We start from the raw sequence: 57671 nt of genomic DNA, 5'->3' as shown, positions 1-57671 counted from the left end.
TTTTGCAACGTATGAAGAAAATGAACGTCCAGCAACATATGATTATACATATGCAGTACGTTTCTTCTTACAATATATGAAGCGCTTTTTAAAAGAGGAATTGGATACATCAACTCACTATAAATTCCATATTGATGCAGTTGTATCTATTGTTCAAGGCTATTCTGAAGAGTTAATTGGTTTCATGAGTCGAACATTTGCACATGATATACAGGTAATGAAAGAAACACATGGATTAGATGGTGAAACAGGAAAAGATAGGTTTGCTTATTATATGCAGCATCGTTTTGAAAATGTAGAAAAAGCAAAAGAATTCTTTTATGACTATCCCACATTACTTCGTCTTATCGCAGTAAAAACTACTTTCTTTAAGCGTAATATTTCAGAGTTTATTAAACGATTAAATGACAATGTATATGAAATTACTGAAAAACTAGGGCATTCTTCTCGGACAATTCAGCGTATTGGATTATCGGCGGGTGATTCTCATAACCAAGGTAAAAGCGTTATGCTTGTGTATTTTTCAGAACATGAATTATTAGTATATAAGCCAAAAGATTTACAATATACAAAAAAACTAGAAACGTTTTTTAATTTTTTGAATGAGACTTTAGGCACTGATTTTTATAGTGTGCAGCGTATTATTCGTGAAGACTATGCATTTGAGCAATTTATTGAACGTCAGCCATGTGAATCGGAAGAGGATCTTAGAGGGTTTTATCGTCGCTATGGTGAGCTTATTGGATTAGCTTATATGCTACGCGGAACAGACTTCCATTATGAAAATATTATTGCGTATGGTAATAGACCAGTATTGATTGATGTTGAGACATTTTTACAGCAGCACATACCACTAGAGTTTGGAGAAAGTGCGCATGTAACAGCAAAGGAACGTCAATTAGATTCTGTTATATTGACTGGTCTCGTACCATTTCATATACTAGCAGATCGTTCTGAAAATAAACAACAAGGTATTAATATTAGTGGATTGAGTTATGGGACACAAAAAGCACCTTTTAAAATTTTAAAATTGAATAACCATTCAACGGATGAAATGAAGTTCGAATATATGGAGCATTACATTTCTGGGAAAAATAATACACCTTTATTAAATGGTGAAGAAGTACCATATGAAGCATATAGAGAAGATATTTTAGTTGGATTTGAGAATTTTATGAAAAAATGTATGGCACATCGTCATGTAATAATCGAACAGGTACAGATGTTATTTGTAGATTCACGTGTTCGGAATGTAGTACGTCCAACACAACGTTATGTCGATTTGCTACAGTTCTCATACCATCCAACATGTATGCAAAATATGATTGAACGTGAAAAGGTATTGCATAATTTATTTGCATATCCTTATAGAGATAAACGTATTGCTATTTTTGAGTTACAAGAAATGTTAGAAGGGGATGTTCCACAATTCTTTAATCGGACGTCTCAAAGACATTTATTAAACAATAATGATATTGAAATCAAAGAAATTTATAAAGAATCAATCGTAGATCAAATCGTGAACAGTTTAATGCATCTAGCGCCAAAGCAAATCGAAGAACAACGCTTGCAAATGGAAATGGCAATGGGTATTTACAATCATACAGAACATGTCCCAGAACAATCGAGTGCAGTAATACAAAAAGATGTGTTAGTCGTGGTGAAAGAAACAGCACGAAAACTTTTAAAAGAAGCTGTATATGATGAAAAAACTCATTCCATGACATGGATTGATATTTTATGTAAAACAGATTGGAAATATGAGGCGATGAATAATCAATTATATGATGGGTTACCAGGTATGTATGCATTCTTTAGTGCGCTACAAGCAACTGATAAACAAAGAGACATTGATTATGTTGATGTGAAAAAGCGTATTTTGAATACAATGTTGGTTATTCCAAGTGTTCCTAAAGCATCTGCTTTCTATGGAAATGGTGCACTTATTTATCCATTGTTACTCGATGCCCAGCTTAATAATAACGAAGAAGCATTATTATTAGCATGCCAAATTGCTGATCAAGTTATGACATTCGAAGTAGAGAAAAGTAATGATTGGTTAACGGGACAAACGAGTTTAATTGCGATATTTAAACAATTAGCCGATGTAACAAAAAATCCAACCTATAATAATTATGCATTAACTTTATCCAAGCAGTTAACATACGATAAGGGATTGCCGTATGTTGGGTTTATTCATGGTAATAGCAGTGTGTATTATGTAAAAGCATTAATGGATAAGCAGTCTCCTACTATTTATGAATGGATGAGAGAAGAAGATACGCATTGGAATGAGAATCATTGGCGCGATCCAAGACCGGACAAGCCAAATTGTGTGCATGCAGTATGTCATGGAAGTACAGGTATTTTATTAAATCGTATTATGGTTGAAGAGTTAACTCATAAAGAAGTCGGTGTGAAACAGAGATTACAAGTAATGAATAACTTATTCAATCAGAAAAAAGAAGATTCAATCTGTCATGGAACAGCAGGTGATATTGAGCTACTTTTAACTTTACAGGCTCATGATATTGGAACATATCAAGCATTATTACAACAAAAGGTGTCGCAGTTACTAGCAAACTATTATGAATATGGAGCATTTCGTTTACAAGGTTATGAGACTATTCAATCAAAAGGAATGTATACAGGTGTCACAGGAGTGCTGTACACATTGCTAAGAACGCTAAATCCTACATTACCATCCTTTTTGTTATTGCAACTCCCAACACGAAAGGATAGATGACGAATGCCGAAAATAAAACTTGTACAGCAAGCAGAGCATAGTGAGTGTGGTTTAGCCAGCCTCACAATGCTTTTGCATTATAATAAGCGTTTTCTTACACTTGCAGAACTTCGAACAATTTACGGCGTTCCACGAGGTGGATTTAAATTATCTGACATGGTAAAAATTTTGGAAGATTATGGTCTGCAAGCGAAAGCGTTTAAAACTACAAATGAATTACAGCGATTAATGACACCCTGTATCGCTTATTGGAATGAGAATCATTACTTAGTTATAGAAAAGGTGACGAAAAAACGAGTTTTAATTTGTGATCCAGCAACAGGTCGTCGATGGATTCCACTGGATGAAGCTCAGATGAAATTCTCAAATGTTGTAATAAATGTTGTGGCAGATAAGGGGTATAATGCCCCAAAAACCGAAAAAAAGAGGCACTTCTTGCGAGTTCTCATTGAGCAGCATTTTAATAGACCGTTAATTTACCTTTTGCTTTTAACAATGGGGATTCAATTATTTACGCTAATAATTCCTGAGGCTACTCGGCGTTTAATTGATCAATCATTTACATTAGCAAATGGAAATATGAGTGTAATCATAGCGGCAAGTGTTTTATTGATGATTGGTTATTATTCCTTACAAGTAAGTCGTGGGTTTATTGTAGCAAAATTTCAAAAAATATTTGACGACAAATTAATGTCTTATTATATGGAAAAGCTTTTGAAGTTGCCGTTACATTTTTTTACAAATCGTTCAACAGGTGAATTGATCTTTCGTTCAAATTTAAGCGTATATATACGGCAAATTTTAACGCAAAAGGCAGTTTTACTTGTAGTAGATAGTATATTTTTAACCTTTTATATAGCTTTAATGTGGCATTATACACCAATATTAACAGCTGTAACAGTGGGGATTGCAGTAGTGATGATTAGTATTTCTGTTATGAATACACGTAAGATAAAACATTTTGTAGATCTTGAAATGATTGAGCAAGCAAAAGTGCAAAAAGGCATTACTGAAATGATAGAAGGTATTGAAACGGTTAAATCAACAGGAACAGAATTAACCTTTATGCAACGTTGGCATGAAGATTTCCATAAACAGCTCTCAATTACCCAAGCAAAAGAAAGATTTGCTGCTGTTTTTATCACTGTTCCACAAACATTACAATTTGCATTACCCATTTTGTTACTTGTGATTGGCCTATATTTTGTACAACAACAAATGTTAACAATTGGTACAGTGGTTGCATTCTTAACATTAGCCAGTTCATTTATCACACCAGTTATGAGTTTAACAAATGTATATAATGATTTTGTCTTATTGCAGTCTTATTTTGGAAAAATAGAAGAGATTATTAATCATCCCTTACCAGATGAAGGATCCTACGAAGCTTCTTCTTTTGAGGCATTATCATTAAAGAATGTTTCATATCAATACAGCAGATTTGATGAACCTGTTATAAGAAATGTTGATTTGAGCATTCGTAAAGGAGAGAAAGTAGCTATCGTTGGTGCGAGTGGTTCTGGTAAAAGTACACTTTTAAAAATGATGGCAGGATTAGTTGAACCATCAGAAGGGAAATTGTATTTTAATGATGTGTTACTCAGGGATATCTCAAAAGAAACATTCCATACGCAAGTAGCATATACGAATCAACATGCCGCAATTTTTAATGACACAATTAAAAATAATATCGTATTAAACCAGGATTTTGATTATCAAAATCAACATCAAACGGCACATTTAGGAGATGTTTTACAGAAATCAGATGTGCTAAGTATTATTCGTGATTTACCACTTAATGTAGAAAGTATGTTATCTGAACAAGGAGCCAATTTATCAGGGGGGCAAAAACAGAAGATCGCCCTGGCACGCAGTCTTTACAAAAAACCAGCGCTGCATTTATTAGATGAACCGACTTCAGCACTTGACAATATTTCAGAGCGACATGTGATGAAGGCAATTTTATCTGAAGAGGCAACATGTGTGATTGTGGCACACCGTCTTCAGACTATAAAACAAGTAGATCGCATTATTGTTGTATCAAGTGGTCAAGTTGTAGGTGAAGGTACCCATGAGCAATTAATGAAGCATAATTACTACTATAAACAACTTTATATGGAAGAAAAGAAAATGGAGGACGCATCATGAAAAGATACTGGTATATATCATTATTGCTAATATGCTTTTTGGCAGTAAATCAACAAACTGCAGATGCAGCTGAGTCAGAAGCGTTTTTACTAGAAGAAGGTGTGAATGTTCAATCTTATGCAGAGCAATTAAAAGAGGTTTATCCTGAGCTAACAATTAAAACAATTGATGAAATTCAATTTGTACAAGTGGAAGGAAATACGAAACAGCTAGATATGGCTGCAAAATTACTTACTAATAATGCCATAGCAAGTGGTGATTTAGCAGGTATTGTATCAGAAACATCAAACGTCCCTAATAATATTATTGTGGGAGAGAATTTTGCTAAATTTAATTGGCCATATGCCCGTATTACAAATAATCAAATGAAATTTAATCAATTTAAGGGAGAAAGCAGTGTAGAGATTGCCTTAATAGACAGTGGTTTAGATACAACACATCCATTATTTCAATACAATGTAAAGCCTGGTAAAACTTTTGTAGAAAGTTCATCTTCAACTAGTGACGATTTTGGACATGGTACACAAGTAGCAGGAGTTGTGCGAACGATTGCTCCACAGGCTACACTTGTTCCATATAAAGTATTAGGGAAGCAAGGCGGAGAATCCATTTGGACACTTAAGGCGATGGTAGAAGCGGTTAATGATGGTGTAGATATTTTAAATATCAGTCTAGGAACATATAAATCTGACAATATTGAAGATGAGAAGGTGACACGTTTAGCTTACGAACGAGCGGTAGAATATGCAAAGAAACATAAGGTAGTTGTTGTTGCCTCATCCGGCAACGAAGGTCACGACTTGGACGAACAAGTAGCTGCTGGTAACTATCATTTACCCGGGGGATTACCAGAGGTATTAACGGTAGGTAGTACCACAAAAGATGGAGATCGAGCGTATTATTCTAACTATGGCTCAAATGTTGATATTGTTGCGCCAGGTGGTGATTTTGGACCAATGTATTCCACAAAAGGTGAAATGAACGTCACATATATGTTAATGACGACAGCACCGATGAAACAACAACAAAACTTTATTGACCAAGCTGTAGGTTTACCACAAGGTTACACACTATCGTTCGGTACAAGCTTATCAGCACCACAAGTGAGTGCTACCTTAGCGCTAATGATGGCACAAGATAAGGCTAAAAAACCAAATCCCAATAAATATATTAATCAATTATTAAAAGAAGCTATGGATTTAGGCAAGCCAGGATTTGATCCCGTATATGGATATGGAGAGTTAAAGATCCCAAGTAGTTTGAAATGAGTAAAAGACGAACAGGTGGTGATTGCAAACGGCACACCATCTTTTGACTTTTAATAAAATGATAGGGAAAGGGATGGGAAGTATGCATATATTTTTTAGTTCAAGCCATACTCTATTTCTAGATTTATTAAAGCTAGCATTTAAACAAAAGAGACCAGATTGGTTAATAACTGCTCATATATCCCTAATCGATTTGAAACAAGAGATTATTGGTACTATAACGAAGGAAATTTATAATGTTATAGTCATTGAAACATCTTATGAGAAAATTAATCATTTTGCACATCATATAGAAGTGCTACGAGAACTGGAAATACCTACGATTTTTTTAGTAGACGAACATATTGGAGAAGTATATCATCATACAAAGGAAACTCCGCACTTTCATGTCTTACATAAAAACATTTCGTTAAATCAATTCATAAAAATGATTGAGAAAAATGATTTTTCTAATTGTTATAATTTAAAAGAAACTTCATTGACAGATTTTGAAGAGAAATTACTACTAGAGTTATCTAAAGGGCATTCTGTTAAGTATATTCATGATGTGGAAAAAATACCCTATGCCAAAATTGAAGAGGCCGTAGAACACATAAACCGATATTTTAATACATCGCATTATTTACAAGCAGTTTATAAAGCGCATGCACAAAACTATTTTCAAAAACGCCATTTTAAGTAAGCACGCATAACGATATACGTTTACGTGCATTTTTAAGACGTTTACATAGAATTGTGCTGCGCTCTTTGGCGTTCATTTGTAAATAATATGTTTATATGAATTTTCTTCCTATTTAGATATATTGTCTTTTATACTAATAATTAAGGAGGGGATTTAATGGACCTAACTGCATCAGAACAACGTTTCGTACAGTATTATAAAGGTATAAGTACAATTACTGAATTAGAAGAGATAAAGCTAGCCTATGGATATCGAGTAGTGATGCGTGAAGTGAAAAAGCTTGTGATTGTTTACAGTATTGCTTTATTATTAGGAATATTTTTGGAACTGCTTGTCCTTCAAATAGGATTTTTAATTTTTCGACAGGTATCTTATGGATTACACTGTTCATCGTTTAAAAGTTGCATGGTTTTTAGTAGCATTATTTTCCCATCACTCACTTGGTTTACAATAAATACATCATTTTCAACAGTAACGATATGGATTTTATATGCATGTGCATTGGCATTATTGTGTTTAATGGGGCCGATAAGTTCTCAGAAAACAGCAGTTCGTGGTGAAGCACATCGACGCTTTTTAAGAAAAAAAATGTATAAACGTATGGTCTCGTTAACTGTGTTACTTGTTTTACTCCCGCAACCTATAGCAATACTATTAATTGCTGGTGTACTTATGGAAACAGTCCTTGTATCACTATCTTGGTTAAATATTAAGGAGGAATTTTAATATGGTATATTTTATTGAAAAATTGATAACTATCTTGGGAGAATTATTAATGAAACTTGCAAGCTTTGGATCTCTATATATGTGTTGGGGATTTCTAGATGAAGAAGAGCTACCTGAAGAGTTGAAAGGTAATGATTTTTGAAAATATAATTACAATTCTAATTCTCATATAATCTTAATTTCGATATAATAAGAAAAAAGATTATACTTTATTAGAGGATGGTTTGATATATGTGGGATTTACAAGTACTTATGCTGTCTGTTATACAATGTATTATATTAATAGGGTTTCCTTGGTACTTTTGTCAGCTTACGGTCACAAGGAAATTGATTACACAATCTCTTCTATACATTATCCTGCCTGGGGTATTACTGCTATATTTTATTGATGTATATGCTATTCTTTATGTGGTTATTGGTATAGGTATATTTATTTACCGAAAAAAAAGAAATGGGATTGCTATACTTCACTTATTAGCTAGTATTGTATTAGCTGTTCTAGCGGATCACTTAGCATCATTGTTAATTTATCGATTATTTTCTGATTCACAGTTTCTTAGTTGGTACCCATCTTTACAACTAGTATGTTTTATCATAATCCTTATTATTTTTGCTGTATTATATCGTAGAGGAGTTACATATTTCGGCAAAATTACTTTGCCTAGTCGTTATATTCCAGGCTTAATTGTTCTATTACTTATTATGACAATTTTATTTATGTATGCGAACATTGTAAAAATGGATGACAGTTTTTTTTAAAAAGCCGTGGAGTATAATCTTATCTTTTTTTTCGTTTATATTATGATTTTTATTGTTATTGTAGTATTTATTATTCACTTATCCTTTAAGCATCTTCAAATTCGACAAAAAGAGCAAGAAATTGAAGGATTTATGGAATATGTACATTCTTTGGAGTTAATTAATCGTGATATGCGTAAGTTTAAGCATGATTACATGAATATTTTAACATCGATGCGTCATTTCATTGATGATAGAGACTATGATGGATTGGAGCAATACTTTTATGAGCATATATTACAGACTGAAAAAAAAGAACTGGATCATGAAGTAGCTTTTACCTCTCTCAATCGCCTTCATATAAATAGTTTAAAAGGCCTTTTGACAACGAAGTTAATTCAAGCACAGGCCGCTAATATTCCCGTACATATAGAAATTGTAGAAGATATTGAACATATAAATATAGATATTATTTCTTTAAATCGTATATTTGGTATTTTATTAGATAATGCGATAGAAGCAAGTAAAGATGTTGATGAGCCATATGTTCACTTAGCATTTATTCAAATGGAAAAATCGGTTTTATTTGTCTGCATGAATAGACGTGACATAAATCAGGCAATCAAAATACATGAAATATATCAAGAAGGTTATTCAACTAAAGCACAAGGTCGAGGCTTAGGTTTAGCTATTTTACGTCAAATGGCTAATGAAACGAAAAATTTAAGTTTAAATACAAAACTGAACGGGGATGTATTTATTCAAGAATTAGAGGTACAAAAGGAGTGAGATTATGAAAATTATTATTTGTGAGGATGATATGTCACAATTAAAGCGTATGCGAACAATTATCGAAAATTTCGCAATGATGGAAGACAATGGTATGCAGGTAGTGCTGGCTACTAATAATCCGGATGAAGTAATTGCTTATTTAGAAAAGGATCATGCAGATTGCTATTTTTTAGATATAGATTTGAAACATGAAATAACAGGGATTGTATTAGGGGATATTATTCGTAAGCAAGACCCCTTATGTAATATTATCATTGTAACAACCCATGCAGAGATGACATATTTAACATTTATGTATAAAATTTCAGCTCTTGATTTTATTATTAAGGACCGCACAGACATGTTGAAAGAACGTGTAATATCTACATTACAAGAGGCATATCGGCGGTATATTCAAATCGGTGAGAGCCAAGTTGTCACAAAGAAATTACAAATTAAATCTAATGGTCGTACACGTAACATTGATGTTGAGGAGATTTATTTCTTTGAAGCGTCACCAACGCTTCATAAAGTAATTTTACACTTAGAGAATGAGCATATAGAGTTTTACGGAAGGCTTAAAGATTATGAACAATCCCATGAAAAGCTTTATCGTTGCCATAAAGCTTTTATTGTAAATCGTAATAAAATTGAAAGTGTAGATGTGAAAGAAAGAATAGTGTATCTCACAAATGGCGAAACTTGCTTAGCCTCTGCGAGGTTGATAAAAGGATTATTAAAATAGTAAGATTAGCGAGCAAAGTTATTATTAAATATGCTCGTTGGTCTTATTTTTTTATAACTGGAGATTAGTATTCAAAATTAGATAATGTTAATCATATTCATTGGAGGGAAATATTTGAAAAAGGAATTTTTATTTTTGGAATAAATAATTTTTTCTACCCTATATGAATCAAGCATAAGCAAATATTAGAATTAACCTTGAAGATATTGGATGTGTATGTAAACGTTTGTTTACAGAGATGGGTAAGCAAAGCTTCTTTATAGGAAATCTATTGAGATAAGGTTATATTTAGTAAAAGATAGGCTCATATAGCGGGAGATGGTAGTCCAATTGAATCCAAGGAAGATGAATATACAAAAGTTACACTGCATTTCTAAAAGTGGAATCAATATTATACGATGGCGAAAGAATAAAGAATCCAAAGGGAAATTCTTCTCTTTTTTATAGAAGGATTTGCTATAATATATAAGGATATATACATAGAGGAGTATTGGGCGAAATGAAATCATTTAACATCGATCATTTTATTGCTAGTGTCTTGCAGTGGATATTAAATATAGCTCTAATCATATTATCCATTGTCTTATCTATCTTTTTAATTAATGAAACGATTACTTTTATTCAATACATATTTTCGACGAAGAAGTATACATCTTATAAATTAGTTGAAAGTATTATCGTCTATTTCTTATACTTCGAGTTTATCGCATTAATTATTAAGTATTTCAAATCGAATTATCATTTTCCGTTACGTTATTTTATTTATATCGGAATTACGGCTTTAATTAGATTAATTATTGTATCTCATGAGGAACCGATGGAGACGTTATTATATGCGGGATCCATTCTTGTTTTAGTTATTGCTTTATACATATCGAATATGAGAGATTTGAGAAAAGAGTAGTGCAGACATAAGTTTGCACTACTTTTTGTACCTTGACCTTCAAGTTACTTGAAGGTTTACAATGTAATTAGGGCGTTTGAAATCGAAAAAAATTGAGAAATTAAGTGAAGAGGTTATTTTACTTGGAGGTTATAGAAATGAGTCAGGAATTAAAGTTACGTCCTTTAGAACGGGAAAATTTAAAGTTCGTGCACGAACTTAATAATAACGCACATATTATGTCTTATTGGTTTGAAGAGCCGTATGAGGCTTTTGTAGAACTACAGGATTTATATGATAAACATATCCACGATCAAAGTGAACGCCGTTTTATCCTGGAGAAAGATAATGAGATGGTTGGATTAGTTGAGTTAGTGGAAATTGATTATATTCATCGAAGAACTGAATTCCAGATTATTATTGATCCGAATTATCAAGGACATGGTTATGCAGTGGAAGCGACGCGTTTAGCGATGGATTACGCTTTTTCTGTATTAAATATGCATAAACTCTATTTAGTTGTTGATAAAGAGAATGAAAAGGCTGTACATGTTTATAAAAAGGTTGGATTTATGGTGGAAGGAGAACTTCTCGACGAGTTTTTCGTTGATGGAAACTACCATAATGCGATAAGAATGTGCATGTTCCAGAAGGAATATTTTAGAACGAAATAATGGAGTGAAAAGGCTATAGACGATCATTGTCTATAGCCTTTTTTTATTATATTTAACAACAACTATTTATTGTAAAACAATAAATAGTTGTTGACTTAAAATGTTAGTGGGCTTATTATGATGGTATTGAGAATAGTAAAAAGGAATGCAGATAAATTAATTGTGAAATCAAAGGAGAATATATTATGAAAAAATATTTATTAGCTTCTAGTCCAATATTTTTAGGAGTGTTATGCATCATTATGTTTAATGTAATTGGTTCGGAAGTAAAACCAGACGGAACTTTAGTGGAGCCATTTTACTTAATTCCGTTAGCATATTTATTTACCTTCACTGGAATTGTTGCAATTTTGTGTGTGGCTCTTTTCTCGGCGCTTCGAAAAAAGACAGCGTAATAAAACACTTGCCATGAAATAGAAACATACGATAGGGAAGAAAAATAAAAAGTGAGCTGAATCATTACTGTTATCCTGAAAGACAAGTAGGATCGGCTATTACTTTGGCAGGAGCACAGGGGACAATTCAGGCAGTGCATCAGGCTATTCAAATGCAACAACAAGCACAAGTAGCACAAATGATGCAGAGCCAGTATATGTCGTATTCACAGCTTCCTGTGCAAAGTATACATTATGATGTGTATCCAGCTGGTTTATCCCGCATTAACGGGCAGTAAAATTCCCACCTCAAAATTCGGCAGGAGCAAAGAAGTTAGGTGGGAGATCAACTGCCCGTAAACGCCCGATTGGTGAAGGCTAATAATCAGTGGGTAAGAACAAAACCCCCACTGATTAAAGTTTCACTTTATTTCCATTCCATATGGCGGGACATACTTCTTATGAAAGAAAGCGACTCAATAGAGTCGCTTTTTTATATTCCACCGAGCTTCATTCCAAGGAATGCGAATAGGATACCAATTATGTAAGTAGTACTTAAATATAAAAGGAATGTGTAAATTTTTTTGCGATTGAGAAGCTGAATGGACTCTAATTTAAGTGTCGAAAATGTGGTGAATGCGCCCATAAATCCAGTTCCTAATAATAATTGCCATCCTGTAGAGACTCCGTTGCCAATTATATACCCGAGTAAAAATGCTCCTGTTATATTAATAAGGAATGTAGCAATTGGAAAGGGTGTTTTATTTCTTTTTTTAAACCAATTGCTAATTGCAAATCGTGTAATCGCACCGAAAAACCCTCCAGTTGCCACTAATAAAGCTTCCATCATAAGTGATCACCTTCCGTAAGTGATTTCTTAATTAAGAAATCACCTAGTGTATAGCCAAGTCCAGACATAATGAGACCGCCAAGTATGCTACATGATACATATAAGAAAGCCGTGCTCCATTCAGAATGATTGATTAATTGCACAGTTTCTACACTAAATGTTGAAAACGTCGTAAAGGAGCCGATGAATCCAGTCCCGATGCCTGTGATAACCTCTGAAGGTAAGATGTTTAGCCGGGCGATATACGTAGTTAGCCATGCTAATAAGAAGCAGCCGGCTAAGTTAATGAGTAATGTAGCTAATGGAAAAGAATGATGCCAAAATGTATGAATAGTAAGACCTAAATAATAGCGGGAAAGGGCTCCTAATATGCCGGCGATGCCAACGATAATATAAATCAATTTTCTCACCTCTTTAAATAGCTTGCTCAAAAAAATAGACTCCTACCAGTAGTTATACTGGTAGGAGTCATTAGCTAAGCAGCGGTTATGGCGAACTCCATCACCTATGATTATTACATATAGTGTACTAAACATTGCGTTTAATTTCCAGTGGAGAAGTTGGTGCATTTTGTATTTATATAATAGTTTAAGATAGGGAATCCTTACTCATAAACTGAATATAGTGATATAAGGTTTTCAGTGTGATAAAATATTTCGTATGTCTGTCATTTTTTTATTTAACTGAAAATAAAGAAAAGTAAAATCGTATGTTTTAGAAAAGGAGTCGTTTGTTTGAAAAAGTTATTAAAAATAGTACTTATATGTATTTTAGTAGGTGTGGGAGTTGTAGGTGGGTTTTTAGCTTATATGACACTTACAAAAGAACAGCCGGCTGATGTTATAAGCTTGAAGGTGGAAAACAATAAGGAGCGCGTAATTGCGCATGGAAATGAATTTAAAGTTACAACATTTAATATTGGATATGCTGGACTAGATAAGGATCAAGACTTCTTTATGGATGGGGGAAAAGGATCTGGTTCAAGTAGTAAAGAACAAACGGAAACTAACTTAAAGAATATGCTTTCGTTTTTACAAAATGAGAATAGTGATTTTGCGCTATTACAAGAAATAGATATAAAATCAATGCGATCATTTGATGTAAATGGGCATGAATTTTTGAAAAAAGGACTACCTGATTATGCTTCTTCGTTCGGAAAGAACTATGATACAAAATGGGTTCCTGTACCAATCACAAGTCCAATGGGATATGCTGAAGCTGGATTAAGTACATTTTCTAAATATACGGTTCAAACAGCGAAGAGATTTCAGCTTCCTGGAATGGAGCCGTGGCCAAAGCGTTTATTTGATTTAGACCGAGCGATTGTTGAACATAAAATTCCTGTTAATAATGGGAAATTTGTTAGACTCGTAAATTTACATTTGTCTGCTTATGATGAAGGCGGAAAAATTAGAAAGCAGCAAGTGGAGTATTTAAAAGAATATATGAACAAGCATTATAAAAATGGTGATTATGTAATAATGGGCGGAGACTGGAATCAATTAATTTCTAACGCTCAGTTAAGTGATCCGAAGTTCGTGAAAGAGCGTCCTGAGTGGTTAGTAGAGTTACCAAAGGACTTTACTGATGGTGGCTTTAAGTGGGCTGTAGATCCGTCTGTTATGACTGTGAGAGATGATGTGAAGAAATATGTGGAAGGTGAAAATTTCGTCACGATTATTGATGGCTTTATCGTTTCACCGAATGTTGAAATTGTAAATGTACAAGGGAAAGATTTGAAGTTTGAAAATAGCGATCATAACCCAGTGAGTGCGGTATTCAAGCTGAAGTAATCGATACGTATGAGTAGAAGGGGGGGCTTCATATATGGAGTGGTTAAAGAGAACTTGTTTTTCTAACCTTGAGAAAGAATCACAGAAAAATCATTTATTGCTATTTATCACGATGTGTAGTTTCTTCCTTGGGATAATCGCGATTGGGTATTACGGATATATTTTTACAGAGAGAGCAATAGCATTTTGGATGTGTGGTATTTCTATCGTAGTATTTGGAACGCTGCTTACTTTTATAGAAAGTATGGAAGCAATGTATAAATACATCATGACATGTATGCTACTTATTATGTCTTTCATTATGGTACAAGCATTTAATGAAAGCCCAGCTGTATTTCAAATGGTCTATTTTACATTAGCGGTTTCACTTATTTATTTGAGTGAACGTCTTATTTTAATTCTTGGCGGGGTAGCAGTTGTTGTTACATTTATACTTTGTAGTTATTGGCCAAATCAATTTTTTGCGTATACAGCGTCATCTGAAGCTGCAAATTTCGCAAGCTTGTTAGCGATTGTAACGATCGCTATGTGGGGTGTAACGAAGATTGGTTCTAATCTTTTGGCTCGTTTAAGGGATGAGAAGCAAGCGGTGATGAAGAAAGCTCAGGAGTTAGAAGAAACGCAAAGGCTTATTGAGAGAACAGTTGTGAAGTTAGATAGTAATTTCAATCATTTAAGACAAAATATGAATACATCGATGGAGTCAATGAGTGAAATTAACTTTGCTTTTGAAGAAGTAGCAGTGGGAACTCAATCGCAATCAGAGATGATGTCACGTTCAGTAGAAGTATTGAATGATATGGAGGGAAATATTGACCAAATCATCTCTCAAGTAAGAAATGCGTCGATGCGTGTTGATGAAAGTTTGGAAATCTCAAAGGGTAGTGTAAATACTTTAAGAAATTTTGAAGCTAACATGAGAAGTTTAAATGATGTTGTTTCACAAACAGGAACGATATTTAGAGAATTAATGACACAATCGAAACAAATTAATGAAATTGTAGATGTAATAACGAATATTTCAAGTCAGACGAGTTTGCTAGCTTTAAATGCAAATATTGAGGCTGCAAGGGCAGGCGAGCATGGAAAAGGTTTTGCTATTGTAGCGAATGAAGTATTAAAGCTTGCTGAAGAATCGAATCGTTCTGCGGGGAGAATTCAAGGGATTTTGAAGGAGTTTAGTAATCAAGCAAGTAAAGTAGAAGTGCAGGTAGAGAAGTCAGAAAGAGTACAAGAAGAATGTAACGAAATGTTAGCAAGTGTTTTGACGAATGTAACGGATTTAGGGAAGTTTATTGATGCGATTAATGATGTAATGAGGGAGATTGTTGGTCATCAAGAAAGTTTCCAAGCTAAAACGACGAATATCGTAAAGGACGTTACACATGCTTCTAACGTAATTCAACAAACTTCTGCAGCTACGGAAGAAGTGTTAGCGAGTGTTGAAGAAGAAAAGCATCGAAATGATACATCGGTGAAGACGTTACATACTGTTAGCGAGCAAGTGAAGTTGCTAGAAGATATTTTAGAAAAGTAATATCTCTTAAAAAGGGTACACCATGTGTGCTCTTTTTTCATTTAAATGAATACTTGATAGTAATTTAATTGCTTTTCTGCGCGTTTTCTGCCAAGCTTAAGGAGATAAACTGAGACTTTAATTAGTGGGGCTATACGCTACTGATTATTAGTTGAACCCCGCAAATAGCGGAATAAAATACTTCAAAGAAAGAATTATATAGGTGACGCATATGATCGAAGTTAAGACTTCTGAACTTAGTGATGGAGAATTTAATAGAGGGGTATTTGCAACTCGTGATATTAAAAAGGGTGAGTTGATTCACTCAGCACCAGTTATCTCTTATCCGAATGAACAGCATGAACACATTGAGAAAACGTTACTTGCTGACTACGCATTTGAGTATGGGGTAAATCATACGGCATTCCTGTTAGGATACGGCATGTTATTTAATCATGCATATAATCCGAATGCAACGTATGATATTGTCTTCGAGAATCATACGTTTAACTTCTTTGCTTACAAAGATATAAAAGCGGGAGAAGAGATTCTAATCAATTATAATGGTGAAGTTGATGACGATGAGCTATTATGGTTTGATAAGGAAAAAGAAGAGAACGAAAAATAAGTTAAAAAGTATAGAAAGGGCACATTCTGTGGGATGTGCTCTTTTTTTATTGATGAAAATAAAGTAAAGATTACAAAAAAATACCACTTTTCTTTCGTATGGTATAGTAAGATATTGAAGGGTATTACTTTGAAAAACCTATATATTTTACAAATTGTTGTCTATATGGTTACATGTCAAGTTTAGTAGCCCATTTGGGTTGCTTTATTATGCGATATATATTTTAATATGAGTGGAACCTCTTATAATTTAAGAGGTTTATAGGTGTGCTTTATGTACACTGTATTCACCACGTTAGCTGTTGTTTTGTAATGCATTTTTATGTGGGGATATTATGGACCCGTATATAGCGGGATAAAAAGATTATAGAAATAGAGGAATCGTAAAATGGATATGCACGAGGTTTATAAATATTTAAGTACAGTATTGCCTGAAGGTCATGTGAAGCAAGATGAAATGTTAAAGAATCATACGCATATTAAAGTGGGCGGGAAAGCGGATGTGTTCGTTTCTCCTACGAATTATGATGAAATTCAAGAAGTTATAAAGTATGCGAATCAATACAATATTCCAGTTACGTTTTTAGGAAACGGCTCTAATGTTATTATTAAAGACGGTGGTCTGCGCGGGATTACAGTAAGTTTAATTCATATTACAAATGTTACTGTAACAGGGACAGCGATTGTTGCGGGGTGTGGTGCAGCAATTATTGATGTGTCACGAATTGCATTAGATCACTGTTTAACAGGACTTGAGTTTGCTTGTGGTATACCAGGTTCAGTTGGCGGAGCGTTATATATGAATGCTGGTGCATATGGCGGTGAGGTTGCATATGTGCTAACAGAAGCTGTCGTAATGACAGGTGATGGAGAGCTACGTACTTTAACGAAAGATGCATTTGAATTTGGATATCGTAAGAGTGTATTTGCGAACAATCATTACATTATTCTTGAAGCGAGGTTTGAACTTGAAGAAGGTGTACGTGAAGAGATTAAGGAAAAGATGGATGATTTAACGTATAAGCGTGAATCAAAACAACCTTTAGAGTATCCTTCATGTGGCAGTGTATTTAAGCGTCCACCAAATAATTTTGCGGGTAAGCTTATTCAGGAATCAGGACTGCAAGGTAAGCGAATTGGCGGAGTTGAAGTTTCTTTAAAACACGCTGGATTTATGGTGAATGTTGATAACGGAACTGCACAAGATTATATCGATTTAATTCATTTCGTACAAACAACTGTTGAAGAAAAATTCGGTGTGAAATTAGAGAGAGAAGTAAGGATTATTGGAGAAGATCTACAGTAATCTTTGAATAAAAAACGTATAAAAGTATGAATTATTTCGAAATAACATTTGGGTATTGTTGACAATTTGATTTGGATTCAATATAATGGCTAATAATTTAACAAATAAAATATACGTTGAAAGAGCCCAGTAGCAGTTTGTCACTGTTATCAAAGAGAGCTAGGGATTGCTGGAACCTAGCACAAACAAACTTGTGAATTACACTCTGGAGTATCTTAGGTAACGCTAAGCGGACTAGCAATCGATATTATTGCTAAGAGTGGTATGAATAGCTATGCTATTTATGCAAACTGGGTGGTAACACGGTGAATAATCGTCCCTATGTCTATTGTAGACATAGGGGCTTTTTTGTTTTCAAAAAAATAAAGGGGATGACAAAAGATGAATATTATTGATGAATTAGAATGGCGCGGTGCTGTGAATCAGCAGACAGATGAAGAAGGTTTACGTAAGTTAGTAGAAGAGAAAAAGATTTCACTATACTGCGGAGTTGATCCGACTGGTGATAGTATGCATATCGGACATTTGATTCCGTTTATGATGATGAAGAGATTCCAATTAGCTGGTCATCATCCGGTTATTTTAATTGGCGGGGCAACAGGAACAATTGGTGATCCAAGTGGACGTCAATCAGAGCGTCAACTGCAAACTTTAGAAGTGGTGCAGCATAATGTAGATGCGTTAACAGCGCAAATGAAAAAGCTATTTGACTTTGGCGGGAATAGCGAAGTGAAGATGGTAAATAACTATGACTGGACACATAAAATAAACATTATCGAGTTTTTACGTGATTACGGAAAAAACTTTAGCATAAATAGCATGTTAGCGAAAGATATTGTCGCAAGTCGTTTAGATACAGGGATTTCTTTCACAGAATTCACGTACCAAATCTTGCAAGCGATGGATTTTCATCATTTATACACAAAAGAAGATGTTCAATTGCAAATTGGTGGTAGTGATCAATGGGGAAATATTACGAGTGGTTTAGATTTAATTCGTAAGTTAGAAGGTCATGAAGCGAAAGTATTCGGATTAACGATTCCATTATTATTAAAATCAGATGGTACGAAGTTTGGTAAATCAGCAGGTGGTGCTATTTGGCTTGATCCGGAAAAGACAACACCGTTTGAATTTTACCAGTTCTGGGTGAATACAGATGACCGTGATGTAATTAAATACTTGAAATACTTTACGTTCTTAACGAAAGAGCGAATTGATGAATTAGCAGCGAAGGTAGAAACAGAGCCTCATAAACGTGAAGCACAAAAAGTATTAGCGGAAGAAATGACGAAATTCGTTCATGGAGAAGAAGCATTTTTACAGGCAGTGAAAATTACAGCAGCGTTATTTAGCGAAGATATTAAGTCGTTAACAGCTGATGAAATTGAACAAGGCTTTAAAGAGATGCCGACATTCCAATCTTCAAAAGAGACGAAAAATATCGTAGAGTGGCTAGTTGATTTAGGAATTGAACCTTCTAGACGTCAAGCGCGTGAAGATATTAATAATGGGGCTATATCTATGAATGGTGAAAAAGTAACGGATGTGGGTACAGATGTTACTGTAGAAAATTCATTTGATGGACGATTCATCATTATTCGTAAAGGGAAGAAGAACTACAGCTTAGTGGAATTAGGAGAATAGTTCTTGTGAAAGAGCGGAAGTAGGGAAGATATTTACTTCCGCTCTTTTCATATACACAATTTCGACATAAAAAAGTCAGTATATTTTGATAATTAAAGAGGTTATATTATTCTTTTGTCGAATAAATAAGTTAGAGAAAATTACGGATAAAGTGAAACTTTAATCAGTGGGGGGTTTTGTACATCCCCACTGATTATCAGCCCGCAAATAGCGGGATAAAAATAGCCCGAACCATGCAGGGCATGATTCGGGCTTATATTCAGATTAGTATGCTAAGCTGAATAGACCTTTAATGTGTGATAAGTAACGAACGTTACTTGCTTCTTTCATTAATGATGCTGGTAAACCTTTAAGCGGAGTATTGCTTGCTCCGATTGTAGCAACAGCATCTTTACGTCCTAGACTAGCAAGTGTTCCAGAGTTGATAGGTGCGAACTCTTCGAATGCTTTGCCTTCTAGTGCTGCGTATAAGTTGTATCCAATTAACTCACCCATTTGCCAAGCGATTTGTGCAGTTGGTGGGTATGGACGACCGTCTGGAGAGAAGACAACAGCGCTGTCTCCAGCAACGAATACGTCTTTGTGAGAAGTAGATTGTAGATGTGCATCAACAGTTGCACGACCGCGGTTTACTTCAAGACCTGATTCACCAATTAATGGATTACCTTGTACGCCGCCTGTCCAAACGAATGTGTTAGCAACGATTTTTTGACCGTCTTTTAAGTCGATTTCATTACCAGCAACGTTTGTTACAGGAAGACCTGTTAAGAATGTAACACCGCGTGCTTCTAAGCTAGCAGTTGCACGTTCGATTAAGTGGTCTGGTAATACTGGAAGGATTTTTGGACCTGCTTCAACAAGAAGAAGTTTAACTTCTTTTGGATTTACGCCGTGGCTTTTTGCAAGTTTAGGCATAATGTCAGCAAGCTCACCAACTAGCTCAACGCCAGTTAATCCGCCACCACCGATTACGATTGTAGCATCAGCTTCGTTTTTCGTTTTAGCGTATTCACGAATACGGTCTTCAACGTGTTTGTAGATTTTGTTTGCATCAGCAGCAGATTTTAATACCATGCTGTTTTCTTCTAGTCCTGGAATACCGAAGTAAGCAGTTTTACTTCCTAAAGCAACTACAAGTGCATCGTAAGATAGCGTAGTGCCACCAGCTAGTTTGATTTCTTTGCTATCAACTGAGAATGACTCAACTGTTGCAATTTTAAGATCGATGTCTTTACCTTTGAAAAGCTTTGTAAGTGGCATTGCAATTGCTTGCTCAGCAACGTTACCAGCTGCAAGGCGGTGTAGTTCAGTGATGATTTGGTGCGTTGGGTATTGGTTAATCACTGTAACTTGTGCTTCTGATTTGCTGTAATATTTACGTACGTTTAAAGCGGCAAGAAGACCGCCATAACCAGCGCCTAAGATGACAATTTGTTTTGACATAGTATGATATCCCCCGTCTTTACTAATTGTTGTTATAAGTTAAATTATTTATTGTTACGTTCTGCACTAATTTGAAGGTATGCGTTCACAAAGCGGAACATTTTTTGTGCTTGTGGGTCTTTTAGTAATTTTAATAGACCGAACAGGCCGATAACTTCGTTGCTTTCATCAGCACGATCTTTCGCTTCGATAGCAGTTGCAGCCATGCTTTTCACTGTATCTTTTACAGGTTCTACAAGCTCTGTGATTGCACTAACAGTGTCGCTTTTTAATACTTCATCAGTAGCAACAGTTTGAGCGAAGTCATAAGACTTAGTTAAAATGTTAACAAGCTCAGTTAATTTTGGAAGCTGTTCTACTAGTGTTGTTAATGATTCTTGTACCTCAGGTTTTAACAACTGATCAAGTACATCAAGTTGTCCTTGGCTAGCAGAAATTTGTACAGTTTCTTGTTCTGGCTTTGTTTGAGTCATAGTTTCTGGCATCTCCAATTCTCCTTTACGATAGCAATACTCTTATTTTTGATAGATAAGATAGTAAACACTTGCGAAACTTTATACAAAGTTTCACAAAGCACAATAAAATGCCTTTAAATTTATGACAGCAAGTAAGCTGAAATCATAAATCCAAAACCATAATGTCCTACCTATTATTTATGAACTGTCCGATACATGGCTTGTCCGCATAATGGAAAGTTCCCTTATCGGAAAGTGTATATAATATATATCCTATATTATATACTATATACACGTATGTTAACATAAAAATGATTCCTAATTATTTGATATTGATTCTGTAACCTAGTACTGACAAGGCATGAAAGCGCATAAATTATTTTATCTATCTTAAAAATGTACATATATATAAAGAAAAAAAGGAGGAAATGGACAAATTTATGTTCATTTTTTCCTTTTTTTATTGTTCACCTTCTGTAATTAGCATTGATGTGTTACCGCTTTTTTCAAGGTGGCATTCGCCCCAAGTACAAAGAGAATCAAGAATGGATTCTAAAGACCAACCGTAGTCTGTAAGAGAATATTCTACTTTCGGTGGTACTTGATTGTATACCTTTCTTTGAATAACTCCGTCTTCTTCTAATTCGCGTAATTGCTGTGTTAACATCTTTTGTGTAATACCAGGCATGAGACGTTTTAATTCACTCGTTCTCTTTGTACCTTTCGTTAAGTGGCAAAGAATAACGACTTTCCATTTTCCGCCGATAACCTCTAAAGTCGCTTCAACGGGAATATTATATTTCTTCATATAAAAATCTCCTTTGATGAATGTAGATTTCAGTTCTCCAACAAAAGAAGCCAAATAATTTAAATGTTACTAAAAAGTACCTATAGCACTTTAAAGTACGTACTTTTTATCATGTTGAATATGTTCCATAATAGCATACGTAAGAGGGAAATGAGTAGTACGGTACTAAAAAGTGCCTATGTTACTTTTTGGTACCTATCGTACTTTAAAGTGCGTTCTTCAAAAAAAGAGTGAAGCCATTCATAATAGCATATATCAGCAGTAACATTATTTTTGTAGAAGATAAAAAGGCCTTTTTATCACACTATTATGATTGGATTTCTCGCATTAAGGAGGAGTTCAATTGAATTCATATACAGTATCTTCTTCAGCGGTACAGACGAATCGAAGAAGTATGTTTGCTTTATTAGCACTAGCAATTAGTGCGTTTGGAATTGGTACAACCGAATTTATTAGTGTCGGTTTATTACCATCTATTTCAGAGGATTTACATGTTTCTGTTACAACAGCGGGTTTAACCGTTTCTTTATATGCATTAGGGGTAGCGTTTGGTGCCCCAGTATTAACGTCATTAACAGCTAGTATGTCGCGAAAGACGTTATTAATGTGGATTATGATTATTTTCATTATTGGTAATGGAATTGCGGCAGTGGCAACAAGTTTTACTGTGTTGCTTATGGCGAGGGTTGTATCTGCGTTTGCACACGGCGTTTTTATGTCGATAGGATCCACAATTGCGGCTGCGCTTGTACCAGAGAATAAACGTGCTAGTGCAATAGCATTTATGTTTACTGGTTTAACCGTTGCGACGATTACAGGTGTACCAATTGGAACGTTTATTGGTCAACAATTTGGCTGGAGAGCATCTTTTATGGTGATTGTGGTCATTGGAATTGTTGCCTTAGTCGCAAACAGCATGTTAATTCCGTCTAACTTAAAAAAGGGTACACGAGTATCATTTCGTGATCAATTCAAACTTATCACGAACGGAAGACTCTTACTTGTTTTCGTCATTACTGCATTAGGATACGGAGGAACATTCGTAACATTTACGTATTTATCTCCGCTATTACAAGAAGTAACAGGATTTAAATCGAGTACCGTTACAATCATTTTGTTAGTGTACGGGATTGCAATTGCGATTGGGAATATGGTCGGCGGAAAATTATCGAATCATAATCCAATTCGTGCACTATTTTACATGTTCTTTATTCAAGCAATTGTATTATTCGTACTAACATTTACAGCGCCGTTTCAAGTAGCGGGGCTTATCACAATTATTTTTATGGGGCTATTCGCGTTTATGAATGTTCCAGGACTACAAGTGTATGTCGTTATATTGGCTGAGCGTTTCGTGCCGAGTGCCGTTGATATCGCATCAGCAATGAATATTGCAGCATTTAACGCAGGAATTGCTCTTGGGGCTTATTTGGGCGGTATTGTAACGAACTCGTTAGGATTAATTCATACAGCTTGGGTAGGCGGCATTATGGTAGTAGGCGCTGTTATTTTAACAGCTTGGAGTATGAACTTAGAAAAAAGAGATCAAGCAAAATAAAGGAGAGAAAAATATAATGAAAAATTTACAAAGTAAAACAACATTGCATAACGGTGTGGAAATGCCTTGGTTCGGTTTAGGTGTATTTAAAGTAGAAGATGGACCGGAACTTGTAGAGGCTGTGAAAGTAGCCATTAAAGAAGGATACCGTAGCATTGATACAGCTGCGATTTATGGAAATGAAAAAGCAGTTGGAGAAGGCATTCGCGCTGGTATAAAAGAAGCAGGAATTTCTCGAGAAGATTTATTCATCACTTCAAAAGTGTGGAACGCAGATCAAGGATATGAAACGACACTTGCTGCATACGAAGAGAGCTTAAAAAAATTAGAACTAGATTATTTAGATTTATATCTTGTCCATTGGCCTGTTGAAGGGAAATATAAAGATTCGTGGAGAGCGTTAGAAACACTTTATAAAGAAGAACGCGTGCGTGCAATTGGCGTAAGTAACTTCCAAATCCATCATCTGAAAGATGTAATGGAAGGTGCGGAAATTAAGCCGATGATTAACCAAGTCGAATATCACCCGCGTTTAACGCAGAAAGAACTACAAGCTTTCTGTAAAGAACAAGGAATCCAAATGGAAGCATGGTCACCACTTATGCAAGGGCAATTATTAGATAATGAAACTTTACAAGAAGTTGCTGATAAGTACGGTAAAACAACAGCGCAAATCATTTTACGTTGGGATCTTCAAAATGAAGTTGTAACGATTCCGAAATCAACGAAAGAACAGCGTATTATTGCGAATGCTAATATATTCGACTTCGAATTAACAAAAGAAGATATGGAAAAGATTGATGCTTTAAATCAGAACCACCGCGTTGGTCCAAATCCTGATAACTTTGATTTCTAATAGAGGTAAGTTCAAAGGGTGCAAAAAAGTTTGCACTCTTTTTTGTTTTGTCTATGCATAAAAAACTTTTCTAACTAAATAATACATAGTAGTAAATTTGTTATTTTATAAGGGGTTGTAGACATGAATATAAAACGATCGTTCAAGCTAATGGCCGCTTTTTTGAGTGTTTTATTTGTATTTGCGAACTTATTATTCCCACTTCAAAAGGCATCCGCAGAGGTTATGGATCACACGAAGTATCAAATGGATTGGAGTTATAGTAAGTCAAAGAAAAAACCAATTCGAACAGAGCTTATTAAAACAGCAGATGGCAAAATTGCTTTTTGCTTAAATGTGGATTTGAAATCTCCGAGCGGCCAAGATTTACCTGAAATGGGTAAAGTAGATATTAACGTATACCGTGTACTATTAAACGGGTATCCGCAGAAGAGCCCACAAGAATTAGGTGTTTCCGATTGGAGAGAGGCACATTACGCAACGCAGCTTGCGGTGTGGAATGCGTTAAAACAAATTGATATTAACGATTTAGATTTCCGTAATAAAAATGTAGAAAAAGTAACGAAAGATATAGTTGCAAAAGCAAGCGCTAGTGAGGAACTACAAGAAATTACGATGAGTGTAGTACCATCAGAAGAACAAGAGGCAGTATTAAAAAATGAGTTTTTTGAAACAGGTTTATACACAGTGCAAACAAATGCAAAAAGTGGAACGTATAAAGTGCAAGCAACAGGTGCACCAGAAGGCGCGAAGTTCGTAAATGAAAAAGGCGAGGGAAAAACAGAATTTAATGTAGGAGAAAAGTTCCGCATTTTAATTCCGAAACAAACACCATCGGGTGGATTTAGCTTTAAAGTATCAGGGAATTTAACGAAACTACAAGGAATTGCACATAAAGGAACACCGACAATTCAAAATGCAGTTGTGTTACTTGAGCGTAGTGAAGAGAAAACAAGTCCAGAGTTGGCGGTAAGTTGGAAAAAAGCAAATGGTCATGATAATAAACCAAATAAACCCTATACACCAAATGAACCACATAAACCGAATCAAATTAAAAGATAGTGGAAAAAGCATTGGCGTTTGCCAGTGCTTTTTTGCATGCTTTGGATTTCTTACATCGCCAGCATTAATGTTTTGATCTGTACGGTATAATGAAAACAAGAAATTAGAAAGAGAGATAAAAAATGAAACTTCGTATTTGTGAAATAACGAAAGAAAATCGGTATGAAATTGCTAACTTAAAAGTAACAGAAGAACAGCATAAATTTATTGAAAGTACAGTTGGAACTTGTTTAGTTGATGCTGAAACAAAATATAAAGAAGCTGCAGTTTCAGTAGGTCTATATGATGCTGATATACCTATTGGATATGCAATGTATGGCTGGTTTGAGGAAGAAGAAAAGGCTGTATATTTAAATCAATTTGTCATCGATAGTGCATGCCAAGGAAAAGGGTATGCAAAACCATTATTGCGTTTGTTAATGGAGCATTTTACAACAGAATACAATTGCAAAGTTATGTATTTAAGCATACATCCAGAAAACAAACTTGCACAAAAATTATATGAATCAATTGGATTCCATTTAACCGGTGAAATAGAGGATGAGTGGTTACATGGAAAAGGATTTATAATGAAACGAATGCTGGATTAATAAAAACCTGTCCGAAAGAATAGTATCTTTCGGACAGGTTTTTATTTTAAAATAACATTAAAAGATAAAAATCTAAATATTAAGATTTATTGAATTGAATTCATAAAATTGTAATATTAATCTAATCGAAAAGGCTATCTAACGAGAAAGAAATCATGTACAATTCATTTTGGAAAAACTGTCCATAGATGGATGCCTATGAATGAATTGTAAAAAAAGATATTTTTATACACATTTTTCATGTATAGACAACAATACTTGATAAAACCATCTCTCACCATTATTTTGACATGAAAAAGAGAACTCATCACGAAATATAGAGAAAGGTGAGGAGGAACTTTCGCTTTTAAAAATTTGTCACATAAGAAAGAGGATACATTTAAAGTGAACGATGGTAAGAGGTGTAGGGGCGCGAGGTTGAGTTGTATATATTAAATGATTGTATAAAGATAATTTGATTTTACAGTAAATAAATATATCTATGATGGTTTGCATTACAAAAAGAATAGGGGACACAGATTATGTCGAAGAAAAAGAAGAGTAGGGTATTAGTAGCTGGTATATGCATATCTACATTATTATCACCAGTAGCTTTCGAAGCATCAAAAGGATATGCGGCACCTTTGGAAGAGAATAAAGGTGGGAATTTAGAAGAGAATAAATTTGAGCAGAGGGCGTTTCAGTTGCCGAGTAAAGGTAGCGTAGATGAAGAAAATGAACGTTTAAGAGTTACTTGGAAACTTTCTGCTAATGAGCCGACTGGAATTTATGCAGCGCCAAATGAAGAGATTACAATTGACATAAAAGGAACGCAGTCTATTCAAGCTTTCATAGGAACGGGATCTTATGATGAAAAGGATCCAGAAGAGTTTGATTTAAAACCAGGGAAAAACGTTATTTCATCTCCAAGAGGCGGTATTTTATATTTTTACAATATGAATAGCGAAGGTAATGTAACAGCTACAGTTACGAATGGTGGTAGCCACTTCCCTTTGTTTATTTTAGGTAAACATACGAAAAAAGATTGGGATGAAATGTTAAAAAAATATAAGGATCCTTATGCAGTTGAATTAAAAGGTGAGAGAAGCTTAGTTACTACTACTTATGATTCTGTGCAGAAATATACGAAGAATACGGATCCAACAGAGCTAATGAAATTACACGATAAGATTATTCGTTTGGAAAACGCAGTGGCAGGATTATCTGAGGACGGTGTTGGGGTTGCGAAATCTCCAACTCATTATGTTCAGTTTGTTGAAAAACGGAAGCCTGCTGAAGGGAACTTTATGTTTGCGACAAATTATCATACAGGATATATCCCGACGGCAATGAATAGAGTTTTAGATTTAGAAGTACTTGAAAAGGATGGCTGGGGACCATGGCATGAAGTTGGACATTTACATCAGCAAGAACCTTGGAAGTGGTCTAAAGTAAGAGAAGTCACAGTAAATATTTACTCATTAGCTGTTCAAAAGGCATTAGGGAATCAATTAGAAATGGATGAGCACTATAAAGAATCATTTGAGTATTTAGAGAGACCTAAAGCAGAAAGGGTCATTGATGAAATCAATCCTCTTACAATGTTTTGGCAATTAAATGTAGTGTATGGAGAACATTTTTATCCTAGGTTACATCAAGCTTATCGTTTGTTGCCTCAGAGTGAAATGCCTAATTCTGATGAAGAGAAAAAGCAACTATTTATTTATATGACATCAAAAGTGGCTGGGCAAAATTTAATTCCTTTCTTTGAGGAATGGGGATTAACGCCAAATGATGATACTAGAGAGAAGATAGAAAAATTAAATTTACCTAAATTAGAAAAAGAAATATGGAAAGCTACTGATAGTAATGATATTCGCGAGAGGCAAGTTGAACCGTATAAGGTTCCGTATGGTGAACCTGCTAATGAGGTACAAAACCTTTTAGTTGGTACGGATTCTGATGAAAACGAGGCGAGTAAACTCGTTCAAAATTTAGGTGAGAATGTAAAAGTAACAGGTAAGATCATATGGCCTAAATTAGAGAATGGAAAACAGGAAGTGTTAGTAGAAATTGAAGATGAGAAAGGAAATAAAAATTCAATTCCTGTCCAAGTTAATGGAGTTTATGGTGACAGTATAATTTTTCAAGGACTTTCAAATGAAGTAATGTCGACAGTGATGCTTCGTCACAATGAAAAAAAATTAAATGTAAACTTTACTAATAATAAAATACATTACCGTTTTGAAAAAGAAGAATATATGGGCTTAACGGTATATGATCGAAATGGGATTGAAAAGAAAAGTGTATCGGCAGAAGGGCAAGAAAATGGAAAACGATTTGCGCTTGAACTAAATGGATTGGATTTTGAATATGGTGATGTAGTAAAAGTATTCCATGCAGAACCAGACCGTTTGAAGTGGTATCAAAATAACGCACTTGTAGATCAAGGAAATGCTAAAAAAAAAAAAGAAAAATTATTCCAAATCACTCCGCAAGGGTTCGAATTTAAAGATGGTTTACAAGAAGTAACAGCAGTACCGCAAAAAGTAGTAATTGGAACAGATGCTGAAAAGTTAGAAGCGAAAAACTTCGTACAAGTAAAAGATGGAGATAGCTTACTTGTATATGGATTAAGCTATGGTACTGACGATATGAAGTCAATTATAACGTTACATCATGATACGAAAAAACTGAGTGCAACAGATACAAAGAATCTGATTCATGATTACTTTAAAGATGAGAAGTATTTTGAATTCACACTGTACGATAAAGAGGGAAAAGAGAAGGAAAATATAGCGGTAAAAGGTTTGGAGAATACGAAAGCTTTTGCCAAGGAAGTAAATGGACTTGCATTTGAGTATGGAGATGTTGTGAAAGTATACCATGCAGAATCTTCTCGTTTACATTGGTACCAAAAAGATTTATATGTGGGAGAAGGAAATAGTAAAGAGATAAAGGAATTAGTCTTCAAAATTACTGAAAATGGATTTGAAAGGTTAGACGGTGAGCAAACAGTAAAAGAAAATCCACAAAAAGTAGTAGTCGGAACGGATGTAGAAAAGTTAGAAGCGAAAAACTTTGTTGAAGTAAAAGATGGAGAAGTAGTTGGATTTGTAGAGAAACCAAATACATCAAAAATCGGTGAGCAAAAAGTAAAGGTAGAGACGAAAGATCGTTTTGGAAATAAGAAAGTGACAGAAGTGCCGTTAGAAGTAATTTACGGAGATAGCATTATGTTCTTTGGTACAAGTTATGGCGGAACAAACATTAAATCGGTTGTAACTTTGAACCATGAAGAGAAGAAATTCGGTACAACAGATTCAGAAGGTAAAATGCATACTTCATTTGCGGATGAGAAATATATGGGAATGACTGTATATGATAAAGATGGGAAAGAGAAGAAAGCAGTATCTGTAAAAGCGTCTGAAAATACGAAAGCATTCGCAGAGAAATTTAAGGGAATGTCGTTCGAATATGGCGATATAGTAAAAGTGTATCAAAGAGAGTTTGATAGATTTAAAGTGTATAAAAAGAATGAATTCGTGGATGCACAGTATGGCGTTCATGAAGTGTTCTTTAAAGTTACGGAGCAAGGTTTCGAAAGAATGGAAGCTCAGCAAGAAATAAAGGCAGTACCACAAAAAATAGTAATCGGAACAGATGATGCAAAATTAAATGCAAAAGATTTTGTTCAAGTGAAAGATGGAGAAGTGATTGGTTTTGTAGAGAAACCAAATACAACGAAAATCGGAGAACAAAAAGTAAAGGTAGAAACGAAAGATCGTTTCGGGAATAAGAAAGTAACGGAAGTATCACTAGAAGTAACGTATGGGGATAGCTTGGTATTTAAAGGGCTAAATTATAGTACTGATATTAAATCGATTGTAACATTGCAACATGATCAGAAAAAATTCAGTACGACAGCTGATTCGAATCCGGTGCACCATTATTTTAAAGAAGAAACGTACTTTGAATTTACATTATTAGATCAAAAAGGAATGGAGAAGAAGAAAGCGACTGTAAAAGGTGTTGAAAACACGAAAGAGTTTGCAAAAGCGATTAACGGCTTAGAATTTGAATACGGTGACGTTGTAAAAGTGTATCATGCAGAATCGGATCGATTTAATTGGTATCAAAATAATAACTTTACTGGTCAAGGTAAGGCGAAAGTAGAAAAAGAATTATTCTTTAAAGTAACAGAAAAAGGTTTTGAAAGAATAGAAGCTCTACAAGAAGTAAAGGCAGTACAGCAAAAAGTAGTAATCGGAACAGATGCTGAAAAGTTAGAAGTGAAAAACTTTGTTGAAGTAAAAGACGGAGAAGTAATTGGATTTGTAGAGAAACCAGACACAATGAAACTCGGTGAGCAAAAAGTAAAAGTAGAGACGAAAGATCGTTTTGGGAATAAGACAATAACAGAAGTACCGATTGAAGTGACGTATGGAGATAGCCTGGTGTATCAAGGTGTGTCCAATGTTACACGTTCTATTGTTACGTTAAATCATGACGAAAAGAAATTACATGCAACATTTACGAATGATGTGATTCATTATCGTTTTGTGAACGAACAGTATTTAGGTTTTACGATTTATGATCAAAATGGAAATGAGAAAAAGCATATATCAGCAGACGGTCAAGAAACCTCAAAGAATTTTGCAGAACAAGTAAATGGTACTCCATTTGAGTATGGGGATGTTGTAAAAGTGTATCATGCAGAACCAAGTCGTCTGAAATGGTATAAAAAGAATGAGTTAGCAGAACAAGTAGCTTCAGCAGAAGTTGTATTTAAAATCACTCAAAGTGGATTAGAACTAGTAAAGGGGACATTGTAATAAAAAATGCGCGTAGATATTGGATCTACGCGCATTTTTTTCTATTACTCAGCTTCAGAAACAACTGTGAAGCGTTCGTTTACATGTTTTGGATTTTCGATTTCATCAAGTGCTGCTACCGCAAAGTCTTCGTAACTTACGTAGCTATCACCTTTCGCATTAACAAGAAGGTTGTCTTTGCCAGCTGTATAAGAGCCAGTGCGTTTTCCTAATGCGAATAGTGCAGAAGGGCTAATGAATGTCCAAGTAATATCATTTGTTTGATTTAGGATTTCTAAGTTTTTACCTTGGTTTTGAGCTGTTGCAAGATATTCATTTGGGAATCCTGGTGTATCAAATACACGTGTTGTTTTCTCTTCGTCTACAAATAAGCTACCAGCGCCGCCAACAACAAGTAATTTTGTATTAGGTGCACCTTTCATAGCTTCGATAAGTACGTTTCCTGCATCTACGTGAAGGTGTTCTTGTCCGGCTGGAGCACCGAATGCATTTACAACTACATCGAATGCTTGTAGGTCGTTAGATGTAAGAGTGAATACATCTTTCTCTAAAATCTTTACATTTTCTTCTGTAATTTTTGCAGCGTTTCTTACGATTGCAGTTACTTCATGTCCGCGATCTAATGCTTCTTTTAAAATACGACTTCCTGCTTTACCAGTTGCTCCGATGATTCCGAGTTTCATAATAAATCCCTCCAAAGTGTTTTGTTAAAGTGTATATCTGAAAGTAAATGAATTTGTTGTAATAAGGTTTGTTACAACTTGATGTAATCATTATAGTTACAGGTTGGTGTTTTTGTCAATGGAATTATGTATTGTTTTATTATGTACATTTTATAAATATAAAGTCATAAAACATAACAAATAACACCGTTATGTTACAAAACCTAACGTATGGAAGTAATAACCTGTCGAAAAATGTTGATTTTTGAATATTTTTTAAATATAATTCAATTTATGAAGAAAAAGGGAGGGGACTGACAGTATGAATATTTTAGAACAATTCGTTTCATCAACGAATACGATTCTTTGGTCATATATTCTTATCGCAATGTTAATCGGTTTAGGGCTTTATTTTTCTATTAAATTGAAATTCGTACAAATTACTCATTTAGGGGAAATGGTTCGATTAATGGGTGATGGTTTAACTGGAAAGACACGTAAAAAGGGCAGTGTATCGTCATTCCAAGCATTTTGTATGAGTTCAGCAGCTCGTATTGGAATCGGAAACTTAGCTGGTGTAGCGCTAGCTATTTCTATGGGAGGACCAGGAGCTGTATTTTGGATGTGGGTTATTGCGATTATTGGGGCGTCTTCAAGTTTCGTAGAAAGTACGCTTGCGCAAATTTATAAAATAAAAGATGGTAGTGGCTTCCGTGGAGGTCCTGCTTATTATATGGAAAAAGGTTTAAATAAACGTTGGATGGGAATTTGGTTCTCTATCCTTATTACAATTAGTTACGGTTTAATTTTTAACTCAGTACAAGCAAATACAGTGACATTAGCATTTGAAAATGCATTTGGTATTGAGCGTTATGTTGTTGGAATCGTATTAGCAGTATTAGTTGCGGTTATTATTTTTGGTGGTGTGAAAAGTATCGCGCGTATGTCTGAGCTGATCGTTCCGCCAATGGCACTTATTTATATTGCAGTAGCTATTTTCGTTGTTATTAAAAACTATTATTTAATACCGGATATGTTTACAGAAATCTTTAAAGGTGCATTCGGTTTAGATTCAGCTGTAGGTGGCGGTATCGGTGCTGCAATGAAGTTTGGTATTCAGCGCGGATTGTTTGCGAACGAAGCAGGTATGGGTAGTGCGCCAAATGCGGCTGCAACAGCGGATGTAACACATCCAGCTAAACAAGGATTTATTCAAACAATTGGAGTATTAGTGGATACATTCTTAGTATGTACATCAACAGCGTTTATCGTACTATGTTCTGGTGCATATAAGGCAACAAATTTAGAAGGTATTGAATTAACGCAAGTGGCGTTAAGTTCACAAATCGGTTCGTGGGCAAGCGGCTTCTTAGCGATTATCATTTTCTTATTTGCTTTCAGTTCATTACTAGGAAACTATTATTATGGTGAAACGAATATTGAATTTATTAAACAAAGTAAAACTTGGTTAACGATTTACCGTATTGCGGTAGTGGGAATGGTATTATTCGGTTCTGTTGCGACGCTTCAAGTTGTATGGAATATGGCAGATTTATTTATGGGTCTAATGGTAATCACAAACTTAATTGCGATTACACTTCTTGGAAGATTTGCGTATGCAGCATTAGCGGACTATGTGAAACAAAAGAAACAAGGAAAAGATCCAGTCTTCAGTGCAGATTCTATCCCTGGTTTAACGAATACAGAGTGCTGGGATAAGCCAGCAGTAGCAGATAAAGAAAAAGCTGTATAATAAAAAGGAACGAGCATCAGAGAAATTTGATGCTCGTTTTTTTATGGTGATAAACTAAAGGAAGAGGGAAAATACGAACATTAATGAGTGTTTTATAATAAAATGTATTTTTTTTAAGAAAAGTGCGGATGTGAGTTATAATTTGTGTTAGAATGGAAAATGGCTTTGAGACAAGAGATTTTATGGTTTTTCATATCCGATTGAAGGTTTTGGAGGAGAAATGGAAAGTTCGGATTATTCCTTGTTTTGAGTAGTCAGACGTTCAACGTTAATGAAGAGTTAAATGGAGGATTTTATTAATGAAGTTTGTTATGTTTCTTGTAGGACTACTAGTTGTATTCGTACTCGGCTTTCTTATAAGTTCAGATCGTAAGAAAATCAAGTATAAACCAATCGCAATTATGCTTGTTATTCAGCTAGCGTTAACGTATTTCTTATTAAATACGCCAATTGGTTATATTTTAGTAAAAGGAATTTCAGATGGATTTGGAGCACTTCTTGGATATGCGGAATCTGGAATCGTTTTCGTATTTGGTGGTCTTGTTAATAAAGGAGAGGTTTCATTCTTCTTAACAGCTTTATTACCAATCGTATTCTTTGCAGTGTTAATCGGAATTCTGCAACACTTTAAAATTTTACCGATATTTATTCGTGCTATTGGTACTCTGCTAAGTAAAGTAAATGGTTTAGGAAAATTAGAATCATATAATGCAGTAGCGGCCGCAATTGTTGGGCAGGCAGAAGTATTTATTACAGTAAAAGATCAATTAAGTAAAATCCCAAAACATCGTTTATATACATTATGTGCATCTTCCATGTCGACAGTATCGATGTCGATCGTTGGTTCTTATATGAAAATGATTGAGCCAAAATATGTAGTAACAGCACTTGTATTAAATTTATTTAGTGGTTTCATTATTATTCATATTATTAATCCGTACGATATTACGGAAGAAGAAGATACACTGAAGTTAGAAAATAAGAAAAAACAGTCATTCTTTGAAATGTTAAGCGAATATATTATGCTTGGTTTCACGATTGCGATTACGGTAGCAGCAATGTTACTTGGTTTCGTAGCATTAATTACAGCAATCAATAGCTTGTTTGATTCAGTGTTCGGTATTACATTCCAAGCTATTTTAGGATATATTTTCTCTCCATTAGCATTCGTAATGGGTATCCCGCAAGCAGAAATGGTAACAGCGGGACAAATTATGGCAACAAAATTAGTATCAAACGAGTTTGTTGCGATGCTTGATCTAGGAAAAGTAGCTGGTGATTTATCAGCTCGTACAGTCGGTATTCTTTCTGTATTCCTTGTATCATTCGCGAACTTCTCATCTATCGGAATTATCGCAGGCGCAACGAAAGGGATCGATGAAAACCAATCAAACGTTGTTTCATCATTCGGATTACGACTTGTATACGGTGCGACATTAGTAAGTCTTTTATCAGCGATTATCGTTGGTGTTATGTTATAAAGTGAAACTTTAATCAGTGGGGGGCTTTATCCCCCGCTGATTATTAGCCTTCACCAATCGGGCTTTTACGGGCAGTTAATCACCCACCTAACTTCTTTGTTTTCGCTGAATTTTGAGGTGGGGGTCTTACTGCCCGTTAAAGCGGGGTAAAAAGGGTGGCCCTAGCTCATAGCTAGGGCCACCCTTTTTATGGTGAATTTACATAAAAAAACCAATCGGTTAGGAATATATTAACATATAAAAATCTTTTAAAATTTATATTGCATTTCAATTAGATAACGCTTACAATTTGATTTGTAGGTGGTATCCATTTCAGACGTTAAATACGGTAGAGAAGAAGAGACTACCTGTTATAAATTGCAATTTATGTAAACGCTTACCTATTTTAGAAGACAGTTCAAAAAATTTTAGGGGTTCATATTTTTTAACATTAATGGTCAGACGTCATTCGTTATACGACTGATAACTCATGGAAGTGGAGGATTCACATATGAAGTTAGTAATGTTTCTAGTCGGTTTACTTGTAGTATTTGTACTAGGGTTCCTTATAAGTTCAGATCGTAAGAAAATTAAATATAAACCAATTGCAGTTATGCTTGTAATTCAATTGGTACTTGCGTATTTCTTACTAAATACAAAGGTCGGATTTGTATTAGTAAAAGGGATTGCAGATGGATTTGGCGCTATTTTAAAATTTGCGGAAGCAGGGGTTAATTTCGTATTTGGTGGTCTAGCAAATGATGGACAAGCACCATTCTTCTTAACAGTATTATTACCAATTATTTTCTTAGCAGTACTAATTGGAATCTTACAACATATTAAAGTTTTACCGATTATCATTCGTGCAGTCGGTTTCGTATTAAGTAAAATTAACGGTTTAGGAAAACTTGAATCATATAATGCAGTAGCAGCGGCAATTGTCGGCCAAGGTGAAGTATTTATTACAGTAAAAGATCAATTAAGCAAATTACCGAAAAATCGTTTATACACACTTTGTGCATCATCAATGTCAACAGTTTCGATGTCAATCGTTGGTTCTTATATGAAGATGATTGATCCAAAATATGTAGTAACAGCACTTGTACTAAACTTATTTAGTGGATTTATTATCATTCATATTATTAATCCGTATGATGTGAACGAAGAAGATGACATTTTAGAATTACAAGAAGATAAGAAACAAACATTCTTTGAAATGTTAGGCGAATATATTATGCTAGGTTTCTCTATCGCTGTAACAGTAGCGGCGATGTTAATCGGTTTCGTAGCATTAATTACAGCAATTAACGGTGTATTCGATTCAATTTTCGGAATCACATTCCAAAGCATTTTAGGATACATCTTCTCACCATTAGCATTCGTAATGGGTATTCCAACATCAGAGATGCTAACAGCAGGACAAATTATGGCGACGAAATTAGTAACAAACGAATTTGTTGCGATGCTTGATCTTGGAAAAGTAGCTGGCGATTTATCAGCTCGTACAGTAGGTATTTTATCAATCTTCCTTGTATCATTTGCGAACTTCTCATCTATCGGAATTATCGCAGGTGCAACGAAGAGTATCGATGGAAAACAAGCAAACGTTGTATCTTCATTCGGATTAAAACTTGTATACGGTGCAACGTTAGTAAGTATATTATCAGCGGTTATCGTTGGGGTTATGCTTTAATAAAAACAAACGAAGTCGTTTATCTCTCACTTCGGGGGATAAACGACTTTTTGTTTAACTTGCTTTATCCAAGTCCTTCTTAAACCGTGGTTTCTCTAAATAAGTTCCCAATCTCCACACATATTCCACAGGCCCCATTCGGTATTTCTGTGGCCAATAGGTACTAACGAATAATTGAATCGTATAAATTCCAATGGTTAAAAGAATACCGAAGAAATAGCCAATTTTACCGTATAAGCCAAATCCATATGCGTAAAAAATAGTTGTTGCGATAATAGATTGCGCTAAGTAATTACTAACCGACATTTTTCCCATGTTCGCCATGTATGTTAGTAAACGCGCTACCTTTTTGTAATGGAATAATAAAATAATCGTGCTTCCGTAAAAGAAGGTCATGATTACTGGTGTAAGACTATCTTGTAACATAATTAAAATCGGATGTTTCAAGAACATGGCTAAGATTTTAATTGTAAAAGAGAAAATCCCAGTGATAAGCCATATTTTTTTGACAGCAGGTATATGTTGATCGACCTCAAATAGCCAGCCCTTTTTCCCTACATACATTCCGAGTAAGAAAAGTGGAGACATAAAAATTATTGCGAAAATTGATATGAAAACTAATCCGAATACACCGTTAATCCCCATATAATCAAAAGGATTTTCAGTCAATCTAAAGTTGACATGATTCATATAGCTTCCAGTCTCATGGACCTTATGTTCCTTTTCAGTATAAGGTGCGAGGCCATCATAGGGGTTCGATGTTGATTCCGATTGATAAGATGCGAGCATAATGAGTGCTAGTAAAATAGATGCCCAAATGAGCAACGTTTTCGGTTTTCGATTGATGAACATCATTAAGAAAATCCCGATAACCCCGTAGGCAAATAAAATATCTCCCTCCCAAACAAAGGTGCCATGAATGTAGCCTAGTAGTAAAAGAATGATAATACGTCTTATGTATGTGGGGAAGAATTTTTTTCCTTTCACAATAATACTTTTTTGCAACAAAATAATGCTAAGACCAAATAAAAAAGAGAATAGGGACATGAAGTTGTGGGTGCCGAAAAATTGAATAAACCAATTAGCACCTTCATCAAGTTTTCCAAATATGTAAGTTGGTTTTTCACTGGAAAAGAACCCAAATTGAATTAAGGTCATATTGACAAGTAAAATACCAAACAAAGCGAAACCACGGATTGCATCAACAGCTTCTACACGCTGATTCATTTTTTCTCTCCTCGTATAATATTTTATCCCGCTATTCGCCGAGCAGTAAGACTCCCACCTCAAAATTCGGCGGGAGCAAAGAAGTTAGGTGGGAGTCGGGCTGCTCGTAAACGCCCGATTGGTGAAGGCTAATAATCAGTGGGGATGAACAAAACCCCCGCTGATTAAAGTTTCACTTCATATTGAAAATAATACCATTTATTTACTGGTACTATGTCAAATACAAGGAAATTTAAGGTGATTTTAAGCTAGAGAGAAAATAAAAAAATCACCTTAATACATTCATTAAGGTGATTGAAATATTATTCAGCTGGTGGCGTAAATGTACGTTTCTCTAATTCAGCATCTAGCATAAATAATGCGTTTGAATCGCTTGTAATACGTTTTAATTTTTGGATGATGCTATCAAATGAAGCTTCTTCTTCTACTTGCTCGTCAACGAACCATTTTAAGAAGGTAATTGTTGCGTGTTCACGCTCATCCCAAGCGATATCAGATAAGTGATAAATGCGCTTCGTTACTTCACGCTCGTGCTCAAGTGCTACTTCAAAAGCATTCAATACAGACTCATATTCGTTATTAGGATGATCAAATCCAGTAATAATAGCGCGCTCGCCGCGGTCATTAATGTAGTTGTAAAGTTTCATTGCGTGGAAACGCTCTTCTTCAGCTTGTACAAGGAAAAAGTTAGCGAATCCATCGTAGCTTTCCGCTGTACAGTAAGCAGCCATTGCCATATAAGCGTGGGCAGAGTAAAATTCAAAATTCATTTGTTCATTTAGTGCGTCGTGCAATTTTTTAGATAACATAAAATCCCCCTTATTATTTTGACAAGAACATTATATCACAATTGATAATGTTCTCATTTAGATGTTTCGAATCTTTTTGAAAGCTTTGTGACGTGTGTTTCCATAATGTCTTGTAAATCCAAATCATATTTTTGTGAAAGAACAATAAGATTAGATAGTACATCACCAAGTTCTTCTTTTAGTTCTTGTTTTAGCTCTTCTTGTGTTTTCGTTTGTTCATCAGGGCGATCACGACCGATTTCAATTGCGCGAACAACGCGTGAAACTTCCCCAACTTCCTCAGTTAAGAAATTTAAGCGAATAAAGGAGTTGTACTGTGACCAGCTTCGTTTTTCGTAAAATTCCTCCACCCATCTTTGAAATGCGACGATATCCATTTCTTCCTCATCCCTTCAATATGTTGTACAATACTCATTGTATCATAACAATATATAGTTTCGGGGTGTAGGAATGAGAAAGATTTGTGTGTTTGCAGGTTCAAATTTAGGGGGAAGACCAGAATTTAAAGAGCAGGCAATAGAGTTAGGGAAAATGTTTGTTGAGAACGATTATGAGCTTGTATACGGCGGTTCATGCGTTGGATTAATGGGAGAAGTAGCGAATGAAGTTCTTCGTTTAGGTGGACGTGTAACAGGTGTTATGCCGCGTGGTTTATTCCGTGGTGAAATCGTTCATACAGGATTAACAGAATTAATTGAAGTAGAAACGATGCACGAACGTAAAGCAAAAATGGCAGAGCTTGCGGATGCTTTCATTGCATTACCAGGCGGATACGGAACATTTGAAGAGCTATTTGAAGTTGTATGTTGGTCACAAATTGGTATACATGATAAGCCAGTTGGTTTATTAAACATTAAAGACTTCTACGGACCAATTCTGCAAATGGTTGATCGCGCAGCTGAAGAAGGCTTTATGAACCCGTCGAATAAAGAGTTGATTGTTTCAGCTGAGACGGCAGCTAAATTAATTCATGAAATACAAAATTACGAGCGTCCTGTTTTGGGAACTAAGTGGAAGCAGTTATCATAGTACATTTTTTATAGTGGATTTTGGAAACACATGTCTTTTTATCGCAAAAAGACATGTGTTTTTAATTTGGTTAAATATATTGATAGTGAGATGTGAAATCGTTCCAAGAGGGGAAGTAGATGGAGGTATGTTTTGCTGATTTAAAAAAGAACATCTGAATAAAAGGTGAGTAAGAAATTATTGAGTGATATAGAATTGTTCCGTTAAAGGGTCAGATTGTGGAAGATGGCGAATGTTTTTTATGAAGTTAATAGAGGTTTTTCTAATCGGAATCAGAATAAATTTTATAAATCTAATCCTTTGGGAATTTTTAAGCAGCTATGTATCATAATCTAATCAGTAAAATGAAAATTGGAGGAGAAATGAGCATGGGGCGTTCGGTATTAAAAATGTATAACTACCACTTATGGGCAAATGAAGTTATTTTAAATCGCTTAAAAGAACTACCGCAAGACATTTTCCATAAGGAAGTTAAGAGTGGTTTTTCTTCGGTGGCAAAAGTAATGTCTCACATATACCTCACAGATTTAGCCTGGCTTGAGATTATTTCTGGTAAAAGTATGAGTGATGCAATGGTACACACAGACCAATTGAAAGAACAGCTAGAAACAAAAAATATTGAGGAAATGGAAACTAGTTTTTATGAATTATCTAAACGATATAAAGAACTTTTAAGTAGTCAACAAGATTATGAAAAAGTGTTTGAGGTTGATAATCCGTATGCTGGGCTCCTGGATACGACGGTTTCTGAAACAATACTACACGTCGTCACCCACGGAGCATATCACCGTGGGAATATAGCCACAATGTTGCGGCAAATGGGGCATACCTCTGTTATGCAAGATTTTGGACTATTTCTATATTCAAAATGAATTCTTTTTATTTACTATAGAATATGGTTTGTATGATGTTTTTGGGGACTGCTTTTATTAGTGGTTTAAGCTTAATTATGTATTAGAGAAAAAAGGCATTCCATATTATTTCGGAATGCCTTTATCATTTGGATTACTTTGTTTTTTATACAGGTACCAGCCACCCCAACCGCCACCAATAGCTACAACAACGAGGAAAGCATAGTCTTTAACCTCGACACGTATATTGAAAATATTAGCTATGAGTAAGAGAATCCCAACTGTTATTAACGCAAAAAATGCTCTAATTAAGTAGTCTTTCAACTGAACCACTCCCGCCATTTAAGTAGTAAATGATGAATATGGAAAAGCTTTTTTGGATCTATTTTACTAAAGGGTGTTACCTATATTTTAACATAAAAGGGATTGTAATATATTGATAAAAGTAGAGGAGGGGAGTGCTATTATTGTCGTGATTTGTTGGTAAAGCGATATTCTTTGTCGAAACGTTGATATATCGTGAGTTGCGATCGATATAATTTTATGTATTATCAAGTGCGACCAATCAATAGAAAAAAGCGACTCTGAACGAGCCGCTTCTGCTTTAAGTGGTATCTAGCTCCAGCGGCTAGAATCTCCGGTCATTTCGCTCTCTCGCTCGAAGCAAAAAGCGCTTCAAGGTCGAGAGCTCCAATGTCCTGCGATTCTGAGCGAGCCGCTTCCGCTTTAAAATCTATTATTGATTCAAGAACGCGCGTAGCATCCAAGCGTGTTTTTCTAGTTCTGTGTAGATGCCTAGTAGTAGGTCAGATGTCATTTCGTCATCAGAGTTTTGAGCGATTTCCATGCCTTTTTTCAGTTCAGTTAGCATCATTTCGTAGTCTTTCATGATTGCTTCGACCATCCCTTCTGCAGTTTCTCCGTAAGCTGCTTCTTGAATAGAAGATAGTTCTAAGTATTCTTTCATTGTTGCTACTGGTTTGCCGCCAATTGCTAAAATGCGTTCTGCGATTTCATCGATGTGAGTAGCTGATTCTGTGTAAAGCTCTTCAAATTTTTCATGTAGTGTGAAGAATTGAGGTCCTTTTACGTACCAATGGAAGTTGTGTAGTTTTGTAAATAAAACGCTCCAGTTTGCTACTTGTTTGTTTAATGCTTCGATTACTTGTGTATTCATTATGATCAATCTCCTCTTGAGTTATTATTTTATATGAATTACTAATTTATAATTATTATAATCTAGTAATTTGTATGAATCAACCCTTTTGCTGGAATTAATTTGAACAAATTATGAACTGTTGTAAATAAAAAATCCCTATTACTGTGAAGTAATAGGGATTTTTATTGTTATATAGCTTGTTTCTTCTCTTCTAAATCTTGCCCATCCCAACACTCAGTATTCTTTAAGCCAGGGATAGAACTTGCGACGAAAACAGGATCTTTTCCTTGTTTCTTTTGTTTTATATAGTCTACTAATGCTGCGTAGGCGAACTTGCTAAGGAATGAGATGGCAATTAAGTTTGTGAATACCATTAGTCCCATAAAGAAATCAGCTAAACTCCAAACCGTTTGAAGGGCAGCGATAGATCCGAAGAACACCATTCCGACAACTGCAACACGATAAATCAGTAACCATGTTTTGCTTTCTTTAATGAATGCGATATTTGTTTCACCATAATAGTAGTTTCCTAGTAAAGAACTGAAAGCGAATAGGAAAATAATAATCGCTAAGAAAGTGCTTGCCCACGGTCCAATTTGTGAACTTAATGCTTGTTGTGTTAATTCAATACCTTCTAAATTCGATCCTTTGTAAAGTCCAGAACATAATACGATAAACGCTGTTGATGTACATACTAAGAATGTATCTACGAAAACACCTAATGCTTGAACAAGTCCTTGTTTTACAGGGTGAGATACATCTGATGTTGCTGCTGCGTTAGGGGAGCTACCCATACCTGCTTCTGTCGCGAATAAACCGCGCTGAATTCCGAATTTGATTGCTGCTCCAATACCACCAGCGATAGCTTGGTCTAAACCAAATGCGCTGTTAAATATTTCTGTAAAAATGCTTGGTAACATAGTGAAGTTGTTAATTACGACAAAAACAGCTACGCCGATATAAATGATTGCCATTGGAGGAACAATCATTTCTGTAATACGTGAAATGCTCTTGATACCACCAAAAATAATAACTGCAACTAATAAAGCTAATAGAGCTCCTACGATCGTTCGCTCTAGTCCAAAAGCATTTTCAAATGCTATTGTTACCGTGTTTGCTTGTACAGAATTGAAAATTAATCCGTACGCAACTGTAATAAGAAGTGAAAACCAAACACCCATCCAGCGTTTGTTTAACCCTTTTTCCATGTAATACGCTGGTCCACCACGGAATCTGCTTCCATCTTTTACTTTATAAATTTGCGCGAGCGTACATTCTACAAAACTAGTAGCTGCTCCAAGGATAGCGATAAACCACATCCAAAATATTGCGCCAGGTCCACCCATTGAAATGGCTAATGCTACACCAGCTAAGTTCCCGATACCAATACGTGCTGCTGCACTTAAGCAAAATGCTTGGAATGGAGAGATGCTATCTTTCTTTTTTTCTTTTCGATTAAATCCTTTACTAATTAAACTGACCATCTCACGGAAATGAGTAATTTGGACAAATTTTAATTTGAAAGAGAAATAAAGACCGAAGCCGATTAACATTGCAATAAGAATATATGACCATAAAATATTATTCGTTACCTCAAGGAATCTGCTAAAGATATCAACCATATAATACACTTCCTTTTTTTCATAATAAGAAAATTATATGCAAAAAATATACCAGAATCAATTTTTCTAAAAAATCATGTTACTTAAATGTGTTTTGTGTTATGATTATGTTACATCGTAATATTTTTAGAATTATTTACATTTTAAAAAACTAAATTTAAAGCGAAAAAGAGGGGATAATTTGAAAGAAGAATCTTTATTGAAAGTAAGTCTTAAGAGTTTGAAAATAAGAAATAATTTATTTTTTATCATTACATCTTTAAGTATCTTTTTAGGAGCCACTTATTATTACAATAAAAGATTTCCAAGTCATAGGTATCCTGAATGGTTAGAATTTCTAAAATTGATTGGATGAACAAAAGACAGAAAAACAGAAAATTAAAATAAAGAAGTTATGGAGGAGCTAAATATGAATATTAGAGAAAGTGAACTTCCGGGTATTGGTTATAAATTTCAAATCGTTACGAAAGGTAACGAAAAGATGGTGATCGTCATTCATGATGATGGGCGTAGAGAAATGTATCATTTTGATTCAGATCATGAAGAAAGCATCTCAAGTATTTCATTACGTGACTCAGAGGCGAGACAAATTGCAGCAATATTAGGTGGAATGGTATACAAACCTAGAGCATTAGAAAATGTTGAGATGGTCTTTGAAGGTTTAGCAATTGAGTGGTTTAAAGTGGAGAATGCAGCTCCGGCAATCGGAAAAACAATTGGCGACCTTGAAATAAGAAAAACATATAGCGTAACGATAATTGCAGTTATGAAAAAGAATATGAAAAAGCTATTTAATCCAGGTCCAGACACGGTGATTGAAGAAGGAGATATGCTTGTAGTTTCTGGTGAGAGAGAAGAAATTAAAAAGATTATTAATGAATTACTTTCGAATAGGGGGACTGACTAGATGGATACTTTAATTTTTGAAGTTGGTACAGCTTTAGTTTTAGTAGCAATTGCGGCGGTAATTGCTGGAAAGTTTAAATTCTCAGTAATTCCTTTTCTAATCGTTCTTGGCATGTTAGTAGGTCCGCATGCGCCGACAATAGGTGTTATCGACCTCAAATTTATTGAAAGTGCAAGTGTGATATCCTTCCTTGGAAGGATTGGTGTTCTGTTCCTTCTTTTCTATCTGGGATTAGAGTTTTCGATGAAAAAACTAATTAAATCTGGACGTTCTATCGCGATTGGCGGAACAATCTATATTTTGATTAACTTTTCACTAGGATTATTATACGGATTTATAATGGGATTCCCGTTACTCGAAATCTTAATTATTGCGGGTATTATTACGATTTCTTCTAGTGCTATCGTTGCAAAGGTATTAGTTGATTTAAGAAGAACTGGTAATAATGAAACCGAATTAATTTTAGGAATTATTATGTTTGAAGATATATTCCTTGCTGTATATTTATCAGTAGTTTCTGGCTTAGTTCTTGGGGATCACGCTTCCTTCTTAGGTGCCCTTACTTCAATTGGAATTGCTTTAGGATATATGCTTCTATTCTTTATTGTGGCTAGAAAAGCAACGCCGTTATTAAATAGATTGCTCAATATTAGTTCAGATGAAATTTTCATTATTGTAGTATTTGCTTCGTTGTTCTTTATTGCAGGTTTTTCAGAAACAATTCACGTTGCAGAAGCAATCGGGGCACTTCTTTTAGGGTTAGTTTTCTCTGAGACAGAGCATAGTGATCGAATTGAACATCTTGTTGTTCCATTTAGAGACTTCTTCGGAGCTATCTTCTTCTTCAGTTTCGGATTAAGTATCGATCCGTTTTCATTGGGCGGAGCAATATGGTTAACGTTAGGTGCTGTACTTCTGACGATAATCGGAAACTTTGTAGCAGGGATGATTGCGGGACGACAAGCTGGATTATCTCATAAAGCATCAACAAATATTGGATTAACAATCGTTTCAAGGGGAGAATTCTCAATCATTATGGCTAATATCGGCATCGCGGGTGGGTTAATGTCGGTATTGAAACCATTCTCAGCACTATATGTGCTTATACTATCCATTTTAGGTCCCCTTCTAACGAAAGAGTCAAAGAATGTATATAAACTTTTAAATAAAATCTTTAAGTGGGATACGAAGACTAGATAAATTTTGAAAAATAAAAGTACAAGATATTTACTGCTTGTACTTTTATTTTTTGCAATGAAAACAGTAAAGAGAGGTAAATGATGTTAGGAGAGTTGATTCATTCAGTTTTAGTTTTTCTAGAAGGACTTGGTTATTGGGGAATTATGCTGGGATTAATGATAGAGGTTATCCCAAGTGAAATCGTATTATCTTATGCAGGTTATTTAGTATCAACAGGAAGCATTACATTTTGGGGGGCTGTCGCGTTCGGTACAATTGGTGGTGTAATCGCACAACTATTCATTTATTGGATCGGTCGATACGGAGGAAGACCTGTTCTTGAGCGATATGGAAAATATATTTTGATTCAGAAGAAACATATTGATTATGCTGAAGCGTGGTTTAATCGTTACGGAACTGGTGTTATTTTTACAGCGCGTTTTATTCCTGTTGTGCGTCATGCTATTTCGATACCAGCGGGTATTGCGAAAATGTCACATGCTAAGTTTATTACGCTAACTACACTAGCTGTTATTCCATGGTCAATTGTATTTGTATATTTAGGTTTTAAATTAGGAACAGAGTGGGAAAGTATTAATAAAGTAGCTGGGCCATATGTGAAATACTTTGCACTTGCTGCTATTGTTTGTGCAATTGGTTATTTTATATTAAAAAAAATGATGAAAAAAAAGTGATTACGGAAAAAGAATCTATGCTGACATAGATTCTTTTTTATCGTCATTTTTTAAAGGATGAAAGTGTATGTTTAATATTTACCATATTGTGGCATATATATAGGAAAAGGGAGTTTAGGAAGGGGATTATTGAGAAATGGAACTCCAGTTTCAAAATGTATATCAACAAGTTGAGAATTGGTATGTGTTGGATTCGGAGCTTCCTTGGGATGTCAAAAAGTTAAGAAATGATTTGTTTTCTCTTATTGAAGTAAGTGCAACGCCAGTTATTTTTTGTGATACGTGTGATGCGAATCATGTACTTTTATCATTAGGAGAAGAAGAAGAGGAGTTTTTATTCCCAGTAGGTGGTTTTTATCATAAAGAAAAACAATTAATTTTCGTTTGTATGTGGGAAGAGTATGAGCAAGTGCTCAAAACGCTATTGCATGAATTCAGGCATGCGATGCAGCATAAGGACGATGTACTATATGTTGGAAATGAACTATACGAAGAAAGATGGATCGAGAAAGATGCGAGGCATTTCGCGGAGAGGAAGCTAGATGAATATAAAAATAGAAATTTAATCTGAAGCATAGTGGAGGAAAATCACTGTGCTTTTATTTGTTGCTAATTAAAAATAAGTAGTTGACCTTTAATAAGTTTAGTTCTAAACTAATAGTATCAAATGAGCGAGGTGATGGAATGAAAGCAGGGGAAAGACTTGGAGTACTATTATGGTTTCGTTTATCACGCTTTTATAATAGAAGTATTCGTGAGACGAATCAGCATTTGAAAAAGTGGAATGTATCTGCCGCTCAGTTTGATGTATTAGTTCAAATTGGAGGAAACGATCGTTTAACGCAGCAAGAACTTGGAAATAAGTTGTTTGTTACGAAAGGAAATGTTACTCAACTTTTAAATAAGATGGAGCAACTAGATTGGATTCAGCGTGAACAAGAAGGTACTACGAAATATATTTCATTAACAGAAAAGGGAAAGGTTCTATATGAAGAAATAGTCCCGCCGCAAGAAACATTTCAAGCAGAGCAATTTGATAAGTTAAATAGAGAAGAACAAAAACAATTATTAGAATTACTGAAGAAGTTGCAGTGATAAAATTAAAAATAAATATCTCGATTTCGAGATAATATGAGGTGAAGGATATGTTTAGAAAAGTTGATCATAAAAATATGGGAAGAGCAAATCACGGTTGGTTAAATACACATTTTCATTTTTCCTTTGCAAATTATTATAATCCAAACAACATGAATTTTGGAGCAGTACGTGTTATGAATGATGATTTAATAGCGCCACAAACTGGTTTTGATATGCATCCGCACCGTGATATGGAGATTATCTCTTACGTTATAGATGGTGAATTAACACATGAAGATAGTATGGGGAACCGCGGGACAATTGAGCGTGGGCATGTTCAATATATGAGTGCAGGTACTGGTGTATTTCACAGTGAGCATAACTTAGGAAGTGAAACATTACGTTTATTGCAAATTTGGATTTTACCAGACCGCGACGGTCATAAACCAAACTATGGTGAGTTTAAATTTGATTGGAGTAAACGTGAAAATGAGTGGTTCCATATGGTATCTCCTTCTGATGGAGATGCACCAATTCATATTCACCAAGATGCAAATTTATATTCTTTATCATTAGAAGCTGGTAAAGAAATTCATTTTCCTGTTAAAGAAGGACGTCAATTGTACCTTGTACAAATTGAAGGTAGCAGCGTTGTAAACGGTGAAACACTTGTAATGCGTGATGCAGCGGAGGCTGTAGAAGAAGATATTCACATTCAAGCGAAAGAAAACTCTCACTACTTAGCGATTGAAATGAAAATGGAATAAAGTGAAACTTTAACCCATGGCGGTTTTAAGTATGTGAATAGCGAGATGAAAAGTTATAGGGAAGAGGATATCGAAAACGATATCCTTTTTTGTGTGAGTTAAATTAACAGAAAAAACTTTCTCAATTTTTGAGAGCAGGTATTGGAAAGATTATTCAGAATATTTATAAAGGTGTTAAAAACTTTTAGGGAAATGGGGAGTGTTAGATTGAAAAAGCAAGTAATTTCATCAGCATTAGCATTAACTGTTATCGCAAGTGGGTTTGGGGCATTTGGAGCAACTACGACGAAAGCAGAAGAGCAAAAAATCCAGTATCACCAAGAGTTTAAAACACCAGCTTACATAGGTGAAGAATGGAAAGCGCCGGAAGGACTAGATAAAAAAGAGACGGTCTTTCAATATTTAGAGAGTAAAAAGGATATGTTTAAACTAGCGGGAAATATTGACAAACATTTCAATATCGTTGGTGAAGAAAAAGATGCTGATTCTGGTACAACACATGTGAAGTTAGTTGAGAAGCATAATAACATTCCTGTGTATGGTTCAGATCAAACAGTTACGCTTGATAAAGAGAATAATGTAAAAGCATTTTTCGGACAAGTTATTCCGAATTTAGATAATAAAAATATTCCTGCATCTGCAAGTATTAGTGCGGAACAAGCAGAAACGATTGCAAAAGCTAATATTGAGAAAGAAATTGGTAAAGTAAAGAATTATGATGGTGTGAAAAAAGATTTATATGTGTATGAAAAAGATGGTCAATACTATCTTGCATATCTTGTAAAAGCGTCGGTTTCGAAACCAGCTCCAGGATATTGGCATTACTTTGTTGATGCAACAAATGGAAATGTTATTGAGAAATATAATGCTGTAGATAACATTACTGGATTTGGTTACGGAGTATTAGGTGCTAGACAATCATTTGAAATTGCTCAAGATACGAAAACAGGAGCGTTCAACTTATTTGATGGTACACGAGGACAAGGTGTCCATACATTTGATGCAGAGAATATGAACGAAGACTGGTTTAATTTATTCTCACAAATTCTTGGATATACAGGAGAAGAAATTGGAAGTAAATCTAAGTTCTTCGAAGATAAAGCGGCAGTTGATGCGCATGTGAATGCAGGAAAAGTATATGATTATTATAAAAAGACATTTAACCGTAACTCTTTCGATGATAAAGGTGCAAAACTTATTTCTGCTGTTCACGTAGGTGAATCTTGGAATAACGCAGCGTGGAACGGTGTGCAAATGATGTATGGTGATGGAGATGGTAAGACATTTATTCCATTATCAGCAGGGCTAGATGTTATTGGCCACGAATTAACGCATGCTGTAACTGAACATACAGCAAACCTTGTATATAAAAATGAATCAGGAGCGTTAAATGAATCGTTATCTGATATTATGGGCGTCATGGTTGAGAAGAAGAGCTGGGATTTAGGTGCTGATATTTATACACCTGGTAAACCTGGAGATGCACTTCGTTCTCTAAAGGATCCAGCATCTATTCCAAACCCATTAAAACCAGGTGAAGGTTACCCAGATCACTATAATAAACGTTATACTGGAACAGCTGATAATGGCGGCGTTCATATTAACAGTAGTATTAATAATAAGGCGGCGTATTTAGTGTCTGAGGGCGGCACGCATTACAATGTGAAAGTAACTGGAGTGGGCCGTGAAGCGACAGAAAAAATTTACTATCGTGCTCTTACAAAATATTTAACTGCAAACTCTGATTTCAAAATGATGCGTCAAGCTGCACTTCAATCAGCAGAAGATTTATTCGGTAAAAACTCTAAAGAGGTACAAGCTGTAACGAAAGCTTATGACGCTGTAGGAGTAAAATAATAAGAGAAAAAAGACCTGACTGGATTGTCAGGTCTTTTCCTTATTTAGTCACGAATACCTAATGCGATTTTCGCCATACGCGACATACGTTCTTTTGTCCATGGCGGATTCCATACAACGTTTACTTCTATTTCATTTACTTCAGGTACGTTCGTTGATAATAATTTTTTAACGTCTGATACGATTTGGCCAGCCATTGGACAACCGATAGAAGTCATCGTCATTGTAATGACAGCATTATTATTTTCATCCGCTGTAACGTCATAAACTAATCCGAGATTGATAATATCAACACCTAGCTCAGGGTCAATAACAGCTTCTAAGTTTGCATATAACTTTTCTTCAAATGCTTGTTGTGACATGTGTAGCACCCCCTAAATATTAATGATATCGGTTCTCATTATAACGGATATGCGGGATAAGTGCAGGAAATGAGCTCAAAAAAATATTCCTCCCTGAGAGAGGAATATTTTTTTGAAAAGCTATTCAGTTTTAAAATGAGATACAAGCTGATCTAATTCTTCAACTGTTTGTTTCATTTGTTTTGCAGTTAGGGTCATTTCATTCATAACAATGACTTTCTGTGCAGCGGATTGTGCTGTTACGACAGTCTCACTTGAAACTTCATTAGAAATTGAAGCGATGTTATTAAGTGAAGCATTCATTTCTTCAGCACTTGCGGCCATTTCTTCAGCAGTTGCTGATATATCTTGGATTTGAGTAGACACTGTATTCACTTGACCGACGATTGTTGTGAAGGAAGAGCCCGCTTCACGAATGACGTTAATACCTTCAAATGCTTCAGAACGCCCTTGAGACATCATAGAGCTAGCAGTTTCAGTATCATTTTGAATTTGGTGCAGCAATTGGTTAATATCTGTTGCTGCTGTTTTTGATTGTTCAGCAAGTTTACGAACTTCATCAGCTACGACAGCAAATCCTTTTCCTTGTTCACCGGCACGAGCAGCTTCAATAGAAGCATTTAAAGCAAGTAGATTTGTTTGTTCAGCGATATTAGAAATAGATTGTACAGCTGTATCAATATATTTTGTATGAGTGATTAGACGTTCGACTACTTCTGATGTAGAATTCACAGCTTCGTGTATCGTGGTCATTTGTGAAATAGATTTTTGAATTACAGTACTTCCGTCGTTAGCGTGTTCTGACGTGGCTACAGCTAGTTCGGCTACAGACGAAGCTGATTCTGCAATACGTTGAACACTCATTGCCATATCATCCATTGCAGTCGAGCTTTCTTCCATACTAGAAGTTTGTGATTGGATGCTGGCATTTAAATTGGACATCGAGCTTTGAACTTTTACTGTTGTATCACGCGATGTATTGGTCTTTTCTAGCATATTTTCAGAAGCATTTTGTACTTCCACAGAAGTTTTTTGAACACGATTAATGATGTGCTGCAAGTTTTCTAACATGTTATTAAATGATTTGGCAATTGCACCGATTTCATCATTGCTATTTACTTGTAGACGTGCTGTTAAATCACCTTCGTGAGAAGCTAATTCTTTTAATTTCTTATCAATTTGTTCAATTGGTTTAACAAGCTTACCAGAGAACCACCATGTAAGAATGAGTGCAACAATAATACATATAACAAGTGATAAGAAAACAATATATTCAATTAGCAGTGACGATTGATCAATTTTTTCAATGGATTGTTCACGTAACTTAGCTTGTTCGTTGCTATAGTTTGTGAAGTCACCAATAACTTTATAAACAGTACCATTTTCTGAAGAAGCAAGTTGTAATGCTTCTTCCCATTTTTGTTCTTTTGCAAGAGAGAAAACTTTTTCTTCAATTAAAAAATTAAAAGAAAACCTTACGCCAAAAGGAACAAAGCTTTCTTCTTTCCTTTTGGCATTATAGCAGACAGAGGAAGAGAGAGAAAGATATATTTTAAAGTGAAAAAAGAGGGCTGAAAAGTAATCCCTCTTTATTATGAATTTTGTTTAAAAAAATTATAGAAGATAATGGAAAGAGGCGGATGAGTAGAATTAAAATGGATATATTTATATATCAAAAATTCTTAAATAAAAATAAGAAATACTATTGTAATTAGAAATAACATCCTGTATACTTCTAATTAGTTGATAACGATTATCACTATCAACTAAACGTTACTCTTCGTTATGTTGGTCATACCCCTTTTTGACGACGTAAGTCAGAGACGAATGTTGAAATATCTTGTGTCCTATTCTACAGAATTATGGTAATCTCCAACCTCAACTTATATGCGTAAGCATGCAAAAAAAGGATCCTATCCGTGAAGGGATCCTTTTTTGCATGTTGTCACAATTAATGTATATAGACCGGGTATACGCTCTTCAATTCCCTCTGGTGCAGTAGAAGGGAAAACCCACTTTTGATGAGATCCGTGTTCTTCAATCAATTTTTCAACCTTGAAATTTGTTTCTGCCATTGATGTAATTATTTCTCCTAGTGTCCAGCGCCTAATTTTTGTTCTCGGTAAAGCGTATTTCTGTGATCCCGTAAGGAGAGTACTATAAGCTACGTCATCTTCAATAAGTTCCTCGTCGAAATAATTTCCATTTGCTCGAAATGATGGATGATCTACTCCTAATAATTTTGTATAAACGGGATGATAGTCACGTAGTATAAAGGTCCCATCTTGTTTTAGTAAGTGAGAGATTATATGAAAGAGTGGCTTTAAGTCTAAAAAGTAATGGAGCACGCCAAGTTCCAGTAACACGATATCAAATGATTGGGATAGATTTAAATCTAGTACATCGGAAATGATATATTGAATAGAGACACCAGCAGCTTCGGCTAGTTCGGTTGCGTATTTTTCATTACTTGCTGAAATGTCTACAACTGTTACATCGGCTCCTAAAAGAGCAAGAGCAACTGCTTTATTTCCTTTTGATCCGAGTAAATTAATAATACGCTTTCCTTTTGGAGATTGTATGTAAGGTAAATAATGATTTACCTCGCGCACGGGATCTTCCATGAGCTTTTTCGCATAATCCTCTGGCGCCCCGTGGCGATTTGTCCAAGCTTCATAAGCAGCTGCGTTCCAACTTTTTTCATTAATAGTACTCAGTTGTTTTTGATTCAATTTTATCACTCCTTTTGTGAACGTATAGTTATTCGGTGAATGAGTAGGATTTCCTGTTTTTTTGAATAAAAGTTTGATTTTTCTGTTGTTAAGTCGTAAAATACGTTTTATACATAAAAGCGTTGAAAAGGAAAAGTAGAATGGAACCATTCTTTCCAGAGAGCTTCGGTAGCTGAGAAGAAGCAAGAATATTCATTTGAACAATGGCCTTTGAGCTTCGTCCTGAACTTATCAAATGATAATAGTAGGCGGCGACGAGAGTTGGTACTCGTTATCAAAACCACAGTATAAGAGCATATAGCTCCGTACTTGTTAAGGTTAGTTATGCGAATGACTGACGAAATAAGGTGGTACCGCGACTGTTTATACAGCCCCGCCCTTATCTTTTTTAAGATAAGGGCGGGGCTTTTTATATTTTAAAGGAGGAATATAAGATGAGTATTTTTATTGGAGGCGCTTGGCCGTATGCAAATGGTTCGTTACACCTTGGACACATTGCTAGTTTGTTACCAGGAGATATTTTAGCACGTTATTACAGGGCAAAAGGTGAGCATGTGTTGTATGTTTCAGGAAGTGATTGTAATGGAACACCGATTACAATTAGAGCAAAGCAAGACGGTGTGACGGTGAAAGAAATTGCTGATAAGTATCACGAAGAGTTTGAGCGATGTTTTCGTAGCCTTGGTTTTACTTATGATTGCTATACACGTACAGATAGCGAGCATCATCATGAAACTGTTCAAAAAGTCTTTTTGCGACTATTAGAAGAAGGTTATATTTATAAAAAAGTAGTTGAACAAGCTTATTGCGAAACGTGTACGCAATTTTTACCGGATCGATATGTAGAAGGTATTTGTCCGCATTGTCATGAAGCAGCAAGGGGCGATCAATGCGATGCTTGTTCCGCTATTTTAGATCCACTCGATTTGTTAGAAAAGAAATGTAAGTTATGTGGTAGTACGCCATCAGTACAGGAAACAGAGCATTTCTATTTTGCATTGCATAAATTTCAGCAGCAAATTAAAGAGGCGGTAGAAATTGCAAAGCAGAAAGGAACATGGCGCGACAATGCAATTCAATTAACAGAGAGATATTTAAAGGAAGGATTACAAGATAGGGCAGTGTCACGTGATTTACCAATTGGGGTACCAATTCCAGTGGCAGGATATGAAGATAAGAAAATTTACGTATGGATTGAAGCAGTGACAGGATATTATTCGGCGAGTAAACATTGGGCTGAAGAAACAGGGAAAGATGATCAAGAGTTTTGGGATAGAGATGCGAAAACGTATTATGTACATGGTAAGGATAATATTCCGTTTCATTCAATCATTTGGCCAGCGGTATTACTTGGAATAGGAGAAGAAGCGATCCCGCGTCATATCGTTTCGAATGAGTATTTAACAGTAGAAAAAAGAAAATTATCGACAAGTAAAAACTGGGCAGTATGGGTACCTGATATATTGGAACGCTACAATCCAGATTCTATTCGTTACTTTTTAACAGTTAACGCACCAGAAAATCGTGATACTGATTTTTCATGGCGTGAATTCATTTACAGTCATAATAGTGAATTGTTAGGTGCATACGGGAACTTTGTGAACCGGACATTAAAGTTTATTGAAAAATATTATGGTGGTACTGTACCGAAGGGAAGTATTGATGTAGAGCTGAAAGATAAAGTAGAAGGATTATATAAAAGTGTAGGAGAGGCGATTGAACAAACTAAATTTAAGGTGGCACTAGAAACAATATTTGATGCAGTACGCTTTGCAAATAAATACTTTGATGAAAAGCAGCCTTGGAAACAAAGAGAAGACGACCCAGTTTCATGTGAGGAAACAATTTATAATTGTGTTTACCTAATAGCAAACTTTGCACAACTGCTTGAACCATTTTTACCGTTTTCAAGTGAAAGAGTTAGAAATACATTATCGAGTGTTAAAGTAAATTGGGAACCTCAAAATACGTTGCCAAACCGAATTGATAATGTGCAGCCATTATTTGAGCGAATCGAGGTAAAACAAATTGAACATGAGGTAGAGAAGTTATATGGAGCGGTAAAGTGAAATATAAGGAAAAGACCTTTCAAATAAATGAAAGGTCTTTTGTTATGCTGTATAACCCTCTTTCTTATCTTTCAAAAAGAAAAGCACAGCAAGGATTACGAGAATAATAGCCGCAATATCATATGTTATTTTGAAGGTAGTAATAAAGTTTAACATATCGTAACTTTATTCACATTTATATACAAGTTGATGTTGTCATGCACTATGAACACGATTATGTTTTTTTTCTTTCCTAGCAGTAAGTAGTTGTGGTGTGAAAATACCGAGTAATATAACCACAATCCCAATCCACTGCATTGGCGATACAACTTCATGAACAAGTGTAATAGAAGCGATAATTGCTGTTGGTAATTCAGCTGCACCTAATATTGTACCAAGTCCTGTTCCGACTTTTGGTACCCCAATTGAAAAACAAATGACAGGTATAATAACCCCGAACAGTCCAAGGAAGAAAGCATATTTCCATAGGCCTGCTTGTAAAGCGCCGTCCGTTAAAAAGGTAGGCGGGAAAAATAAGCATACAATAAGAGTAGCACTCGTTGTCATAAGAAAGCTTTTCGTATAAGGCGGAACATCTGTAGCAACGCGCCCGCTTACAAATACATAGAATGAGAAAGAGACGGCAGCTAATAGTCCGAAAATAATACCTTTCGTAGAAAAGTTTTGTCCAAGACCTTCAAATACTCCACCAGCAAACAATGTACCAGTAAATAAAATAATAATAGATATAACTTTCTCACGGCTTGGGAATGTCCGGTTGGCAATCGCTTCGATGACTACACCAATCCAAGTGAACTGAAAGAGTAAAACGACAGCGATAGAGGCTGGCAATTCTTCTACGGAAATAGCATAGAAAATACCTGTCATACTCATTGTTGTTCCGACTGTTAGTAACGAAAAGAATTGTTTTTTTGATACTTTATGACGTGAAAAGAACAGAACGAGTAAAAGGAGTCCAATCCATCCGAAGACATATTGCCCTCCTAGTAGTTGGTGTGCGGAAAATCCGTCGATGAATCCGAGTTTAAAAATAGTTGAAAGTACGCCGTAGCTACAAGCGCCGAATAAAACTAGTAATGAATACTTAAATTTCTCCATGTGAAAACCTCCTTATATAAAGTGAAACTTTAATCAGTGGGGGTTTTCTTCATCCACCACTGATTATTAGCCCGACTCCCACTTAACTTCTTTGCTCCAGCCGAATTTTGAGGTGGGAGTTTTACTGCCCACAAATAGCGGGATAAATAAAAAACGCCCGTTATCCTAATAAGGAAAACGGGCGAACGAAACAGAGTCAGAGACTCTACAAAATTCCGCCACTCATACGAAGTATGAGTTTGGGGTATGAAATTATAGTAGTAGTTTACATTGCTTTTGGAAAGATAATTGAGCATTTTACACCTTGAGGTGTGTTTTGTATTCCATAAGGAAACTGATGTTTATCTAGTATTTGTTTTACAATATATAATCCAAGACCGCTACCTTGTACTAAACCGTTGTTTCCAGGATTAGCGCGATAGAAAGGCTCAAATAAATGAGCGAGTTTGTCCTCATCAATTTGTGAACCTGTATTTAATACTTCTAATGCGTAACCGTTTGGTTTTTCATAAAGCTTTATATATACATGCTGATGATCGATTGTATAGTGAATTGCATTTGAAATAATATTAAAAATAGCAGTTTGAATAAATTTAGAATCAGCTAAAATTTGTACGTCTTGTTTAATATTAGATTGAACATTTAATTGCTTTACAGATATAAAATAATCTACTTTCTTCATAACGTTCTCAATGATGTTAGATAGTGAAATAACTTCTAAATTCGGTTTGAATTGAGGATTTTGTATTTTGGATAATTCTGACATCTTTTCCGTTAATATGTTAATGTCCTGCATCATCTCGTAGGAACGCTTTAAGTATTTGTCTCTATCTTTGTATGCACCGATTCCATGAATCATGCCATCTAGTTGGCCCATAACGGCTGCGATAGGTGTTTTTAATTCATGGGATACCATAGACATAAATTCTTTGCGAGATTGTTCTAATTGTTGTTCTTTCTTGAGCTCAGTTCGTAAATCTTTATTTGTTTCATGTAGATTCTTCACAATGGTTGGGACTTGTGAAGCGGCTACTTGCAAATTAAAATCTGTTTGATCTGTATTTTTGTTAGGTGATTGTTGATCTGAAAAGTCCAGATTTATAATATCTTTTAAAGTATCACTCATATATTGAAAAGGTTTGGCAATTAGTTTGGCATAAAATAAAGAACCGAGCAGAGATAATGCAAGCATTGTTGCACCAATATTTGGAGCTAATTGTTGCAAGGCATCTGCTAAACTAGGATTATCATGTGTTTCGTTTGTTTTCTTTTCTGCATTTTGTGTATGTAAGGAATCAGTGTTAGCGGCTGTTTGTTCTGCTTTAGTATGTGATTCAGTTTTGTTACTTTCCTCCGAAAGATTTGCTACATTTTCTTTTGCTTTTGTAGTTTGGCTAGGTTGCAAAAGATGATTAATAGCAGTAGAGAGTGTTTTGAAATCTATAATAGATGATTGGAAATTTGAGATACTACTCTCTGAAATAGCTTTATTTTGTTCATTTTTCGTAACTGAATCCGCATGTTCCGCAGTTTGATTTTCAGGGTTTTTCGCATAACGCTCTTTATCATAGTTTAAAGCTAGAAAA

The 57671-nt window shown here is 35.1% G+C and carries 52 protein-coding genes, 2 pseudogenes, 1 riboswitch and 2 other annotated features (2 of these 57 only partly in view); of the genes and pseudogenes, 37 read left to right on the top strand and 17 right to left on the bottom strand.

Annotated features, from left to right (window positions below; all coding sequences use genetic code 11):
• The 14 genes and pseudogenes from B5P40_RS10015 to B5P40_RS09955 form a co-directional block, all read left to right on the top strand.
• A protein-coding gene (locus B5P40_RS10015) for a type 2 lanthipeptide synthetase LanM family protein (protein WP_113709215.1) crosses the window boundary here: on the top strand, positions 1-2746 show its 3' portion. 278 nt of this gene lie to the left of the window's left edge; only the last 2746 of its 3024 coding nucleotides appear in the window; its start codon lies beyond the left edge, outside the window; the stop codon is at positions 2744-2746.
• A 3-nt stretch (positions 2747-2749) separates the two neighbouring features.
• Positions 2750-4015 (top strand): annotated as a pseudogene (locus tag B5P40_RS34350) (cysteine peptidase family C39 domain-containing protein); the annotation flags it as partial.
• Between the two features lie 195 nt (positions 4016-4210).
• A pseudogene (locus B5P40_RS34345) lies at positions 4211-4894 on the top strand (ATP-binding cassette domain-containing protein); the annotation flags it as partial.
• Positions 4891-6162 carry a S8 family peptidase gene (locus B5P40_RS10005; RefSeq protein ID WP_258402136.1) on the top strand — a complete coding sequence of 424 codons (1272 nt, stop codon included), beginning with the start codon at positions 4891-4893 and terminating at the stop codon, positions 6160-6162. The pseudogene B5P40_RS34345 and the gene B5P40_RS10005, both read left to right, overlap by 4 nt.
• Before the next feature lie 82 nt (positions 6163-6244).
• Entirely contained in the window at positions 6245-6844 is a 600-nt protein-coding gene (locus tag B5P40_RS10000) for a hypothetical protein (protein ID WP_232308067.1), read from the top strand.
• A gap of 156 nt (positions 6845-7000) precedes the next feature.
• Complete coding sequence (locus B5P40_RS09995; protein ID WP_002192314.1) at positions 7001-7570, top strand: accessory gene regulator B family protein; 570 nt, start codon at positions 7001-7003, stop codon at positions 7568-7570.
• A gap of 1 nt (position 7571) precedes the next feature.
• Positions 7572-7712, top strand: coding sequence for an AgrD family cyclic lactone autoinducer peptide (locus B5P40_RS09990; protein ID WP_000262441.1), 141 nt, complete (start codon positions 7572-7574; stop codon positions 7710-7712).
• 89 nt (positions 7713-7801) lie between these two features.
• Positions 7802-8329 carry a hypothetical protein gene (locus B5P40_RS09985; RefSeq protein ID WP_113709214.1) on the top strand — a complete coding sequence of 176 codons (528 nt, stop codon included), beginning with the start codon at positions 7802-7804 and terminating at the stop codon, positions 8327-8329.
• 132 nt (positions 8330-8461) lie between these two features.
• The gene (locus B5P40_RS09980) at positions 8462-9097 is read left to right on the top strand and encodes a sensor histidine kinase (protein ID WP_181462942.1); all 636 of its coding nucleotides are present in this window, start codon (positions 8462-8464) and stop codon (positions 9095-9097) included.
• 4 nt (positions 9098-9101) lie between these two features.
• The gene (locus tag B5P40_RS09975; RefSeq protein WP_113709212.1) at positions 9102-9824 is read left to right on the top strand and encodes a LytR/AlgR family response regulator transcription factor; all 723 of its coding nucleotides are present in this window, start codon (positions 9102-9104) and stop codon (positions 9822-9824) included.
• Between the two features lie 499 nt (positions 9825-10323).
• A complete protein-coding gene (psiE, locus tag B5P40_RS09970) occupies positions 10324-10728 on the top strand; it encodes a phosphate-starvation-inducible protein PsiE (RefSeq protein ID WP_002089513.1) in 405 nt (134 codons plus the stop codon).
• Positions 10729-10865: 137 nt separating this feature from the next.
• A complete protein-coding gene (speG, locus tag B5P40_RS09965; RefSeq protein WP_002192318.1) occupies positions 10866-11381 on the top strand; it encodes a spermidine N1-acetyltransferase in 516 nt (171 codons plus the stop codon).
• Between the two features lie 182 nt (positions 11382-11563).
• Positions 11564-11776 (top strand): DUF3955 domain-containing protein, encoded by a 213-nt coding sequence (locus B5P40_RS09960; RefSeq protein ID WP_181462944.1) that lies wholly within the window; start codon positions 11564-11566, stop codon positions 11774-11776.
• 56 nt (positions 11777-11832) lie between these two features.
• Positions 11833-12054 (top strand): DUF3947 family protein, encoded by a 222-nt coding sequence (locus tag B5P40_RS09955; protein WP_033732977.1) that lies wholly within the window; start codon positions 11833-11835, stop codon positions 12052-12054.
• A 194-nt stretch (positions 12055-12248) separates the two neighbouring features.
• Here B5P40_RS09955 and crcB (B5P40_RS09945) read toward each other — a convergent pair whose 3' ends face one another.
• Positions 12249-12605: a fluoride efflux transporter CrcB gene (gene crcB, locus B5P40_RS09945; protein ID WP_002167412.1), complete on the bottom strand. Its 357-nt coding sequence runs from the start codon at positions 12603-12605 to the stop codon at positions 12249-12251.
• Positions 12602-13006: a fluoride efflux transporter CrcB gene (crcB, locus tag B5P40_RS09940; protein WP_002143706.1), complete on the bottom strand. Its 405-nt coding sequence runs from the start codon at positions 13004-13006 to the stop codon at positions 12602-12604. Before crcB (B5P40_RS09940) ends, crcB (B5P40_RS09945) begins: the two co-directional genes overlap by 4 nt.
• A 54-nt stretch (positions 13007-13060) precedes the next feature.
• A riboswitch (Fluoride riboswitch) is annotated at positions 13061-13120 on the bottom strand.
• A gap of 219 nt (positions 13121-13339) precedes the next feature.
• On the opposite strand from crcB (B5P40_RS09940), the gene B5P40_RS09935 reads away from it, so the two are divergent.
• From B5P40_RS09935 to tyrS, 5 genes are all read left to right on the top strand, one after another.
• On the top strand, positions 13340-14398 hold the full coding sequence (locus B5P40_RS09935) for an endonuclease/exonuclease/phosphatase family protein (RefSeq protein WP_002034680.1): 1059 nt from the start codon (positions 13340-13342) through the stop codon (positions 14396-14398).
• A gap of 34 nt (positions 14399-14432) precedes the next feature.
• Positions 14433-15935: a DUF4077 domain-containing protein gene (locus tag B5P40_RS09930; protein WP_002192322.1), complete on the top strand. Its 1503-nt coding sequence runs from the start codon at positions 14433-14435 to the stop codon at positions 15933-15935.
• Positions 15936-16146: 211 nt separating this feature from the next.
• On the top strand, positions 16147-16542 hold the full coding sequence (locus tag B5P40_RS09925; protein ID WP_000573650.1) for an SET domain-containing protein: 396 nt from the start codon (positions 16147-16149) through the stop codon (positions 16540-16542).
• 387 nt (positions 16543-16929) lie between these two features.
• Complete coding sequence (murB, locus tag B5P40_RS09920) at positions 16930-17847, top strand: UDP-N-acetylmuramate dehydrogenase (RefSeq protein ID WP_002143700.1); 918 nt, start codon at positions 16930-16932, stop codon at positions 17845-17847.
• A 107-nt stretch (positions 17848-17954) separates the two neighbouring features.
• Positions 17955-18171 (top strand) — a binding site (T-box leader).
• 57 nt (positions 18172-18228) lie between these two features.
• Positions 18229-19491 (top strand): tyrosine--tRNA ligase, encoded by a 1263-nt coding sequence (gene tyrS / locus B5P40_RS09915; RefSeq protein WP_113709210.1) that lies wholly within the window; start codon positions 18229-18231, stop codon positions 19489-19491.
• Positions 19492-19755: 264 nt separating this feature from the next.
• Here the strand turns inward: tyrS and B5P40_RS09910 are convergent, their stop codons facing one another.
• From B5P40_RS09910 to B5P40_RS09900, 3 genes are all read right to left on the bottom strand, one after another.
• Positions 19756-20934, bottom strand: a complete 1179-nt coding sequence (locus B5P40_RS09910) for an NAD(P)/FAD-dependent oxidoreductase (protein WP_002016002.1) — start codon at positions 20932-20934, stop codon at positions 19756-19758.
• A gap of 44 nt (positions 20935-20978) precedes the next feature.
• Positions 20979-21419 (bottom strand): DUF1641 domain-containing protein, encoded by a 441-nt coding sequence (locus tag B5P40_RS09905; protein WP_002016003.1) that lies wholly within the window; start codon positions 21417-21419, stop codon positions 20979-20981.
• A 430-nt stretch (positions 21420-21849) separates the two neighbouring features.
• Positions 21850-22197 (bottom strand): winged helix-turn-helix transcriptional regulator, encoded by a 348-nt coding sequence (locus B5P40_RS09900; protein ID WP_000760478.1) that lies wholly within the window; start codon positions 22195-22197, stop codon positions 21850-21852.
• A 394-nt stretch (positions 22198-22591) separates the two neighbouring features.
• Here B5P40_RS09900 and B5P40_RS09895 point away from each other — a divergent pair, with 394 nt between their 5' ends.
• The 5 genes from B5P40_RS09895 (at position 22592) to B5P40_RS09875 (ending at position 31077) form a co-directional block, all read left to right on the top strand.
• Positions 22592-23755 carry an MFS transporter gene (locus B5P40_RS09895; RefSeq protein ID WP_161939635.1) on the top strand — a complete coding sequence of 388 codons (1164 nt, stop codon included), beginning with the start codon at positions 22592-22594 and terminating at the stop codon, positions 23753-23755.
• A 16-nt stretch (positions 23756-23771) separates the two neighbouring features.
• The gene (locus B5P40_RS09890) at positions 23772-24611 is read left to right on the top strand and encodes an aldo/keto reductase (protein WP_113709209.1); all 840 of its coding nucleotides are present in this window, start codon (positions 23772-23774) and stop codon (positions 24609-24611) included.
• Between the two features lie 123 nt (positions 24612-24734).
• Positions 24735-25673 (top strand): thioester domain-containing protein, encoded by a 939-nt coding sequence (locus B5P40_RS09885; protein ID WP_002129843.1) that lies wholly within the window; start codon positions 24735-24737, stop codon positions 25671-25673.
• 122 nt (positions 25674-25795) lie between these two features.
• On the top strand, positions 25796-26263 hold the full coding sequence (locus B5P40_RS09880) for a GNAT family N-acetyltransferase (RefSeq protein ID WP_113709208.1): 468 nt from the start codon (positions 25796-25798) through the stop codon (positions 26261-26263).
• A 521-nt stretch (positions 26264-26784) separates the two neighbouring features.
• Positions 26785-31077 (top strand): putative mucin/carbohydrate-binding domain-containing protein, encoded by a 4293-nt coding sequence (locus B5P40_RS09875; RefSeq protein ID WP_113709207.1) that lies wholly within the window; start codon positions 26785-26787, stop codon positions 31075-31077.
• 44 nt (positions 31078-31121) lie between these two features.
• On the opposite strand, the gene B5P40_RS09870 is transcribed toward B5P40_RS09875, so the two are convergent.
• Positions 31122-31760: an NAD(P)-dependent oxidoreductase gene (locus B5P40_RS09870; protein ID WP_113709206.1), complete on the bottom strand. Its 639-nt coding sequence runs from the start codon at positions 31758-31760 to the stop codon at positions 31122-31124.
• 301 nt (positions 31761-32061) lie between these two features.
• On the opposite strand from B5P40_RS09870, the gene B5P40_RS09865 reads away from it, so the two are divergent.
• The 3 genes from B5P40_RS09865 to B5P40_RS09855 all read left to right on the top strand — a co-directional run bounded on the left by B5P40_RS09865 (position 32062) and on the right by B5P40_RS09855 (position 36645).
• Entirely contained in the window at positions 32062-33492 is a 1431-nt protein-coding gene (locus B5P40_RS09865; RefSeq protein WP_002112761.1) for an alanine/glycine:cation symporter family protein, read from the top strand.
• Between the two features lie 299 nt (positions 33493-33791).
• Positions 33792-34973, top strand: coding sequence for a NupC/NupG family nucleoside CNT transporter (locus B5P40_RS09860; protein WP_016121020.1), 1182 nt, complete (start codon positions 33792-33794; stop codon positions 34971-34973).
• 490 nt (positions 34974-35463) lie between these two features.
• On the top strand, positions 35464-36645 hold the full coding sequence (locus B5P40_RS09855; protein ID WP_002129840.1) for a NupC/NupG family nucleoside CNT transporter: 1182 nt from the start codon (positions 35464-35466) through the stop codon (positions 36643-36645).
• A gap of 54 nt (positions 36646-36699) precedes the next feature.
• Here the strand turns inward: B5P40_RS09855 and B5P40_RS09850 are convergent, their stop codons facing one another.
• From B5P40_RS09850 to B5P40_RS09840, 3 genes are all read right to left on the bottom strand, one after another.
• Positions 36700-37872, bottom strand: coding sequence for a DUF418 domain-containing protein (locus B5P40_RS09850; RefSeq protein WP_113709205.1), 1173 nt, complete (start codon positions 37870-37872; stop codon positions 36700-36702).
• Positions 37873-38174: 302 nt separating this feature from the next.
• Positions 38175-38681, bottom strand: a complete 507-nt coding sequence (locus tag B5P40_RS09845) for a ferritin (protein WP_002015996.1) — start codon at positions 38679-38681, stop codon at positions 38175-38177.
• A gap of 53 nt (positions 38682-38734) precedes the next feature.
• Entirely contained in the window at positions 38735-39058 is a 324-nt protein-coding gene (locus B5P40_RS09840) for a MazG nucleotide pyrophosphohydrolase domain-containing protein (RefSeq protein WP_002089472.1), read from the bottom strand.
• Positions 39059-39131: 73 nt separating this feature from the next.
• Between B5P40_RS09840 and B5P40_RS09835 the strand changes: the two genes are divergently transcribed.
• Positions 39132-39710: an LOG family protein gene (locus B5P40_RS09835; RefSeq protein WP_033707925.1), complete on the top strand. Its 579-nt coding sequence runs from the start codon at positions 39132-39134 to the stop codon at positions 39708-39710.
• Positions 39711-40078: 368 nt separating this feature from the next.
• The gene (locus tag B5P40_RS09830) at positions 40079-40582 is read left to right on the top strand and encodes a DinB family protein (RefSeq protein WP_000533787.1); all 504 of its coding nucleotides are present in this window, start codon (positions 40079-40081) and stop codon (positions 40580-40582) included.
• A gap of 105 nt (positions 40583-40687) precedes the next feature.
• Here B5P40_RS09830 and B5P40_RS09825 read toward each other — a convergent pair whose 3' ends face one another.
• The 3 genes from B5P40_RS09825 to B5P40_RS09815 form a co-directional block, all read right to left on the bottom strand.
• Positions 40688-40885 (bottom strand): hypothetical protein, encoded by a 198-nt coding sequence (locus B5P40_RS09825; RefSeq protein ID WP_002191125.1) that lies wholly within the window; start codon positions 40883-40885, stop codon positions 40688-40690.
• A gap of 412 nt (positions 40886-41297) precedes the next feature.
• A complete protein-coding gene (locus tag B5P40_RS09820) occupies positions 41298-41738 on the bottom strand; it encodes a Dps family protein (RefSeq protein WP_002112747.1) in 441 nt (146 codons plus the stop codon).
• 170 nt (positions 41739-41908) lie between these two features.
• On the bottom strand, positions 41909-43342 hold the full coding sequence (locus B5P40_RS09815) for an alanine/glycine:cation symporter family protein (RefSeq protein WP_002191124.1): 1434 nt from the start codon (positions 43340-43342) through the stop codon (positions 41909-41911).
• A 409-nt stretch (positions 43343-43751) separates the two neighbouring features.
• On the opposite strand from B5P40_RS09815, the gene B5P40_RS09810 reads away from it, so the two are divergent.
• The 7 genes from B5P40_RS09810 to B5P40_RS09780 all read left to right on the top strand — a co-directional run bounded on the left by B5P40_RS09810 (position 43752) and on the right by B5P40_RS09780 (position 49824).
• Complete coding sequence (locus B5P40_RS09810; protein ID WP_001026068.1) at positions 43752-44249, top strand: cation:proton antiporter regulatory subunit; 498 nt, start codon at positions 43752-43754, stop codon at positions 44247-44249.
• Positions 44250-45449, top strand: coding sequence for a cation:proton antiporter (locus B5P40_RS09805; protein ID WP_002191123.1), 1200 nt, complete (start codon positions 44250-44252; stop codon positions 45447-45449).
• An 80-nt stretch (positions 45450-45529) separates the two neighbouring features.
• Positions 45530-46123, top strand: coding sequence for an undecaprenyl phosphate transporter UptA (uptA, locus tag B5P40_RS09800; RefSeq protein ID WP_000900199.1), 594 nt, complete (start codon positions 45530-45532; stop codon positions 46121-46123).
• A 136-nt stretch (positions 46124-46259) separates the two neighbouring features.
• Positions 46260-46694 (top strand): DUF3920 family protein, encoded by a 435-nt coding sequence (locus B5P40_RS09795; RefSeq protein ID WP_002015986.1) that lies wholly within the window; start codon positions 46260-46262, stop codon positions 46692-46694.
• Between the two features lie 113 nt (positions 46695-46807).
• Entirely contained in the window at positions 46808-47218 is a 411-nt protein-coding gene (locus B5P40_RS09790) for a MarR family winged helix-turn-helix transcriptional regulator (RefSeq protein ID WP_002129828.1), read from the top strand.
• A 50-nt stretch (positions 47219-47268) separates the two neighbouring features.
• Complete coding sequence (locus tag B5P40_RS09785) at positions 47269-47967, top strand: pirin family protein (protein WP_002191122.1); 699 nt, start codon at positions 47269-47271, stop codon at positions 47965-47967.
• A 207-nt stretch (positions 47968-48174) separates the two neighbouring features.
• Complete coding sequence (locus B5P40_RS09780; protein ID WP_002191121.1) at positions 48175-49824, top strand: M4 family metallopeptidase; 1650 nt, start codon at positions 48175-48177, stop codon at positions 49822-49824.
• Between the two features lie 44 nt (positions 49825-49868).
• On the opposite strand, the gene B5P40_RS09775 is transcribed toward B5P40_RS09780, so the two are convergent.
• The 3 genes from B5P40_RS09775 to B5P40_RS09765 all read right to left on the bottom strand — a co-directional run bounded on the left by B5P40_RS09775 (position 49869) and on the right by B5P40_RS09765 (position 52918).
• Complete coding sequence (locus B5P40_RS09775; RefSeq protein ID WP_113709204.1) at positions 49869-50186, bottom strand: metal-sulfur cluster assembly factor; 318 nt, start codon at positions 50184-50186, stop codon at positions 49869-49871.
• 120 nt (positions 50187-50306) lie between these two features.
• Positions 50307-51641, bottom strand: a complete 1335-nt coding sequence (locus B5P40_RS09770) for a methyl-accepting chemotaxis protein (protein WP_113709203.1) — start codon at positions 51639-51641, stop codon at positions 50307-50309.
• Between the two features lie 458 nt (positions 51642-52099).
• Complete coding sequence (locus B5P40_RS09765; RefSeq protein ID WP_002191119.1) at positions 52100-52918, bottom strand: class I SAM-dependent methyltransferase; 819 nt, start codon at positions 52916-52918, stop codon at positions 52100-52102.
• 113 nt (positions 52919-53031) lie between these two features.
• Positions 53032-53302 (top strand) — a binding site (T-box leader).
• Between the two features lie 50 nt (positions 53303-53352).
• Between B5P40_RS09765 and metG the strand changes: the two genes are divergently transcribed.
• The gene (gene metG / locus B5P40_RS09760; RefSeq protein WP_002192332.1) at positions 53353-54987 is read left to right on the top strand and encodes a methionine--tRNA ligase; all 1635 of its coding nucleotides are present in this window, start codon (positions 53353-53355) and stop codon (positions 54985-54987) included.
• A 195-nt stretch (positions 54988-55182) separates the two neighbouring features.
• Here metG and B5P40_RS09755 read toward each other — a convergent pair whose 3' ends face one another.
• On the bottom strand, positions 55183-56085 hold the full coding sequence (locus B5P40_RS09755) for an EamA family transporter (protein WP_002015976.1): 903 nt from the start codon (positions 56083-56085) through the stop codon (positions 55183-55185).
• A gap of 265 nt (positions 56086-56350) precedes the next feature.
• Positions 56351-57671 carry the 3' portion of a sensor histidine kinase gene (locus B5P40_RS09745; RefSeq protein WP_002191117.1) on the bottom strand. The gene runs 107 nt beyond the window's last position, so 1321 of the gene's 1428 nt are visible here — the last part of the coding sequence; its start codon lies beyond the right edge, outside the window — the gene reads right to left on this strand; its stop codon occupies positions 56351-56353.

Source organism: Bacillus sp. SRB_8, from assembly GCF_003264205.1.
Taxonomy (GTDB): domain Bacteria; phylum Bacillota; class Bacilli; order Bacillales; family Bacillaceae_G; genus Bacillus_A; species Bacillus_A mycoides.
Note: the sequence above shows the minus strand (reverse complement) of the source record. Positions and strands in the feature narration are given on the sequence as shown.

Coding starts and splice junctions, on each gene's coding strand:
- B5P40_RS09795 (WP_002015986.1), top strand. CDS start 46,260: ATGGAACTCCAGTTTCAAAATGTATATCAACAAGTTGAGAATTGGTAT.
- B5P40_RS09820 (WP_002112747.1), bottom strand. CDS start 41,738: ATGAATACACAAGTAATCGAAGCATTAAACAAACAAGTAGCAAACTGG.
- B5P40_RS09835 (WP_033707925.1), top strand. CDS start 39,132: ATGAGAAAGATTTGTGTGTTTGCAGGTTCAAATTTAGGGGGAAGACCA.
- B5P40_RS09930 (WP_002192322.1), top strand. CDS start 14,433: ATGGAGTGGTTAAAGAGAACTTGTTTTTCTAACCTTGAGAAAGAATCA.
- B5P40_RS09775 (WP_113709204.1), bottom strand. CDS start 50,186: ATGTCACAACAAGCATTTGAAGAAAAGTTATATGCAAACTTAGAAGCT.
- crcB (WP_002167412.1), bottom strand. CDS start 12,605: ATGATGGAAGCTTTATTAGTGGCAACTGGAGGGTTTTTCGGTGCGATT.
- B5P40_RS09895 (WP_161939635.1), top strand. CDS start 22,592: ATGTTTGCTTTATTAGCACTAGCAATTAGTGCGTTTGGAATTGGTACA.
- B5P40_RS10000 (WP_232308067.1), top strand. CDS start 6,245: ATGCATATATTTTTTAGTTCAAGCCATACTCTATTTCTAGATTTATTA.
- B5P40_RS09755 (WP_002015976.1), bottom strand. CDS start 56,085: ATGGAGAAATTTAAGTATTCATTACTAGTTTTATTCGGCGCTTGTAGC.
- B5P40_RS09890 (WP_113709209.1), top strand. CDS start 23,772: ATGAAAAATTTACAAAGTAAAACAACATTGCATAACGGTGTGGAAATG.
- metG (WP_002192332.1), top strand. CDS start 53,353: ATGAGTATTTTTATTGGAGGCGCTTGGCCGTATGCAAATGGTTCGTTA.
- B5P40_RS09845 (WP_002015996.1), bottom strand. CDS start 38,681: ATGTTATCTAAAAAATTGCACGACGCACTAAATGAACAAATGAATTTT.
- B5P40_RS09995 (WP_002192314.1), top strand. CDS start 7,001: ATGGACCTAACTGCATCAGAACAACGTTTCGTACAGTATTATAAAGGT.
- B5P40_RS09855 (WP_002129840.1), top strand. CDS start 35,464: ATGAAGTTAGTAATGTTTCTAGTCGGTTTACTTGTAGTATTTGTACTA.
- tyrS (WP_113709210.1), top strand. CDS start 18,229: ATGAATATTATTGATGAATTAGAATGGCGCGGTGCTGTGAATCAGCAG.
- B5P40_RS09885 (WP_002129843.1), top strand. CDS start 24,735: ATGAATATAAAACGATCGTTCAAGCTAATGGCCGCTTTTTTGAGTGTT.
- B5P40_RS10005 (WP_258402136.1), top strand. CDS start 4,891: ATGAAAAGATACTGGTATATATCATTATTGCTAATATGCTTTTTGGCA.
- B5P40_RS09985 (WP_113709214.1), top strand. CDS start 7,802: ATGTGGGATTTACAAGTACTTATGCTGTCTGTTATACAATGTATTATA.
- B5P40_RS09975 (WP_113709212.1), top strand. CDS start 9,102: ATGAAAATTATTATTTGTGAGGATGATATGTCACAATTAAAGCGTATG.
- B5P40_RS09850 (WP_113709205.1), bottom strand. CDS start 37,872: ATGAATCAGCGTGTAGAAGCTGTTGATGCAATCCGTGGTTTCGCTTTG.
- uptA (WP_000900199.1), top strand. CDS start 45,530: ATGTTAGGAGAGTTGATTCATTCAGTTTTAGTTTTTCTAGAAGGACTT.
- B5P40_RS09785 (WP_002191122.1), top strand. CDS start 47,269: ATGTTTAGAAAAGTTGATCATAAAAATATGGGAAGAGCAAATCACGGT.
- B5P40_RS09880 (WP_113709208.1), top strand. CDS start 25,796: ATGAAACTTCGTATTTGTGAAATAACGAAAGAAAATCGGTATGAAATT.
- B5P40_RS09805 (WP_002191123.1), top strand. CDS start 44,250: ATGGATACTTTAATTTTTGAAGTTGGTACAGCTTTAGTTTTAGTAGCA.
- B5P40_RS09980 (WP_181462942.1), top strand. CDS start 8,462: ATGGAATATGTACATTCTTTGGAGTTAATTAATCGTGATATGCGTAAG.
- B5P40_RS09875 (WP_113709207.1), top strand. CDS start 26,785: ATGTCGAAGAAAAAGAAGAGTAGGGTATTAGTAGCTGGTATATGCATA.
- B5P40_RS09815 (WP_002191124.1), bottom strand. CDS start 43,342: ATGGTTGATATCTTTAGCAGATTCCTTGAGGTAACGAATAATATTTTA.
- B5P40_RS09900 (WP_000760478.1), bottom strand. CDS start 22,197: ATGAAGAAATATAATATTCCCGTTGAAGCGACTTTAGAGGTTATCGGC.
- murB (WP_002143700.1), top strand. CDS start 16,930: ATGGATATGCACGAGGTTTATAAATATTTAAGTACAGTATTGCCTGAA.
- psiE (WP_002089513.1), top strand. CDS start 10,324: ATGAAATCATTTAACATCGATCATTTTATTGCTAGTGTCTTGCAGTGG.
- B5P40_RS09910 (WP_002016002.1), bottom strand. CDS start 20,934: ATGTCAAAACAAATTGTCATCTTAGGCGCTGGTTATGGCGGTCTTCTT.
- B5P40_RS09860 (WP_016121020.1), top strand. CDS start 33,792: ATGAAGTTTGTTATGTTTCTTGTAGGACTACTAGTTGTATTCGTACTC.
- B5P40_RS09830 (WP_000533787.1), top strand. CDS start 40,079: ATGGGGCGTTCGGTATTAAAAATGTATAACTACCACTTATGGGCAAAT.
- B5P40_RS09925 (WP_000573650.1), top strand. CDS start 16,147: ATGATCGAAGTTAAGACTTCTGAACTTAGTGATGGAGAATTTAATAGA.
- B5P40_RS09990 (WP_000262441.1), top strand. CDS start 7,572: ATGGTATATTTTATTGAAAAATTGATAACTATCTTGGGAGAATTATTA.
- B5P40_RS09865 (WP_002112761.1), top strand. CDS start 32,062: ATGAATATTTTAGAACAATTCGTTTCATCAACGAATACGATTCTTTGG.
- speG (WP_002192318.1), top strand. CDS start 10,866: ATGAGTCAGGAATTAAAGTTACGTCCTTTAGAACGGGAAAATTTAAAG.
- B5P40_RS09840 (WP_002089472.1), bottom strand. CDS start 39,058: ATGGATATCGTCGCATTTCAAAGATGGGTGGAGGAATTTTACGAAAAA.
- B5P40_RS09870 (WP_113709206.1), bottom strand. CDS start 31,760: ATGAAACTCGGAATCATCGGAGCAACTGGTAAAGCAGGAAGTCGTATT.
- B5P40_RS09810 (WP_001026068.1), top strand. CDS start 43,752: ATGAATATTAGAGAAAGTGAACTTCCGGGTATTGGTTATAAATTTCAA.
- B5P40_RS09905 (WP_002016003.1), bottom strand. CDS start 21,419: ATGCCAGAAACTATGACTCAAACAAAGCCAGAACAAGAAACTGTACAA.
- B5P40_RS09790 (WP_002129828.1), top strand. CDS start 46,808: ATGAAAGCAGGGGAAAGACTTGGAGTACTATTATGGTTTCGTTTATCA.